We start from the raw sequence: 57671 nt of genomic DNA on the forward strand, positions 1-57671 counted from the left end.
ATTACTCACATCATCACAAACCTCTAAATCTAATACTAAATTAATGTCCGGTTGAGTAGATGCAGATAAACTAAATGAAACCGTATCAAAACATGTTTGCGTAACATCTGCCATACGAGCCCATATAACCTGAGGATTTACTGTGTTAGTATAATTAGTTGGCAATACACCGACATTATCAATAGCATCCTGTTCTGTAAGATGGTATGTAATAATAAAATCAGTAGCATTTTGTGTTCCCAAAATATCATCATCATTTTCGGATAAATCAAACTGTGATGTGCCTGTTGCACTGCAAGCTAATAAATCTTGTGCAGGATTAGCTGAAGGACTTTCTCTAAATTCAACTAATATAGTGTCTGTAGATTGACATACACCTGCAAAAACAACATCAACAGAGTAGTTACCACCAACATTAACATCAATAGTCGAATCTGTTTCTCCAACAATCTCAACACCTTCAAAGTACCACGTATGTCCTGCTGTTGGTATTCCTGTATCAAGTGTTATAGAATTGCCACCGCACTCAGCTGTTCCGGCAGCAATAGTTATATCATCGCCTAAATCTCCTCCTAAATCAAAACTACCTGCTTTAAGAAAAACACCAGAATCAAAATTTCCATCACCATCATCAGCTATTACGAGTTTTATAGTATAGTCCTCTCCAGGTATTACAGGAGATTGCGCTGTAAAGACTGTTGTTCTGCCATCAAAAGATATTGGAGGTCCATTCGCTGGCGTATATTCACCAAAAAATTCAGGATTGGCCGCACCACATGCAGCACCATTATCTGGATGTATGTTAGTCACTAAAATTGGTGTGTTGGTACCAGGAAGTACTGCCAAATTCGTTGTTACACCATTAGAGTCTGTTAATAAAAATGCAAATGCATCAGAAAAAGTGCATTCAAAGCCACCCATATCATATTCTTCAGAAGCCATTAAAAATTCAAAACTTATATTATCTGCTAATGGTGTAAAATCAAATTGAATGAATGTAGCATTGTTAGAATTAATTCCTGTAGCAGCATTTAAGTCTGGATCCCCAGGCCAAACACCTACAGTTCCATCACCTAAAAAAACATTTGGTCCACCAGCTCTACCTGCATCACCAGAAGTTAATAATAATCCATCTTCAAATGGGAAGTTTATACCATTACTAAAAAAATAGCCAATTCCATTTGGTTCTGTTGGTGAGAAATTTGTTCCAGTTGATGATATAATATTTGATACTGATGCACAGGGACTATTAACTAAAACATCTTCTATCAGCTGTTCTGGTGTAAATGCGTTTTGATCAACAACTACATTATCACCTAGTACAATAACAGTTATAGTTTCTACATCAAAACAGCCTTGAGGATTATCATCACTGACCGATAACCTCACAGTGTATGTACCTGGGTTTAAAAAAGTATTAGAAACATTGGTGCCTGTCGCATTATTTGTATCCCCAAAATCCCAATCGTAAGTAGCATTTGTGCCATTATCTGAGAAAGTAGCACTACCTGCAAACTGTACAGTTTCTCCCGGCAAAATACCAATCACTCCTGAACCATTTGCTATTGGATTAGTATTGTCAATTGACGCCACGATATTTTGACATGGTGCAGCACATAAAATGTCTGCTTCCCAACCAACAGTATTTGCAGATGCATTTGAAAAGAATTCAATTGTTAAACAACCAGACATATTTGCTATTGTTGCTGATATACTTCCAGGAGCGCTTGGACCTGAAAATGACCCAAGAATAGGTGCTGTATTATCATCACCATCATAAATAGTCATTACATCCTGATTCAACTGGGTACTGAAAAGAGAAAAATCTAAAATTATAAACTCGTTTGCGTTTTGAGCACAAATTGTAGTACTAAAATTTTCATCATTTGAATAATTACCAAATTCTCCTCCTGAATCAAAAAACTTGTCTGGGGCACAGCGTGTGAAGACTCCATCTTGCATTGATAAATCTTGGGAAAACCCAAAGGAAAATGATATTATAGCGACAATATAGATTAACTTTTTCATCAATTAATTTACAACTAGCTCTTTATGAATTATCATTAGGTTTCTAGTTTTGTTTAGTTAGACTCAGTGCAATAACTCAAAAACATGAAGGAATAATCCCCAAAACTTTAACAGTCTATTTACATTAAACGAGCACGAAATTTAATCAAAATATATGAATTTGCTTAGGAATTTAGTTACAAAACATAATTAAAAGGATTAACGTTTAATCTTGATATTTCTTATTTTTGCAAAAAAAAGATTTCAATGACTAAAGTTTCCATATCGTCGACCTCTAATGATGCCATTTTAAAATTCGAAGCTGATCGGTTTTTAACAAATCATAATAGTTTTGAGTTTAATAATATTGATGAAGCCAAACATTCGCCTTTAGCGCAACAATTATTTTATTTACCTTTTGTGAAAAAAGTTTACATAGCATCGAATTTCATTGCTATTGAACGTTTTAATATTGTTGAGTGGAAAGACGTGCAAGATGAAGTTGCTGAGCAAATTGAGAACTATTTAGCCAGTGATGGAATCATTGTAGCGGAAGAAGCCACAACACCTAAAGCAGCAGTTACGGTGTATGCAGAAAGCACTCCTAATCCTGGCGCTTTAAAGTTTGTATGCAACAAGGTTTTATCACCTAACCCATATGAATTTACATCTATTGAAGACGCAAAGCCATCCCCTTTAGCAACTGCCTTATTTCAATTTCCCTTTGTGAAAAATATCTATATCGAGAAAAATTTTATTTCAATAACAAAATTTGATGTTATAGAATGGGAGGAAATCACATTACAACTGCGAGAGTTTATAAAATCCTATGTAGAAGAAGGCAAAATTATTTTGAATGATGATGCACCAAAACAGCTAAATAAAACTGAAGAGGCTATTGAACAAAAATTCGAAGCTCTCGACGATATCTCCAAGAATATCGTTAATATTTTAGAAGAATACGTAAAACCTGCGGTAGCCAGTGATGGCGGTAATATAGAGTTTAAATCCTATGATAAAAAAACAAAGAAGGTAGAAGTTTTATTACAAGGAGCATGCAGTGGCTGTCCTTCATCTACATTTACTCTAAAAAACGGTATTGAAAATATGCTTAGAGAAATGCTGAACGATAATAATATTACAGTTAGTTCCGTTAATGATTAGTTAATTCTTAAAAATATTTTAAATATTATTCTTTATATATATATTTTTGATTCGTAAGAAAACAGCTATCAAAAAAATCTCAAAATTAAATTTCGGCACGATTTTAGAGACTATTTAAAAAAAAACAAAAATGATACACCAAATGAAAAAAATTGCAATTTGTTTAACCATATTAGGATTCGCAGGTAATATTTTTGCGCAAAATGTAAACGTAGATATAGCATCTGAACGTGGATTAATGTCTAAATCAGCCAGTAAAAAAATTATAGCTGACGGTTCACCTTATATTTCTGAAGCTTTTAGCACTATAAAAATTGCACAATTTAAAGATCAGGTTTTTACAGGTCGTTACAATGCGTATAATGACGAAATGGAAGTTAGATTGCCAGATGGAAAGATTGTAGCTTTAGATAATAAAGCAGATTATTCAGTAACCTTTACTGGTGAAAATAAAACGTATAAAACTGCGAGTTATATAACAGATAATGGCACTGCAAAAAATGGATTCTTAGTTGTAATAAACAGTTCAGATAAATATGCTGTCCTAAAAAGAGAGTATATTAAATATTATGACAAGGTTCCTGCTGTTTCTTCTTATCAGCAAGATAAAGCAGCGAGCTTCAAAAGAGAAGATGACTCTTATTATGCAGAGATAAACGGAAAAATAACGCCAATATCTCAAAAGAAAAAAACGTTTTTAAAAGCTTTCCCGGAACAAGCAGGAGATCTTAAAACTTTTATAAAAAAGAATAAAATAAACCTTAAAAAAGAGGCTGACTTAATGAAGACTATAAAATACTTAAGTACACTTTAAAAAAAAGCTATTACTGTTACTCTGAAATATAATGCTAAAATTTTATTAGTTTTATAAGTGACTTTTTCACTTTTAAAGTTTCTAAAGTATATAACATTATAAATTAAAATCGAAATGGCAGTATTAAAAGTTATTGAAGTATTATCAAATTCAGAAAAAAGCTGGGAAGACGCTACAAAAAAAGCGGTTAAAGAAGCTTCGAAAACAGTTAAGAACATACGTTCAGTATATGTACAAAGCCAAAGTGCTATTGTTAATGAAGATAGTGTAACTGAATTTAGAGTTAACCTAAAATTGACTTTCGAAGTAAAATAATAATAACCTCAGAAAAACTCGGTAACTAACCGAGTTTTTTTATTTAAATTAATTAAACCAACATGGATACACAAAAATGGATTGACGAAGGTTACAACTTAATCGTTGACTTTGGACCAAAATTAATAGCTGCAATTCTGATATGGATTATAGGTGGCTGGATTATCAAAACAATTCTAAAGGCTATTAAGAAGGTAATGACTAAGGCTAATTATGATGAGAGCCTAAAAAAATTCTTACTAAACCTAATAAGATGGGTTTTTAAAATAGTATTAATACTAGTCGTATTAGGAACTGTAGGTATAGAAACAACTTCTTTTGCGGCAATACTTGCGGCAGCCGGTTTAGCTGTTGGGCTAGCCTTACAAGGCTCACTAGGAAATTTTGCAGGCGGAGTACTTATTATGATCTTTAAGCCAATAAAGATTGGCGATCTTATTGAAGCTCAGGGTGAACTTGGTGTTGTAAAAGAAATTGAAATTTTCACAACCAAATTAACTGGCTTAACTAATAGAGAAATTATTCTACCTAATGGTGCTTTATCTAATGGAAACATTATTAATTATACTTCTGAAGGAACTAGACGTGTTGATCTTGTTTTTGGAGTAAGTTATGACGCTGATATTAAGAAAACAAAGGATGTTTTAATTAATGTTTTATCATCACATCCAAAAGTATTAAAAGATCCAGCTCCAGCAGTTACTGTTATGGAATTAGCAGATAGTTCTGTAAATTTTGCTGTAAGACCTTGGTGTAATGGTGATGACTATTGGGATGTTTATTTTGACGTAACAGAAAATGTAAAAGAAGCTTTAGATGCAGCTGGTATAGAAATACCTTATCCTCATCAAGTAGAAATACAAAAAAAAGGTTAGGATTTCTTTTTTAAGGCAATAAAGTCTTTTAAATAATAAGGTTCAAAATAGGCGACATCTTCGATGTCGCTTTTTTTATATTTCAATTCTGAAAGAATAGACATCTCATTTGCTGATGGTAATTTTCCGTCAATGAAAATAGCATTAGGGTGTGTTATTAATGTTTTTGTTTTTTCCACACCACTACCAATAAAATATACTTTATCCTTTTGTAAAATTTTATTAAAACTGCCTTCATCTAGCACTTCCGCTTGTATTTCTCTATGCAAATCAAAATTATCATTGTAAATAGCGGAATAAACTTCCATGCGTCGTGCATCTAACATTGGGACAATAAACCCATTATTGATATTTAATTGTTGTGCTAATATCTCTAATGTATTAATAGCCATTAAGGGTTTATTTAGAGCAAAACTTAAACCTTTCGCTGAAGACACCCCTATTCTCAAACCAGTATAAGAACCAGGGCCTTTACTAACTGCTATTGCATCAATTTCTGAAGGACTTATTTTTACTGTCTTAAAAATATAATCTATAAAAACATGTAAAGTCTCTGCATGAGAATAACCTGCACTATTATCTTCTTTTAAAACTAAAGTCTCCCCATCTTTAGATAGGGAGACTGAACAATTTGTAGTTGCTGTTTCTATGTTTAGCACTAATGCCATAAATATAAAATTAGGCTAATCTTCTTTTTCTTCAGAAGTATCTTGCTTTTTGTTCTTTTCTTCAATTAAATCGCCTGGATTCAAAGTTTTTGAAACCATATTATAAGGACCTGTTATGATTTTATCGTCTTTACTTAAGCCAGAAATAATTTCTATGCTAGAATCATCTTGTATTCCTGTTTTAACGACTTTTAGCTTAGCTTTTCCATTACTATTAACAAAAACACATTCAAATTTTTCTTCTTCCTTGGGAGCGTCTTCATTAAAATCTACTTTTTTACCAAAAGGTTTTTTCGTAGAACTCGTATCAGTCTTAATAACTATTGCACTTATAGGTACTGATATTGCGTCTTTTCGGGTTTTTGTTATAACATCGACAGTAGCCGTCATACCAGGTCTAAAAGGTGAATACGTGTCAGGCTTACCCTCAGTTAAATCTCTATAAGACTCCTCTAAAATTCTAACCTTTACCTTAAAGTTAGTTACCTGATCTGCTGCTAAATTACCTGCTGCAGAATTAGCTATTTCGGTAACAACTCCTTTAAACTCCTTCTTTAAATATGCATCAACTTCAACAATTGTAGAATCTCCAATGCTAACCTTTACAATGTCGTTTTCATTGACATCGACTTCAACTTCCATATTATTTAAATTAGCAACACGAAGGATTTCTGTACCTGCCATTTGCTGTGTACCAACTACACGTTCGCCAAGCTCAACATTAAGCATTGATATTGTGCCACTCATTGGTGCATATATTGTTGTTCTTGTTAAATTGTCCTTTGCCTCATTAACTGTTGCAGCCGCACTTTGAACACTATAATAGGCTGAGCTTTTACCTGCTTCAGCTGTTTCAAAGGTAGCAATAGCTCTATCCCAATCTGCTTTTGATATAACACCTTTTTCAAATAAGGTTTTACTTCTATCATAATCGGCCTTAGCTTGTTTTAGATTGGCTTCTGCCTGCTCTAAACCAGCTCTTACATTTTGATATGACGCTTGAGATCGGCTTACAGCAGATTGAATTAAGTCAGGGTTTACTCTCACTAGCAAATCTCCCTTCTTTACTTCTTGACCTTCTTTAAATGGTAATTCTAAAATCTCTCCTGAAACCTCCGAAGATATTTTTACTTCTACTTCTGGTTGAATTTTACCTGTTGCAGATACTGTCTCTACAATGTCTTTTAAAGTAACTTCTTTTATTGTTACTTCTTTAAAGTTTCCTTTTTTACCAAACAATCCCATTGACTTTCCGCCTACTAGTAATAATAGGATTAAGACAACTACGCCGATAATAATTTTCACTGTTTTGCTCATAATTAAAACTTTAATTCAGTTGCAGGAATTCCAAAATATAATTCGAGAACCTTTAATTTAAATATGTAATCGTATTTCGCTCTATTCAATTCAATTTTCGCATTATCAAATCTTAATTTTGATTGACTAAAATCAAAGGCATTTGTTAATCCTACGTCATAACGCTCCTTTGCATAATCATAAGCTAATTCCTGAGACTCTAACGCTTTATTTGCTGCTTCAAAAGACTTTAGAGACCCCTTTGCATCTACATAAGCCTGATAAACGGTTGACTCTAAATCTAATTCCGTTTGCTCCAATTGAAACTTAGTTCTTTCTAAATTAATTTTATTTCGTTGAACATTAGCCCTTGTTTGAAAGCCATTTAATATTGGAATATTAAGACTTAATCCGTATCCTATACCATCGTTTAGGTAGATCTGATCACCAAAAGATATAGGGTTAGCATCCGTATAACGCGTATCATAACCTAAAAAAGCTCTTAAAGTGGGCCAATATGATCCTTTAGCTATTTGAACATCTTTCTCTGCTAATTCTACATCTTGCTCAGCTATCTTAATCTCTGATCTATTTGCCTTAGCATTTTCTATGATTTCTGCTACTGATTTGTTAGAAATACCTTCGTCTACTATATCATATCCTTCATCTTGTATATCAAAATTTTCGTAATCTTTTATCAATAAAAGTTGGGCTAAACTGATTAATGAAATTTGAATTGTATTCTCAGCATTAACAATAGACTGTTTTTCACTAGCATCTGTAGCTTGGATTTCTAATAAATCACCTCGTGGTAATGAACCCGCTTCTACTAATTGATTAGTTCTTTCTATCTGCTCTTGTGTAACGGCGTTCTGTGCAATTAAGACTTCTAAGTTTGCTTTATTTAATATGACATTTATATATCCATTTGCCACAAAAAGTGAAATATCATCTTTCATTTTAGACAATCTATAGTCAGCTGCCATTTTAGATATTTTAGCGCGCTGTACTTGTCTAATGTTTTGTAAACCATCAAATAAATTATAACCTACATTTATATTACCTGATGAAGATAAAAAAGTTGTAGTTGATGAATTCCCTGTAGTTGGATCAAAACTCAAACCTGTATTATTAGATACATTACCACCAGCATTTATTGTTGGTAAAAAACGACCAATTGCAGTAAGTTTCTCTATATCAGTTGACTTTAAATTTAATTCACTTTGCTTAACTGAGATATTATTTTCTAAAGCATAAATGACACATTCTTTTAATGTCCATTTTTTATTTTGAGACTGCCCAAATACTCCTAGAAGTAATATTATGATTATGATTGATTTTTTCATGATGTCTATTTGTCTATATAAATCTTAAAGTGTTACAATAAATGTTAAAATTATTGTTGTGCGTATTTTGGTACACCTTGCAATTGGTTCCAAACTTTAATTTCGTCAGATTCAGAAATACCTTTTTTTACCTCTACAAAGATACCATTACTAAGTCCTAACTCAATATCTCTTCTTTCAAACTTTTGATCACCAACAGAAACTTCAACAAAAGGTTTTTTTGTTTCAGAGTCATATTGAACTAATGCTTCTTTAATAGCTAACACATTTTCTACCTTATCTAAAATAATTGAAGCATTGGCACTAAGACCAGCTCTTATAAATGTAGATTCGATCTTAGCTAATGTCCCTTTAATTTCGAATTGAATTGCTCCATTTTCTGCAACACCTTTTGGAGCTATATAATCTAAAATGGCATCAAATTTTTGATTCTCAATCGCACCTACTGTAATTTCTAGAGGTAAGCCTTCTTTAATTTTACCAACCTCACTCTCATCTACCTTGCCCTCAAAAATCATTTTCTTAACATCAGCTAGCGATGCTATCGAAGTTCCTTCATTAAAATTATTCGCTTCAATAACTTGGTTTCCAGCTTTTACAGGTACATCTAGTACCATACCAGCTACAGTCGCTCTAACCTGAGTCTGAGCAATATTGCCTAAGCCAGAAGTAGTACCTGTTTTTATAATATCGTAATTTTGACGTGATTGCGTTACATCAATTCTCGCCTGCTCTACCCGTTGTTTTGCCTGTAAATACGTATTATTTACTTGGTCAAATTCATTCGCAGCTATAACACCTTTCTCAAATAATTCTTTTTGACGATCAAAAATTGTTTTCTGAGTTTTAAAATTTATCTCAGCAGTTTGGAGCGCATTTGAATTAGACGCAATGTTATTTTTTGCACTAGTTAATGAAGATACATTAGGAATTACTCTAATCTGAGCTATTAAATCTCCCTGTTTAACATATTCACCAGCTTCTATATAAACCTCTTCTATTACACCTGAAATATTAGGCTTTATAAGAACTTCTTCTTTAGGTACTATACTTCCTGTAGCCACTGTTTTTAGAACTATAGTTTCAGTCGATGCATTCTCAGTAGCATAACTAATTGGATCTTCTTGGTTTTTTGCCCATAAATAGTACAGAGCACTACCAAAGATGACTACTATTAAAATTAATACGATGACGGTTGTTGTTCTTTTCATTTTATGATTGATACTTATTATTTTTTAGTCTATTCTTAATGCGTCTACAGGTTTCATTTTTGTTGCGCTATTAGCTGGTATTAAACCTGCTAACAAACCAGAAACTACTAATATGATTAATGCTGTAAATACCACAGACATACTTACACTTGGATTTGCGAAATTTTCAACTGGCCCTACACTATCTAATATTGCATTCATTCCCCAAATAGATAATGCGGCAAAAGAAATACCTACCATACCAGATAAAATGGTTAATATTAAACTTTCTTGTAAAATCTGACCTTTAATTGTCCAAGGAGTAGCGCCTAAAGCTCGTCTTACACCTATTTCTTTTGTGCGTTCCTTTACAACAATTAACATGATATTACTTATACCAATAATACCCGACATTAAGACTAAAGCACCAACAAAATAGCCTACTATTGATAAAATATCAAAAAGTCCATTAACTCGACCAAATTGCTCCGACAAGTCAAAATGACCAATAGCTCTTTCGTCTTCTGGGTGAATAGTATGGCGGTTTCGCATTAAAGCAAAAATACGATCTTTAACATCCGTGATACTTATTCTGTCATTTGCAGTAATTGCCATCCATCCAACGGTGTCTCCAAAATTAAAGGCCTGATTAAAGGTTGTAAAAGGGATAAAAATTGTATTTGCTTCTTCTTCAGAATCTCCTTGACTGTTGGTTATCTTAAAAGTGCCAGCTACCATAAAATTAACACCGTTAATCTTTATATATGTACCTATCACATCTTCATTTTTATCATACAAACCCTTAACTACATCTGGTCCGATAACACATATCTTACGTCTCGAATCAATATCTGAATAACTTATAAAACGACCTTCTATAATATCCATTGGTTTTTGCTTGATAAACTCTGGATAATCCCCATAGATTTGAAAAGCACCAGTTTTTGTCTCTCTTACTACATTATTAGCGCCATTATATCCACCTAATTGATTTCTAGGTGAAACATACTTTATTTCTGGTATATCTGCCTTAATAGCTGCAACATCATCGAACTTGTAATTGAATCGTCTAGATTTAGGTAAACCCTTATATGCTTTTGAGGTACCTTGGGTCCACATAAACATAGAATTAGTTGCAAAGTCACCAAAATCCGCTGTTACACCATTTCTTAAACCGTTGGTAAGTGCTAATAAAAGTACCAAAATTGTTATACCCCAAAACACACCAAACGCAGTAAGAAAAGTTCTTACTTTATTTGCATTTAATGCTTCTAGTATTTCTGTCCAACGGTCTTTATTAAACATCTTATTCGTCTCTTAAAGCTACAATAGGTTTTATCTTTGCAGCACGATATGCAGGGAGAAAACCGGCAAAAGCACCTGCTGCAACTAATATAAATACAGTGATTATAGCTGTTTTAAAATCAACTTGAGGGAATTTAATAAATGGACTATCCACTTGTGGACCAACTAATTCTAATAATCCTAAGCCCAAAATCAGTCCAAACAAACCAGAGAACATAGTTACAAATACAGCCTCTTGAAGTATCATTGCAATAATTGAAAATGGCTCTGCACCTAATGCTTTTCTAATTCCTATTTCTTTTGTTCTCTCCTTCACAATTATAATCATTATGTTACCAACACCAACAACACCAGCTATTATTGTGCCTATTCCTATAAACCAAAATACAGCTTTGATTGTATCAATTAGTGAGTATATTTTTTTCGCCTCCTCAAGTGTATTATTAACTCTAATAGCAGCCACATCGTCTGGTGCTACAATATGTTTTTGTTTTAAGTCAGTTTCTATTGCAAATGACAAATTCTTTGATAAATCTACAGCCTCTTGGAAATTTTCGGACATCTTTACTGTAAATGACATGTCTCTTATATTATCACCACCATTAAAAGATCTTTGTACGGTTGTTAAAGGCAAAAAGACATTACTTTCTTCTCGTTCTCCTCCTGGATCAGTATAAACGCCTATTACTTTGAAGTTAATTCCCCAAATGGCAATATTTTTATCTATTGGATCTTCACCTTTAAATAAATCTGTCTTAACCTTATTACCTATAACAGCAACTTTTTTGCCATCATTAATATCAGAGTAATTAAGGAATCGACCAATAGTCATGTCTGCATTTTCAATAAATTGCTCATCTGGCATTACACCTCTAACCCTATAATTACCAGTCTCATTTTTATATGCTATTTGCCCTCCCCAAATACTATAACTGGCCGATCGATATTCTAAATTTTCATCATAAGTTGAAGAAAGATTATTAAAATCCTCATCTTTAAGCTGAATATAGCGTCCTGGATTTAGGCCTTTATAACCCTTAGTGGTTCGTCTTGTTCTAATACTAATTTCGTTGGTGGCATCTTGCTGAAATTCTGAAGTTACTCCGTTTTCTATGCCAGAACTGAAGCCCAATAAAATAACCAATATAAAAATACCAGAAGCAACCGAAAGTCCTGTTAAAAAAGTTCTTAACTTATTCTTTCTTAATGTTTCAAATATTTCCTGCCAACGCTCTACGTTAAACATGCTGCTTTTTTGCTATTACTTGTTCTACTCTACTGTCATCTATAATTAAACCATCCTTAAGATTAACTATACGCTTTGTCATATGTGCAATATCATCCTCATGAGTTACAACTAGTATAGTTTTACCTTCATCATTTATGCCTTGAATCAACTCCATAACTTCATAAGATGTCGTAGTATCCAATGCACCTGTTGGCTCATCTGCTAATAACACTTTAGGCTCACTTGCTAATGCTCTTGCTATAGCTACACGTTGTTTTTGTCCACCTGAAAGCTCACTAGGTAAATGATGTGACCAATCTGCTAAACCAACTTTTTCTAAATAGTGTTCTGCTTTTTCTATTCGCTCTTTCCTAGAAACTCCCTTGTAGTATAAAGGCAAAGCAACATTATCTGCTGCTGACTTATAATTAATTAAATTAAAGGATTGAAAAATAAAACCTAAAAATTCATTTCTGTAACGCGCTGCAATTTTCTCATTAAGGTTTTTAATAGGTACACCATCAAGAATGTATTGTCCTTCATCTGCTTCATCTAACATTCCTAAAATATTTAGTAATGTAGATTTTCCTGATCCTGAAGATCCCATTATAGAAACCAAGTCACCTTCTTTTACATCAAAATTAATTCCTTTTAATACGTGAAGAGAATTACTTCCCATATGGTAAGATTTGTGTAAATCTTTAATTTGAATCATAGTGCAGTTGGTTAGCTAGTGCAATTTTAAGAAAATCCGTTTGGCTTTTATGCCAAGAAATTGTTAAGACTTCCTTTTAAACTCCTATGAAGTAAGACTACTTAAATAAATAAATGTTACACAACCTCGTCAATATTTCTTCTCTTTTTAGATTTGTTATAAGTTCTGTAAACTATATAACCAATTGTAGCTACTAAAATGTAAGGTACTACCATAAGGAACATGATACCGTCATTTATAGCTTCTGCGGCAGATTGATCTTCTCCACTCTCTAATACTGCTCTGCACATGGCGCATTGCGCTCTAGTATTTAAGAATGAAATAGTCATTAGTATAAGAAAACCTATTTTACGTTTCATCCTTAAACATAATAGGGTGAAATCATTAAATAAACAATAACACCTGTTATTGCAACATATAACCATAAAGGAAAAGTAATTTTAGCTATCTTTTTATGTCTTTCTATATTGTTGGTAATTGCTCTAACATAAGTTATTAGTACAAATGGTATTATAACTATAGATAATAATATATGTGTTATAAGAATAAAATAATATACATATTTAATTACACCTTCTCCACCAAACTTTGTAGAATCGCTTGTCATATGATAAGCAATATACATGAGCAAAAAGGCAACCGATAAAGTAATTGCAAACTTCATTAATCCCTCATGTAGCTTTCTATTTTTGTTCTTTATCGCAATAACTGCAGCTATTAGTACTATAGCTGTAAGGCCGTTTACTGTGGCATAAATTGGAGGCAAAAACTTTAACGGTTCTACATCAAAACCTAAACTACGAAGATTTATCGCAAAAAGTGCTGCAACTGCAATTGGAATAATAATTGACAAAACAATTATCCACTTATTATACTTCTTCTCTTTTTCTTTATCTACTGCATTCATGCTTTTCATCATTTTAATTCTCAATCACAATAAGTAGTATTCTTAAAATCTAAAACTTACTCTTTTAATAACTTAGCTATATCTTCTTTTAATATAGTTATCTCTTGAGGAATTCCGTCTTCATCCTCACTCTCTGATTCAGCGATTAAACCATTATAAAATATTAAAGGATTTCCAAAATTATCACTTCTAGATCGTATAAATCCTTCTTTATCAATTAAGGCAAAATTACCTGAATGTTCAAAACCTCCTTCTACAGATTCATCCTTCGCTGTATATAAATTAAAACCTTCATTTGCCAGTTTATAAATAGCATCTTCGTTACCTGTCAATAAATGCCAATTAGGGTTTTTAATACCATATGCATTTGCATACGCTTTTAGAACTTGTGGCGTATCTATTTCTGGTGTAATTGTAAATGAAGCTACACCGAAATTTTCGATAGCACTAAATGCACTTTGTACTTCAACTAAGTTACGATTCATAATAGGACAGATTGTTGGACAAGTTGTGAAGAAAAACTCAACCACATATACCTTTCCTAAGTAGTGCTCATTATTAATAATTTCCCCATCTTGATTGATAAAACTAAAAGTTGGTACTTTTTTTGGAACTCCATTAATTTCTAAATAAACTAAATCACTTTTATTGTTATTAGTTGTATTAGAGTTTGAAGTAGAAACGTCAACACTGCGACTTTCATCTCTGGATATATCACTATTATTAACTCGTTCTATTATTTTAGGAATAAAAATAATACCAAACACCAAAATTATAAATGTTATACCGATATAAGAGTAGTTAACTTTTTTACTCATTCTGTTAAATCTTTTTCACGTCTATTTTGAGACTCGTTGAATTTACCTTTGCGCTTATCTCTATATTCTTTAAATAAGACACGCATATCTTCTGCTGCCATTTTATTTTTTAAAACTGCTACCTTTATACAATCATAATTATACAATCCATAAGGAGATATGTTATCTTCAATTTCCTTATCCGTTCTATCATCTAATCTTCCTCTTTGATTTAAGTCTTTATCTATTATATAGACTGAATTACAGGACAAGTTTTCATCTAATTCCACGTCTGATCTTAGGCTCTCAAAAGTTTTTCTGATATTAGCTTCGTCAGTGTACAGAATATGCCAAAATCTTAAATCTTCGTAAGATTTAATTTCCTTTAGTAATTCATCAGCTTCCTCTTTTGCTTCGTGCGGAAGCATAACTACTACTTGAAATGTTTTAAAACCCTTATTCCTATCGTAAACCAGCTCTTTTAAATTCAAAGCGGCAATAGAATTATCCTTAGGGTTTGTTCCTAAGAAAGAGAGTACTGTAAGGTGATTATTGAATTGAAGACTATCAGCGTTTTCTGGTAACTCTATAATATCTTTTTTAATAATATCTAGTGGATTATAGTTGTCTTTCGATAAGAGCATTGTTATGATGAATCCTACTGGCAAAAAGAATAATATACTAAGTATTGTGTAACGTTTTTTATTGCTTAAATCCATATTACAAAAATAAAAAAGGTGGTTTAAAAAAACCACCTTTTGATATCATTTAACTTAAATTTTCAACTTAAAAATCTCTTTTAATTAATGCGTCTTCTGTATTATACACTTCAAAAACATAACCGCCCTCTTGTAACAGAATAAAAATTAAGTAACATATTAAGAATACCGCTGTCCATACAACCATTCTTCTCAAAGCTTTCGTCTCATCCCTCATGTGCATAAAATCCCAAGTAATATAATAAGCTTTGACAATAGTCAATACGATGAATATTAAATTTAGGGGCTTCATGTAGATAAAAGGTGATAACAAGATATTTGCTAATGTCGCAAAGAACCCACCTTCTATAGGATCTATCCATGTATGCATTAAAAAGTCTGGTTTGTATATACCCAGAACAACCTCTACTGCCGTTACAATTGTTAAGAATACTAAAACACCCCAAATTTTACTGGTGTTAGATTTAAACTTAACTAAACCTTGAAATATTTCTAATTTATGTTCGTGTGCCATAACTGAATCTTAATATGCTTTTTATACTAAATAGAAGAATGTAAATACAAATACCCAAACTAAATCGACAAAGTGCCAGTATAAACCTACTTTTTCTACCATCTCATAACTTCCCCTTCTTTCATAAGTTCCTAATATGACATTAAAAAAGATGATAACATTTATAACAACACCTGAGAATACATGAAATCCGTGGAATCCTGTAATAAAGAAAAAGAAGTCCGCAAATAATGCAGTACCATATTCGTTAACATGAAGGTTGGCCCCTTTAACAACAAGCTTACCATTTTTCTTGATTTGCATTAAAGACTCTTCTCTAGACAAGATTGTCTTTTCGCCTTCTTCGTTGATGATTTGAGTTCTTACTAAAATATTTTCATTTGCCGCTAAACCTTCATAAAGTTCATCAACTGTATAAGGTGGTAAAGCTTCTTCTGTTACAAACCAAAGGCCATTTTTACGCTCATGCTGAGCACGATCAGTTTTATGATGTACTGCAAAATCGTCTATAGAAATACGCTTAAATTTTTCTTCACCGTCAACCATTACATTTTCACCAAACTGAAGAATGTTTCCTCCTTTAGTTTGCACAGCTCCGTAATCTCCTTGAATAAACGTTGCCCATTCCCATGCTTGAGAACCAACGAATATTGCACCTCCAATAATGGTTAAGAACATGTAAAATGTAACTTTAGCTTTATTCATATGGTGACCGGCATCTACAGCTAATACCATCGTTACAGACGACATTATTAAGATAAATGTCATAAATGCAACATATATCATCGGTAATTCCTGACCATGCAAAAACGGAACGTGCGTAAAAACCTCATCGGCTATTGGCCATTCTTTTATAAACTTGAATCGTGAAAAACCATAGGCCGCTAAAAACCCTGAAAAGGTTAATGCATCAGATACAATGAAAAACCACATCATCATCTTTCCATAACTCGATTTTAAAGGCTGATTACCGCCTCCCCAAGTTTTTCCGTCTGTACCAGTACTTGCTACTGTAGAATCCATAGAATTTATTTGAATTTTAAGATTGGACAAAAATAATCAAATTATATCGCTAAAAAAATATAAAAACAAAAAGAGGGCAAGCCAAAGCAGGTCTACAAAATGCCAGAAATTCGCGGCCAGTTCTAAACCCAACATATTGTTGGCATTATACTTCTGTTTAAAATGATTATAAATAACGACAATTAGACAAATTAACCCAGCAATAACGTGTCCTAAATGGACAGCTGCTATTAAAAATATATACGTCATTGTAATATTGCTCGATTCACCTGTAAAATAATGACCAGCAGCAATCATTTGACTAAATCCTTCAAACTGATTAAAAACAAATGTAACACCCAATATTAATGTTACTATTAACCATACAGATGTCATTTGCATATTTTTGCTGTTCAATGCACGCTTTGCTAAAATAAAGGTCAAACTACTGAGTAAAATAACAATAAGACTAATTAAAAAGGCATCCGGTAATTCATAATTACTCAGCCAGTCCTTATCTCTTCTTTGTTTGCTACTTACAATGAAGGCGCTAATTAATGCTGAAAATGACATTATCAGTGAACCAATACCAAACCATAGCATCATTTTTTTTGATCTTGCCTTCTTTTCTTCTAATGTTCCTTCTGTTAAATCCATTTATCTCAAAAATTTATCTGCCACATATATAATCTGTAGCATTGTAATATAAAATACACTTGATAGCATTAACTGTTTAGCAGCTTTCGCTGTTCGCTTTTGAAACAACTTTAAGGCATATATTAACATTATAATACCTAAAACAAAAACCAATATAGCACCTAAGATCGATAATTCTAAATCACCTGTAAATCCAAAAACAGGTATAATAGAGGCTATAATTGTCCAAACACTATACATAATAATTTGAACAGCTGTCCCTTTATCGGGTTTACCTGTTGGCAACATAAAAAATCCACCTTTTTTGTAGTCTTCAAATAAAAACCAACCAATAGCCCAAAAATGAGGAAATTGCCAAAAAAATTGAACTGCAAATAAAGTACCTGGCTCTATTCCAAAAGCATTTCTTGCGGCAACCCACCCTAACATAAAAGGAATTGCACCTGGTAATGCGCCTACAAAAACTGCAATAGGAGTTTTCGTTTTAAGAGGCGTATATACACTAGTATATAAAAATATAGATATTGCTCCCCACATTGCTGTTTTAGGGTTTATTATATACAATGTTATTAATCCTAAAATTGTAAATGATGTAGCTATAACAAAGGCAGTATTTACTGTCATACGACCAGCAGGAATTGGCCTGTTTTTAGTACGATCCATCAAGGCATCTAAATCTCGCTCGATTATTTGATTAAAAGCATTAGATGCTCCTACCATAAAATAACCTCCAAAAGCTAAAAGAATAAGTGTTGTGAAATTTATTGTTTCAGCTCCAAGTAAATATCCTGCAATGGCAGAAAAGACTACACTAATGGATAAACCCATTTTAGTGATTTCTTTAAAATCAGTTATCGCAGAAGGTGCTGATATCGAAGATTTTGTGGTACTCAAACTATTAACTATTTAGTGCCGTTCTTAGCGATTGCAAAGATAGTTTGAAAATTACTTTTAACCAACGTAAGACCATGTTTAATTTAAGTAATAACTCTAATGTAAGTTTAGCTATTTTTATAAGACAAAAATGACTTAAAACTATTTTATGAAATTCTTTAAAATTCTACTTTCGATTTTGATAATTACTTCGAATTCTGTAATTGCTCAAGGGCGTTTTGATACTGTTAAAATTAAAACAACAAAACTATCTGACCACACATATATGTTGGAAGGTGCTGGTGGCAACATTGGAGTATCTGTAGGAGAAGATGGAGTATTTATTATAGATGATCAATTTGCACCGCTATCAAAAAAAATTCTTGATGCTATTAAAAGCTTGAGCGACAAACCTTTAAATTTCTTAGTAAACACACACTATCATGGTGATCATTCTGGTGGTAACGAAAACATGTCCAAAGCAGGAGCTACCATCATTGCTCATGATAACGTAAAAAAACGTTTAGAAGTAGAACAACGTGATGGCAGTTTTAAACCGAAAGAAGCTTTACCAGTAATAACTTTTAATGACAAACTAAACATAACAACAAATGGAGAAAGCATTGCCGTTTTCCATGTAGCAAATGCACATACAGATGGAGATGTATTATTATACTTTACAGAAAGTAATGTCTTACATACTGGAGATACCTATTTTAATGGACGCTACCCATATATAGATCTAAATTCTGGCGGAAGTGTTAACGGTTATATTAAAGCTGTAAAAAGAGGTTTAATGGTAATAGATGAAGACACTAAAATAATTCCTGGTCATGGAAAAGTATCTAACCTAGAAGAGTATAAAGGGTTCTTAAATATGCTTGAAACGTTGAGAGATAAAACTCAAAAAGCAATAGATAATGGTAAAACTGAAGAAGAGGTAAAAGTTGATTCGAGTATTACAAAAACTTATGACGAGTTAGATTACGGCACAGGTTTTATAAATAGTGAAAGAATTAGAGTTACTTTTTATAAGAGTTTGAAAGGAAATAAATCCTAAAAATCATTATACCAATTAAATAAATCAGTCCTTAGACCAACACTAAACCAAAGCGTATTAGAGTTAGTGGTTGACGCTGTTATAGCTTCTGGATTAAAATCCCTATATATGATATTAGTGAAGACTTTTAAATTAGTAGCTGGGTTTAACAAGTAACCTGCTTGCAATTCTGTCATAAAACTATTTGTTTTATTCCCTTGACCTATTGTTATTCCTGTATTGGCATTTCGACTATCCTCGTCTGCATAGATATTTCCCCCATAATTAAAATTGTCTTCAGGTGTATTAAAATCAAATCCACGTTGGCCCATAACTATTTTAGCATCTCCAAACCAACGTTTATAATTATAACGTCCTATAAGAACTAATTCTCTAAAATTAGAACCCCAAAGATGAGCCATAGGTTGATTGAAGTGTGCGTAATTTAAAATAATAGAGTTATGAGAATATGTATAAGGTCTTACTTGGTTATATTCTGCTTGCAATAATAAATTATCAACCTTAAACGCATTAAAGTATTTTACACCTAATTGGAATCCTAATTTATTTTTCCAACTCTTTTCACCACCTGTAATATCGCTCAGTGAGAACTCGTCTACTATAAATTGACCATATATATTCACCTTATTATTCCACTTATATTTAGAACTAAGACCTAATATCGCATTACCTGCGTCCTGACCTGTTTGAAATTCAATAGCTCTAAAAAAGATTATAGGGTTTAAATAGTTAACATCAAAACCTCTGCCATTTGTATCAGCCCACATTACAGACTCAAATAGTCCTATGTTGAGGCGCTTTGATACATTCCAACTCAAATAATGATTTGCCATATATTTTGTGAAAAATGCGCCATCTTCAACCACCTCATCTCTTACATCTTTTAACCACATCCATGTACTAGTATACTTTATCTTCCAGAAGCTTGCATTTAATTTTAAGAATGGATATGGACTAGCCACATCACTTTGCAATAATGAACGATAGCCATCTCCAATGAAATTTTTACCATGTCCAAACTGAATATTAAGGAATTCGGCTGGCGTATAGGATAAATAGGCTTCAGCTATTGGGTAATCATACGAATTTTCTTTAAAACGTTTTGCTATCCCTCTGCCCGGAATTACTGCTGGATCTGGTCCAAATGCCTTCAGGCTTTCTGCGTATTGATTAAAGTAGTCTGCAAATCGACCTTGACTTTCGTAAACTGATGCCGTTAAGTTAAATCTTTTACCTAAGCCAGCCTGTATAAAAACACCTCTCGTATTATTCCAAGTTGAACTAAATTCGGCCTCACTATCTCTACCAACTTGCAAATCTATTATTGGATCTACAGTGAACCAATAATCTTTACCTTGGACTTCTATTAAATGCTCGTTATATAATTTCCTACCTAACCATGAGTCTGTCTCTTTTATCAGACTTTCTCTGTCAGCTTTAATATCGTAGTATTTCGCCACATCACTATAAACAAATGGTTTTGCTGCTGTATGACTGTTGGTGCCAATAGCATTCATTTCATCATCAAAACGCGCATAAAATGAATGCGTAAACGGGACATTTAATTCACTACTATATTCTAATTTTTCGTAAGGCTTAAGTTCTGCATTAACTTCATCAAATTCACCAGACAATGTTGCATTAAGACTATCTTTTTGGGTTAATTTAACTTCAGGTTCATTGGTCAACACTCTAATTGGTTGTGCAAGTGGTATAGCGATACTAATACTATATTGGACAAATGTGGGATTACTATTATACGTAGCAGGTTTAACTTTTGGTAATAATCCAAAAACACGTTTGCTCTCAGTTTTTAATTCATCATAAATAGCATCAACATAAATAACTTTAAAATCACCTTCTTTATTGACTTCAAACAAAATTTGAACATCACCTTTGTAAAATTCATCTTTAACAATTTGTGGCACTTTAAAGTTTGTAAACAAGAAATTGTTCAAGGTATAATTAAAACAAGATTTCATTTCATCTATACTTTCAGATGCACACTGACTAAAAACAGGAGGTTTCTCATAAACAGAACCATCTTGTGCACTGCAATAAACAGAAATCATCAAAATAACAACGAGCCAAATTTGCTTCATAGAATAGGTGAGAATTTATGACACGAAAGATACTTATTTTTTTAGTAAGACTAAATCAAAAAAGCCGTTATCAAAGAGATAACGGCCATATCATATTTATTTAAGTATCCTTAGTCCCTCACTTGAAAAACTATTGGTAGCTTATAAATAACACCGACAGCTGTCTCTCTTTGATAACCAGGTATCATTTGAGGAATTTTCTTTATGAGACGCAGAGCTTCTTTCTCGAGCACCAAATGTGGAGTTCTAATTTTAATATCTGTGATATTTCCGTTCTTATCGATTTTAAACTGTGTATAAATACGCTGTTTCCCGTAAATATTATTGTCAGTAGCAATATCTGTATTGAATTTTCTTAAAATAAGTTTACCTAACTTATTTGACATACATTGTTTACGTTCGTCATTTGAATCGAACTTCTCGCAACCTGGATAAATAGGTGCATTTTCAACCTTATAAAAAGGAACATCAACAGGTGTTTCAATTGTGTGCTCAATTATATCTTCTGGTTTAGAAATTGGAGCATCCACATATTTTGGCTCTTGCGCAGATTTTACAATTGTTTCAATAATGTCTCTATCGTTTTTAACAGGTATAACTTCGTCTATAATATCTTTTCTTCTAACTGGCTCTGGTTCCTTTGGTTTAATTACTTCAACAATAAATGGCTTTACTTGTTCTAAATGAAATGTTTCATCTATTACAGTGTCTTCAACAGGAATAATCATTTTATCCTGAAATTGCATTTCAAAAAGCGCATAAGTTCCAAGCAAACAAAGAATCAACCCTATCTGAAAATATAGGGTTGAGTTTTTTTGTAAATTTGCATCATGCTTTTGTGATTTCTTTGCTTCAAGTGTACTCTGACCAGTACTCTTGAAGGCTTTCTTAGATTTTTTCATAATACGTATTATTTAAAATGTTAATATTATGAAAAAGTCACAATAAGCATACCAAAAGGAAAATCCCGTTCAATTAATTTGAACGGGATTTCTATTTACTAAAAAATATCTTTTTTTATTAGTCTTGTACTTGAAATACAATTGGAATAGAGAATGGCATTACTACTGACTTACCTCTTTGCCTTCCTGGCTTCATTTTTGGTAATTGACCAATTACTCGTTTGGCTTCTTTTTCTAAACCTGGATGCGGCCCTCTAGCTACTATACTTGTAATATTACCACCTTTATCTACCTTGAACTGAACAAAAATTCTCTTTCTTCCAGGAGGTAAACCTAAATCGCCTGCTAAATCGGTATTAAATTTTCTATTTATGAATTTATTCACCTTTTCGTTCATGCACTGTTTCTTTGCATTATTTCCCTTTTTCTTTTCACATCCAGGAAATACAGCCACATTTTCAATAACATGGAAGGGTACCTCAAGATCCTCTTCAACTTCTTCCACTTCAACTTCCTCAACTTCAACAATCTCGGTATCCATCTCAGTCTCAGTAGACTCGATAACTGTCTCTTCTATCTCCTCTTCATCTTCAACAACCTCTATAATTTCTGGTGCTTTTGGTGGTGGAGGTGGTGGAGGTGGTGGTACAACAATTTGTTCTGTAATTGGCACTTCCTCATCTAACTCATCATCAAGATTCAGCGTATCTGCTACAACACCTGTTGGGTCGTATGTCTTATAATTTATAGACATATATGTTATGCCTAACATTAAAGCAAGACCAACAGCAAAAAATAGTGAGCTATTGCGACTTACATCTGATTGTGGATTCTTTTTAGGTTCCATAGTACTTTCTTTTATAGTGTCGCTAATTTAACTAAATTATAGTATAAAAAGCAAAACTTAGTGTTATTTTAACTTAATTATATTCAATTTACGGGCAATTAATGTGCCAAAAATCACACCTAAACAATTAGCTATCATATCAACCGTATCGTAAGTTCTGTTGGAATTAAGTTGGTGTTGAATTAATTCCAACACTACACCAAATAGTATTAAACAAGAAAACACCAAGTAAACTGTTTCTTTTTTAATGCTAGGTTTAAAATAAGTTATCCATAAAAAAGCTAGACCAATGTAAGCTATAATATGATATATTTTATCATCGAAAGAAGACCCTAGACTTGGCACTCCGTTTAAATTTATTAAACTAACAATAACAAGGGCAATAGCATATGCAATTGCCATTAGAAACAACAGTTTCTTAACCACTTATTAGAGCCTTGTAATCATCAGCGGACAATAAACTATCTACTTGTGAAGCATCAGAAAATTTCAACTTAATCATCCAACCATCGCCATAAGGATCAGTATTCACCTTCTCTGGTTCGTCCTCTAGGCTTTCATTAAATTCGGTAATTTCTCCAGATAATGGTAAAAATAAATCTGAAACTGTTTTAACAGCCTCAACTGTACCAAAAACTTCTTCAATATCTAAGGTTTCATCTAGAGTATCTACTTCTACATATACAATATCACCTAATTCGCCTTGAGCAAAATCTGTTATACCTACTGTTGCGACGTCACCTTCGATTTTAATCCATTCGTGATCTTTAGTGTATTTTAATTCTGATGGTATGTTCATCTTAGTTGTTCTAATAAATTAATGAAACAAATGTAATTTTTTAATTTCTTGTTTTAAAAAATAAAATCAAATTAATTTCCGAAGTTGTATCTTAAGGTAATTCCTGATCTTAGTGAAGTCTGAGGAAATGATGTCGAAATAGCAAAATCCGAGAAGGTATAATCAAAATAGAAAATCGCTGTTAAGTTTTTACTAAATGCGTAATCTGCTGTATACTTTAATCCCCAAATAGTTTGTCCTGCAGTAATTTGATTATTCTCTAAATCTAAATACCTAATAATTGTTTTATTATCTCTTACAGAGATATCTGCCCGCATATTTAAATCACTTTTTATAATTTGTTTAGGACCTGCTAAAGCCGAACGAATTCTTAAATCTTTAATACGGTATCCTAATCCCAAAGTGTATTCTTTACCCTGTATTTCTGTCATCAAATTATTATCAAAACTGAGTGATAATAACCTATCTGTTTTAACCTCAGCTAAAACTTTAATCGAATTTTTCATCTCAAATTCTAAACGAATGAGAGGACTGAACTGCTCTTCTAAATTTATATTACTAAATAAAGTTCTACTTTTAAAGTTACCTGCCTGATCTAAAGCGTCAGCAGGTTGGTCATCAAATGCTGTTCCTGGTATTGGTGCTTCGTTATCAATAGGATCTAAATTTAGATCTAAATTTGTTCTGAACTGATTAATTGTATATCTCGATCTATAACCATGTTGTACCGAAAAACGTCTAAAAGTTTTCTTAAACCATGGAATTTTCATTAACCCTGTATATTTTAAAGTCCAATTTGGTATTGGTACGTCTCTAAAGGCACTTGTATTTATTTTATCTGGATTACCTCCTTGATATGCTGATAAAAATGCAGGTATAAGAACCTTCTGACTATTTTTACCAAATCCTTCTGGATAACCCTCTGCATCAGTCGTAAATGGGGTAGTACCATAAAATTCTCTTGCTAAACGGTTGGCTATAATTAGTCGATTTGCTCTGAAATCATTGAAAGTTACGGACTCAATTTCATCACTTTTACTAAAAGCTGTTTTAATTAATGATGTAGAAATATTAAAATTACCAAAAGAATTGGTGAGTAAATCTTCATAAGCATCACTCAAACCATCATTATTATTATCTAGTCCTCTGAAATTTTCAGTAATATTTTCAGCATAAGTTCTGTTACCAATTAAATCAATTTTTAAATCACGCATTGGCTCTATATTAACTGAATAATCTAAAGCTTTGTTAACCACCTCTGTATATTGCTGATTAAATTCTGGGAAGGTAGTTAACCAACCTTCTCGAGCAACTAGTTGTCTAATATCGCGTTGACTACCGAAAGTATAACCTACAGTTGGTCTTAATGTACCGATAAATCCTGGTGTTGGTAAATAACCTGGCAAATACGTACCATTATTCTCGGTATAACCCAACTGAATACGTTTAACCATAGTTACAATATCAATTAGAGTATTGTATGCTTTCTTTCCTGTACTTAATTTGTTTGGGTCTTTAGCTTGACCATCTTTATTATTTGAATTTACATCGGGTGTAGCCGTCCTTCTCGTTGGTGCTGTATTTCTGCTTCTACCTCTTTGATTACCTTTCCTTACTAAACCAATAGACTTGTATAAAGTCTCCATGTTTAAAGTTGTATTAAGATTGTGTGTATTTGAATTTTGAATAGAATGTCCTAAATTAAAAATATCACCATCTAATTCTAACCCTTCATTTAAATCAGATCCTTTTTGCCATTGAAATGTACCGTTATAGGCATAAGTTGCCCTTAGAAAACTTAAGGCTGGTATTTTATAAAGCGGTAATTCATAATTAACTTGAAGCTGTTGTGTCTGAAAATTTGGATCGCCTACATCAAAAAAACCGTCCCACACATTAAGTTCTGAATCTTGCCTTCCATTAATGCGGTCATCAATAAAATAATTTCTAACAATATTGCTATTAGAAGCAGTAAAGTTGAGGCTTAATGCATCTGTCAGGTTATAGTTTATAGCATATTGAAAATCGAATGTATAATTTCTTCTAAATAGTTCTTCAATCCCGATATTATCACCACCCAATTCTACCTCTCTAAACCTTTGTTTACTGAATTGGCGATTTATATTTGTATTAACTGATAAGCTAGATGGTATTGGGTTAAAATTAAAATCTTTAAGTATTTTCCAATACTTGCCAGTAAAAAGTGAATCGTTCTTTTTGAAAGGCTCTATCCTAAGTGGCTCAAAGGCATAATTATAATTAGCGCCTGCCCGAACGCTCTGGTCTAATGCATTTTCTATTTCAAAATCGCGATGCTCTACTTTATTATATGAATAATTAAAAGTTAAATTTTCAACATCATAGAATCGTTTTTTAGAGTCACCTGTTCTCTGTTTTCTAACACCAATAAAGTTGATGCTCTTTCTCTTTGTATAATCTTCAGACTGATTTCTAATACGTTCTTCGTCCTCATTATTATCTGCTGCATCTAAGCGAGATTCTAAGGTTAAATCGTTATAAAACTGATCAAATTTAGGAGTAATAAGCTCTTCACTTTGAGCATAATTAAATGGAATTTGTAATCCCCATTTTTTTGGTAATAATTGCCCTAGCTGCACATTTGTTACTACATCATATTGTTTTACATCCTCAAGACTCCGTTCATTCGGGCCTTGTTCAATTCCTCCAAAACCAATTGTACTGCGACGCCCAGTAACGCTAATATCTGCAAAATCTGCAATATTAGAATCCATGCTAACTACAGCTGCCCAACCACCTTCATTTTCTAAATCAGACATTCTTAATTCATTAAACCAAACTTCACCACAAGCATTACCTGCGATACCTGAATTTTTAACACCTACCATTAGGACTCTAATGTCACCAAAATTAGGATTACCTTTTATTGCCACACGTTGCTGACCAATAGGAAGCGGTGAAAACTCTAAAACTGGAGTTTCCGCTAATTCGCCATCTATAACATTATAAAATGTAGGATCTTCATTTGAAAGTGTCTGGTTATCAATACCCTCAGATTTTATACGCTGTAAAATTTCAAGAGACATATTAATCTCATTAACCTCAGGCCAAATTCGCTCCTCTAATGATAAATTAGGATCGACTAAATCTGTTGGTAAAAGCGGTACTTCGATTTGGTAAAAATTCTGTGTAAAATCATTACCCATTCTAATAAATGCAGTCAATTCTCCTTCTTGAAGTGTTTGTCCTTCTTGTGCTTCTGCATGTAAAAACATCCGTAAGTTTTTATACTGACGCATATCTACATTAATATTTTTAAAAACGCCTCGGGAATCTTGACGTTCTAATTCGCAAGCCTGTAAAACTAATGATTGCTCATTCTGTCTTATTATATTATTATTATTATTTAGCTCCTCCCTTCTTACTCCTGGCGGAATCACATAATCCCCATCATTTTCTTGCACACCTATGATTGCTACATTAAACTCCGCATTTGCACTATTATTAGTTGGATCCGTATCTAAATCTAAAGTGTAACGTCTCCAATCACTTCTAACTAAATCTAAAGTTGCAAAACGCAATACTGTATTTTCAGTAAACTCCCTTAAATATAAACGCGCAAAACGTACAGACCTTATATCTGTAATACCACCAACAGCATTAGTAGGTTCATTAATCGGCAATCTAAACTGATACCATGACACTTCTCTCTGATCACCATTGGGTAATGTTACCGTTCTTACCTTAACATCATTAATTTGAGAATTATTAATATTAAGGTTAGAAGGATTCATATCAACCTCGTATTCAAAATAACTATCAATAGTATTCATTGTGTTATCTCGGTTAATATCTTCTACATCTGGTTGTGTAGTAGAACCTCTATTAGTGTCTGTAAATACATCTGGAGTATTTCCTTGCTGTCCGTTATACTGCTTATAACGATCAAAAATATTACCGTCAGTATTTAAATAATAAGTATAATTATCCTTTGAAGGATCTTCACCAAAATTATTAGCTCCAAAGACTTGGGTTAACATTAAACTTTCTTCCGCATCATCGTATCCATCATAACCTACATCTTGGTTAGTACGTTGCTGTCCAGTGGTGGCAAATGTATAAATAAGTGATTGATTTTGAGGTACAGTATACGGATTCTGAAGTGTTGGTGTGTTTTGTTGTATTGTTGTTATATCTCCATCTTCAGGTAGACCATTTTCAAATTGTTTTTTACCATCTTTTAATACATCCTCTGAAATATTTCCTAGATTGATAGTTAATTTACCACCTGTACTCGTTGGATTATCTAAAAAGGGATCTTGCACCCAAAACTCAATGTATTCTACATTTGCCTGTTCGAAATCCGTAGATGTAATTTGCCTTGTAATTCCAGCCCAACTTTGATCAGGATTAAGAACGTCATCAGTTTCATTCGGATCAAAATTATATGGACCACGTTCAGTTGGGTAGTAGGCTAAATCTAATGTATTAATAACTGATGTTTGACCTTGTACAATATCTACTTCTGGAAAAATTTCTTCGATAAAAACTCGTCTTGTATATAAATCCGAAACGTCATCATCTGTTATACCATCAGGTCTTTGATTACTATAAAAAATAGGATCAACAGTATACCAGTTCAAAAATGCTCTACCATATCCGTTTTCAATACCATTATTATCATTACCTGGTATTTGGGCAGGTAAATCTTTTGGTCTACTAGATAAAAACCAAGACAAAGGACTCGCTAAATCGATTGAACCTTGTGTACCTTCAAAATCGTCTATATATGCAGTTGCCTCACCATCGAAATCAGTTCCTTTTGGTGCGCCTGGTAACAAGTATGCAAATTCACCTCTAACGGATAAATTTGAAGGGACATCTGTATCAATATTTGGTAACTTATTAGCTAATCTAGTTAAAAACGGTACCTCAGTAGAGTAGTTTCCATTGAATCCAAAAATTGTATTGTTTATAGGTTCTGAATTAAAATTAGCTTTTTGAGTAATTGGTCTTTCATTAAGATTTAACAATGTTGCGCCTAGAACAAAATTTTCGTTAAATTGATGCTCTACGTTAATCCCTGTAAAACGTCTAGTTTGTTGACCAAAAGTTGCATTATTTTCAACTGATACATTTATTGGCGTATTAGATGCATTCAACGCTTCATCTAAAATCTCTACTCGTCCTAATTGATAATTTACAGTATAATCTATACCTTCGACAAGTAGTCTCCCACCTGCAGTTACCCTTACAGAACCTCTTGGCACATTAAATGCACCAATAGCAATACCACCTCCATTACCACTACTTTTAAAACGTCCTTTGATTTGAAACTTATTCTTTTCTGCCTCATCTAAGGCTTGTGTTTTTGTAGATTTATAAAGAATGTCATAAACATATTTCTCTTGATTTTCGTTTGCGAACGTGTCTTGTTCGTAATCTACATCATTATTGTTTGGATTGCCATCATCATCTAGAACATCAAATAAATAACGTCCAAAAGGCTCTGTCTTTGTGAATATAATCTTTCCATTTTGAGGTATAACGGTAACCTGCGGGCTCGCTACATAATCGAAAAAACCATCACCACCTTCCTGAGGATCATTATTAAAATTCAATCGATCTAAATGAAATAATCGTATTAAAGGAGTTTCATTAATTTGAGTATCGTCCCCTGCAAAAGGTGTATTATTATCAAAAGGAGGAAATGCGGTTCCTTCTACGGGTCTAATATAGTTTACCGGTGAAGCTTCAGTATAGAAAATATTTAATCTAAAGTCTTCTTGACTTAATTGAAAGGCTCCAGTATTATATATATTCTTCATCATTAAGTCCCAAATCGGTTGATCTACCGCAGTCACAGCACTTTTTAACATTTTTAAAACTAGACTCTGGTTACTAATAATTTGGTTTCCATTTGTACCGTTACTTACTTGAGTAGCATCAACACCGTCATTAGCAAATTCACCTACTTGAAAAACTTCACCACCTCTAGTATATTGAAATGCAACAGCCAAAACTTCATCATTTAACAATCGTTGGTTTAATGAAATATATCCTAACTCTGAATTTAATACATAGTCTTGTCCCTCTTGTAATTTTCTTGCGGCCTCTAATTTCCCATAATCAAAACCTTCGTTTACTCCAACTTGCACTCCTGATTCTACATTTGTAATGTCCCTAACTGCATCTGTGAGCAATGAACCTGCACCACCAATATTTGTAGGATCAAAGTCATTATTTCCATTATCTGGTAATGCGCCCGAACCTACATTAATAAAACCACCTGGTAAGGGCTGTAAACCAATATTCTGAGCTTCTGACTCACCTAAATCTTGAAAAGCAACTATATTTCTAACGTTTTCGGTTTGATTGTTTCTATTTGTTACCCAAACTTCAACTCGTGTTATCTGTAGGCCTTGATTATCAATAAATGGATATTGTAATAACGCATCATCATAAGAATCTCTAAAATAGTGCGATAAAAAATAATGCCTATTTTCATCATAATCTCTGGCAAAAAACTCAAACTCCTCTAGTGTACCTCCCCCTTGAGCAGTAACAGAACGCGATTGAGATTGCTGTTCTGAGAAAACTGCTGTAACTCGTGTTTTGCCAAATTGTAATTCAGTCTTTACACCAAATAAACTCTGTGCACCTGTAATTAACGAGCTATTTAAGGGCATGTTTACGTTACCTACTTCTATCTTACGAACTATATCATCTTCAGTAGGTGTATATTCTAATTTTATCAGCTGTTGAAAATCGAAGGTAGCCTCAGTATCATAATTAGCAGTGACCTGTAATCTTGTGCCAACTTTACCTATTAAACTCAATCCAATTCTTTGATCAAAATCAAATGTGAAATTGGTTCTATTTCTTGGAGAAAAAGAAGGATTATCTTGTCTAGAGAAAAGTACACCTAAATCTACTTCTGCATATCCACTTGGAATGACACTGATTGTATTACCTCCAAATATTGTTTCAAAAAGATCAGATTCGACATAAAATTCTGGTAACAGATTCTTCTGATCTTCTTCAGAACCCTCTTTTTGGCCCGCAGCAGCGTCAGCCATCCGTTTGTAATATTCTTTTAATTTTTCTTGAAGTACTAAACGCTGAAACTCTTCTGGAGTTAATATTAAAGGGTAATTAATATTGAAATTACCTATTTTTTCACTGTATATATAACGATCTATTATTGGGTCGTAAGTATATTTTGAAACAATACTATTTGGGTTTGGCATTTTTAATTTACCAAAAGCAAATGTAGTTTTAGTAGAGTCTTGCTCTTCAGTTTCTTGCGCAGAAAGAACACTGCTAAATAGCATCATTAATGCTAGAGTGCATAAAAAACTAATTGACTTGAATCTATTATTGTTAGTTTTGTTCAATTGTTTTATAAATTTTTGAGAGCTTCTTTAATAATCTGTTCTACTTGTGCTTCAGGCTGAGTTTTTAAAATTCTATCAACAACCTTCTCAGATTGTTTTTTATTAAATCCTAAAACATCTAAAGCAGATAACGCTTCATCTTTATTCGTATTGTTTGGTATTAAAGAAAGTTCATCTATACCATAAACTTTTAACACTTTATCTTTTAAATCAATGATAACACGTTGTGCAGTTTTTACACCAATTCCTTTTACACTTTGAATTAATGCTACATCACCAGTAGCTATCCCTTCTTTTACTTGTTCTGGTGAGAGTGAAGATAACATGGTACGTGCTGTATTTGCTCCAATACCACTTACTGATATTAAAAGTTTAAATATTTCGCGTTCTGTCTTCGATGAAAATCCATATAGGCTATGAGAATCCTCTCTTACCTGCAGATATGTGTATAATCTTAAATTTTCTTGGTCAGGAATTTGCGAGAATGTATTGAGCGAAATGTTTATAAAGTAACCCACTCCATTGCAATCAATAATAACATCTGTAGGATTTTTTTCAACAAGTCTCCCCTCTAAGTGTGTAATCATAAATATCAGTTGTCAACATAAATTAACCTTAATTAAAACCTATCAAGAAAGGGTTGTCTACCAATTGTGCTTTGGTAGGATAAATTGATAAATTTATGTTAAAAGTCTATGTTCCAAATGTAATAAAATTATTTGCATTTAATAGCTGTTATTAAAACTTAGAAAGTTACTTTTTTTGTTGGCGTTTTTCTCGTTCTTGAGCATCAACAACAGCAACAGTTACCATATTGGCAATTTCATCAACACTAGCACCTAATTGAAGAATATGAACTGGCTTTTTCATACCAATCATAATCGGCCCAATGGACTCAGCTTTATTCAACTCTTTTAGTAGTTTGTAAGTAATATTTGCTGAATCTAAATTTGGGAAGATTAGGGTATTCACTTTTCTACCAGCCAATTTAGAAAAAGGAAAAATATCTTGAAGCATTTTAGAATTTAATGCAAAATCTATTTGTAATTCACCATCAACCACCATATCTGGATATGTCTCGTGAAGATAGCTTACAGCATCTCTAACTTTTTTTGCATCAGCGTTATCTGAAGATCCAAAATTAGAATAAGACGTCATGGCAATAACGGGTTCTATACCTAACATTTTTGCAACTTTAGACGTCATGTATGCAATTTTAGCTAAATCTTCAGAACTTGGATTTATATTAATTGCGGTATCACTCAAAAACATAGGTCCTCTTTGAGTCATCATAATATTAGTTGTTGCAATTCTTGTTACACCTTTTGCCATACCAATTAGCTCCAACATCGGTTTTACAACTTTTGGATAACTTGTTGAATACCCTGATATTAAGGCATCTGCATCTCCTTCATTGACCATCATTGCCGCAAAATAATTGCGCTCACGCATTATTTTCTGAGCAGAATATTTTGTGACACCTTTAAGCTTTTTTTGAAGCCAATAAGCTTCTGCATATTGATTTTTTCGATTTAATTCTTCATCAGATTTTGGATCAATAATCTCAACCTCTCCGTCAAACTCAATCTCTTTCATAAGGGCCGATATAGTGTCTTTTCTTCCTAGAAGAATTGGTATAGCAACACCTTCATCATATGCAATTTGAGCGGCTTTTAAAACATCGAGTTGATCTGCTTCTGCGAAAACTACGCGTTTGGGATTATTGCGCGCTTTATTCAATAATAATCTTATTAATTTATTATCAGAACCTAAACGCTCTAACAATGAATTTTTATAGCGCTCCCAATCTTCTATCGGCTCTTTGGCTACTCCACTTTCTATAGCAGCTTTTGCAACAGCAGGAGGTACTTCAGCAATTAATCTAGGATCAAAAGGTTTTGGTATAATGTAATCTCTCCCAAAAGTTAACTTGGTTTCTGCATAAGCTATATTTACTTGTTCTGGTACAGGTTCTTTTGCTAAATTAGATAATGCTTTAACAGCCGCCATCTTCATGGCCTCATTAATCTTTGTTGCTCTAACATCCAATGCACCTCTAAATATAAATGGGAAACCTAATACGTTATTAACTTGGTTAGGATGATCACTACGACCAGTTGCCATAATAATATCATCTCGCGTATCTATTGCTAAATTATAGTCAATTTCTGGAACAGGATTGGCCATTGCAAATACAATAGGGTTTGCCTCCATAGATTTTAGCATCGCTGGGCTTACAATATCTGGTTGAGATAAACCAATAAACACATCTGCATTTTTCATAGCCTCGGTAAGTGTATCAATTTTACGATGCGTTGCAAATTCAGCTTTTTGAGATGTAAGATTATCTCTGTCATTTCTAATTACACCTTTACTATCTAACATCACAATATTCTCCCGCTTAGCACCAAATGCCTGATATAAACGTGTACAAGATATTGCAGCTGCACCAGCACCACTAACAACAATATTTACTTGGTCTATTTTCTTTTCTGCTAATTCTAAAGCATTAATCAATGCAGCAGCCGAGATAATTGCAGTTCCGTGCTGATCGTCGTGCATTACTGGTATATCTAGTTCTTCCTTTAAACGACGCTCAATTTCAAAAGCTTCAGGTGCCTTTATATCTTCTAAATTTATACCACCAAAAGTGGGAGCAATATTCTTAACTGTCTCAATAAATGTATCTACATCTTCCGTATCAACTTCAATATCAAAAACATCAATGTCTGCAAAGATTTTAAATAATAGACCTTTTCCTTCCATTACAGGTTTAGAGGCCTCTGGTCCTATATTGCCTAAACCTAAAACTGCTGTTCCGTTAGATATTACTGCAACTAGATTTCCTTTTGCGGTATACTTATAAACGTTATTGACATCTTTTTCTATTTCTAGGCAAGGTTCTGCAACACCAGGTGAATATGCCAACGATAAGTCTCTTTGAGATGCATATTTTTTAGTTGGAACAACTTTTATTTTTCCGGGAGTTGGTTTAGCGTGGTATAATAAGGCTTCTAAACGTTTACTTTGTTTGCTCATAATCTAACTGGATTAATACGCAAAGATATGAATTGAAAATTTTGATTATATACAAATTGAAATATTAGTTTTAACAGAAATCTATTTTAACAATTCTAGTGTAATTGTAGTGTTTTCGATAGTGAAAAACTTCATCTTTATAAACCCAAACTTCTGATTAAACAAAAACTCGGACCTAGTAGTTTTAATACTGCTCTTTGTTTCTGCCTTTATCAAGGTGCATTTAAGCTTACCAAGATTAGTTTTATATAATTTTTCCTCTTGCTTTTTATAATAGTGCGTTAAGTGCAAATTTTGGTATCTACCGTAAGATGCGTCTAATACCCATTTCCATTTTTTGAAAGAATTAAATTTTACATATGGAAAAGCTGAAAGTTGTAATACATCTAAATCTGCTTGTCTAGGAGGATGCATCCATATATTAAAAGCATTTTCTACCAAGCCGGTTCTTTCATAGAGTATTCGTTTTTTACTTTTGTCTAAATATTCAAATTTAATTACAGTTTGACTATAGTCGGGATCAAAATTTGAGAAAGGCTTCGTTGTTCCTTGTATTATTAACTTAATATATTTTAGCTCCGTATTTAAAAGCTTGTTGTTATGTTCAATTTTACATTGATACAAAAATGTTTTATCTACTGGGTAGATAGAATTATTTACATCAAACCTATTATCATTATTAATTAAATTTTGGGGAATCGATTCAATATAAACAACATTCTTATTTGGGCAACAGCTATAAAGAAGTAGTATGTATAAAATTAAAAATAATTTCATTCATCTTATTTTTTCAAAAATTTAATATTCCGTTCTAATCCAGAAAACTTAGTACGCTTTACAGCAGATTTTTTAAATACCTTTTTGAAGGTATCTTCGGTAATTTCACCCCAATCCTTTTTTGTCATATCTAATAACTCAGGATGCGCATTAAACAAAGGCTCATTATGTGGTTTAGAAAAACGATTCCATGGGCATACATCTTGGCAAATATCACAACCAAACATCCAGTCGTCAAATTTGTCTTTAAATTCTGAAGGCATATTATCTTTTAACTCTATGGTAAAATAAGATATGCATTTACTACCATCAACAACAAAAGGTTCTGTTATTGCTTTTGTAGGGCAAGCATCTATGCACGCTGTACATGTGCCGCAATGATCTGTAACAGGTGTATCATAATCTAATTCTAAATCGATTATTAATTCGGCAATAAAGTAAAAAGAACCAACTTTTTGAGTTAGTAAATTAGAATGTTTACCAACCCAACCTAACCCAGATTTAGCCGCCCAAGCCTTATCTAAAACTGGTGCTGAATCAACAAATGCACGTCCGCCAACCTCACCTATTTCATCTTGAATACAATGTAAGAGTGATTTTAGCTTGTCCTTGATTACAAAATGATAATCGGCACCGTATGCGTATTTGGATAACTTATAAGAATCTTCATTCTGAAACTCTGAAGGATAATAATTTAATAATAAAGAGATGACACTTTTAGAGCCTTCAACAAGTAGAGTTGGATCTAGACGTTTATCGAAATGATTTTCCATATAACGCATTTCACCATGCGCATTATTCTTTAACCATTTTTCTAATCGAGGTGCTTCTACTTCTAAAAACTCAGCTTTGCTAATACCACATGATAAAAATCCGAGGCGTTTGGCTTCGGATTTAATAAATTGTGTGTATTTAGTTTTATTATTTATCAAAATAAACCACCTTGAGTTGGTCCTTTTATTTTTCCAAGATGTTTATAAGCTTGCTCAGTAACTTCTCTACCTCTTGGAGTTCGCATTATAAAACCTTGCTGAATTAAAAATGGCTCATATACTTCTTCAATAGTTTCTGTACTTTCACTAACCGCAGTTGCTATAGTGCTTATTCCAACTGGTCCACCCTTAAATTTCTCAATTATGGTGTTAAGAATTTTATTATCCATCTCATCTAAACCATGAGCATCTACGTTAAGAGCTTCTAATGCAAACTTGGCGATATTTATATCTATATTTCCATCTCCTTTTATCTGGGCAAAATCTCTTACACGTCTTAATAGAGCATTTGCTATACGAGGAGTTCCACGACTTCTTCCTGCAATTTCAATAGCTGCTTCCATAGAGATTGGAACATCTAATATTGAAGCACTTCTCTGCACAATTGTTGTAAGTAAGTCCGTTTTATAATATTGTAAACGACTACTTATTCCAAATCTGGCTCGCATAGGAGCCGTTAACAAGCCTGAACGTGTCGTTGCACCAACTAATGTAAATGGATTTAAATTAATTTGAACTGTTCTGGCATTAGGGCCAGACTCTATCATAATATCTATTTTATAATCTTCCATTGCTGAATACAAATACTCTTCAACAATTGGGCTTAGCCGATGAATCTCATCTATAAATAATACATCTCGGTCTTCTAAATTAGTAAGTAATCCTGCTAAATCACCAGGTTTGTCTAAAACCGGTCCTGATGTTACTTTTATACCAACTTCTAATTCATTGGCTAAAATGTGAGCCAATGTGGTCTTACCTAAACCTGGAGGTCCATGAAATAGTGTGTGATCTAATGCTTCACCTCTAAGATTTGCAGCTTGAACAAACACCAACAAATTCTCTAAAACCTGATCTTGTCCTGTAAAATCTTCAAAAGTTAATGGTCTTAACTTTTTTTCGACATCAAGTTCTTCCGGGCTAAAATCTTCGTTGGATGGATTTAAGTTTTCATTCATCTTTAGTATCTATGAAAATGGAAATCTTTTTTAATTAGTATTGATTACTCAAATATAACGAAAAAGCCTTTCTGAAATAGAAAGGCTTTTGATATTATAAATCTCCTTTTAGAGATTAATATTTTCAATCGGTTTAATGTTGTAATTCTTCTTCACCTTCATATAAAGGTACATTCTGTGGAACAAAATCAACATCATGCCCTGGCTTACTATAATCATATGGCCATCTGTATACATGAGGTATGTCACCTTCCCAGTTTCCATGTATATGTTTTACTTCAGTCGTCCATTCTAAAGTTGTAGACCTCCATGGATTCTTTTCTGCCTTTTTTCCATAAAAAATTGAGTATAAGAAATTCCATAAAAATATTAACTGAGCAACACCAGCTGCTAAGGCGAAAATTGTAATTAATTGTTGCGTATCTATTGTATCGTCAAATAACGGAAAATTCGAGTTAGTATAATAGCGTCTTGGTAAACCTGCCATACCAATAAAATGCATAGGGAAAAACACCCCATAAGCACAAATTGCAGTCAACCAAAAATGAATATAACCTAGATTTTTATTCATCATTCGACCAAACATTTTAGGAAACCAATGATAAACACCGGCAAATACACCGTATAGTGCAGAAATACCCATTACCAAGTGGAAGTGAGCAACTACAAAATATGTATCATGAACATTAATATCTAATGCACTATCACCTAAAATAATTCCTGTTAAACCACCTGTTATGAAAGTTGACACCAAACCTATAGAAAATAACATCGCAGGATTGAGTTGCAAGTTTCCTTTCCAGAGGGTTGTAATATAGTTAAATGCCTTGACCGCAGACGGAATTGCAATTAACAATGTTGTAAAAGTAAATACAGAACCTAAGAACGGGTTCATGCCTGAAATAAACATGTGGTGACCCCAAACTATTGTGGATAAAAATGCTATTGCCAAAATTGACATTATCATAGCTCTGTAACCAAAAATAGGTTTTCTTGCGTTAGTAGCAATTACCTCAGATGTTATCCCTAAAGCTGGTAATAATACAATATATACTTCTGGGTGACCTAAAAACCAAAATAAATGCTCGTACAGCACTGGAGAGCCACCTTGATAATGTAATACTTCACCTTGTATAAATATATCAGATAAGAAGAAGGATGTTCCGAAGCTTCTATCCATTATTAACAATAATGCAGCTGACAATAATACTGGAAAGGATATCACACCAATTACAGCAGTTACGAAAAAAGCCCATATGGTTAATGGCATTCTCGTCATTGACATACCTTTAGTACGTAAATTAATTACGGTTACAATATAGTTTAGAGATCCTAACAATGATGATGCAATAAAAATAGCCATTGAAACTAACCACATTGTCATACCCGATCCTGATCCTGGTTGGGCCATTGGTAATGCAGAAAGCGGTGGGTAAATAGTCCAACCTGCCGCTGCTGGTCCTGACTCAACAAAGAAAGAAAGCACCATTAAAAGGCTAGATAAGAAAAATAACCAATAAGAAATCATATTAAGAAATCCTGAGGCCATATCTCTAGCACCTAATTGTAATGGAATTAACAAATTACTAAATGTACCACTCAAACCAGCGGTTAATACAAAGAATACCATTATAGTACCATGTATTGTAACTAAAGCAAGATATATATCTGCATCCATAACTCCATCAGGAGCCCATTTCCCTAAAAGTGCATCAAAAACAACATTTGGCTCTTCCGGCCATGCAATCTGCATTCTTATCATTAAGGACATCATTATTCCAATAATACCCATAACAATAACACCAGTTATTAAATACTGCTTAGCAATCATCTTATGATCCTGACTAAATATGTATTTAGTTATGAAAGTTTCTTTATGATGATGTACGTCGTGGTCATCGTGACCGTGTGTATCTACTGTTGCTGACATAATCTCTTTATCTATTTCTTAAAATAATTTAATTCTTAATTTAACGAGTTGGCGAAAGTTTTTTGTTCTGACATCCAAGCGTCAAATTCTTCTTGAGTTTCCACAATAATTTTCATTTGCATATTGTAATGCGATCTTCCACAAATCTTATTACATAATAATAAATAATCAAATTCGTAAAGCTCTAAAGCCTCTTCTCCATCTGCAGTTAGCTCCTTACTTTTTTCTACTCTTATCTGGTTAATATTCATAACCTTCTCCTGAATATCAGGGTTCTGTCGCATTTCTTCAGTAGTTACTGAAGGTGTAAATCCAAATTGGGTTACCATCCCAGGCACACAGTTCATTTGCGCTCTGAAATGAGGCATGTAAGCTGAGTGTAATACATCCTGAGAACGCATTTTAAATAATACTGGCCTTCCTTTAGGTAAATGAAGTTCTGTAACGATAACATCATCTTGTGCATTAGGATCATCTTCGGCTACACCTAGTATGTTCGCTCTGTCCAGATCAATTAATCTTACATTAGCTTTTCCTAAAACATTATCATCACCACCATATCTGGCTTTCCAATTAAATTGCTGCGCATACAATTCTATTATCATTGGATCTTCTTCATCACTCACATCCATTATATCATTCCATGTAAATAACCCATATAAAATTAAACCAGCAAGCACTATAACGGGTATAATTGTCCAGATGGCTTCTAATGTATTGTTATCTGCATAGAACAAGGCCTTCTTTCCTTTTTCACCTCTATACTTAAATGCGAAATAATGAAGTAAATATTGTGTTACAGTTTGCACAATAAATATTACAATCATTGTAATAATCATTAAACTATCAATCTCTGGACCATGTTCTGAGGCTGAATTAGACATAAGAGGCAAATCCCCTAAATACCAAAAGCACAAAATAGTAATGATATAGATGAATGCTAAGAACACCATCATCATGTAACCATTCAACTTATTATCCCTATCATCGGCTACTAGCGAACTTGAAGTACCAGCTTGAGCCAAATCAAAAATCTTCACTAATTGCCATATGGCAATAGCTACAAAGAGTACAATTATAATCGTTAATAAAGCAGTCATTATCGTTTCTGTTCTTTTTAATAATTAATAATGGAAATGTTCACTTTCCTTCATAAATGGATTTCGCTTCGCTAATAATGGCGCTTTTCCTAAAGCTGTAAATACAAACAATAAGAAAATGCCACCAAATAATAATATGGATCCAACTTCGGGTATACCAATAAACCATCTATCACCAACAGTTGCAGGCATAATCATATTAAATATATCTATGTAATGGCCACAAAGAATTACAATACCAGCCATAACGACAAACCAATTGATTCGCTTATAGTCACTATTCATTAATAATAATAGTGGGAAAATAAAATTCATAGCTAGCATTCCAAAAAATGGTAAGTTATAATCTTCAATACGTGTAACAAAATATGTTACTTCTTCAGGAATATTGGAATACCAAATAAGCATGAACTGTGAGAACCACAAGTATGTCCAGAAAATACTGATACCAAACATAAATTTAGCTAAATCGTGGATATGGCTGTCATTTACAAATTCTAGTAAACCTTTAGATTTTAAGTATATTGTTACGATGGCTATAACTGTTATTCCACTTACAAACATACTTGCAAATACATACCATCCAAATAATGTACTAAACCAGTGAGGGTCAACACTCATTATCCAATCCCAAGACATCATTGACTCTGTGTAAATATAAAACACTAGGAAACCTGCTGAAATTCTAAAGTTCTTTTTAAAGTTTCTATTATCATCTGCTTCATCTTGCGCTAAAGAGAATTTTCTTGAAAAATATCTGTATAAAGACCAACCACCTAAAAAGATGAAACCTCTGATCATAAACCCGGCTTTGTTTAACCAACCAGCTTTACCTTGAATAAGTTCATCGTGTGCAACAACGTCTGGATCCATCCAAATAAAAATGTGACTATCTGCAACATAAGCTATTGCCAATACTATTAAACCACCAGGTAGGACGTAAGATGTTATTCCTTCCATTACTCTAAATAGAACTGGCGACCAACCTGCTTGCGCAGCATATTGTATGGCGTAAAATGCTAAGACACCTAAAGCAATCATAAAGAAAAAGAACGCAGCAACATATAATGCTGAGTATGGTCTATTGTGAATTTGATGAAGAACGTGTTCTTCATGACTCATTTTATGTCCTTCCTCTGCATGCTCTGCTCCATGAGCGTCTTCTCCATGAATTTGATCTGTGTGACTAGCTAATTCAGCATGAGATTCTGAATGTTCTTGTTCGGCATGTCCATCATCATGTGATTCTACCCCATGAACTTCTCCATGACCGTGATGCTCACTTGCTAGAAGCTCTTTAACGTCCTCAACATCTTCATATTTATGAGAATCCATAAAGCCGTAAGCAACACCTAAAAGTCCTAAAACTATCATGACGATTGCTCCTATTCTTAATCGATTTGAAATTTTATATTCCATTATATAATCTTTATCTAAATCTTACTTTTCTAAATCTGCCTTTAGCTTTTCAACATAAGCCACAACCTGCCAACGCTCCTCTTCATTAAGCTGGTTTGCATAAGAGCCCATAGTATTCTTACCATAATATATAACATGATAAATACTACCAGTTGTAATTGCTCTTCCTGCATCATCATAACTTGGTACACCGAGTATCTTTTCTCTTTGCATTAATTTACCTTGTCCATCACCTTTTACACCATGGCAAATTGCACAATAAACTGTGTACAAAGGTCCTCCCTTGGCATAATCAATTCTAACCTTATCTGAATCAGTGGCAACTGGCATTTCATCCAATGGAACAGCGTCTGCTAAAGGATTTTTTAAAGTTGCTTTTGCTAAATCATAACCTTCATTAGTATTTTCAATTTCGTAAGGCATAAAATCTCCTCTAGGAATTGTGCCTTCTGCTGGCAATTGCGCTTCAAAACCACTTGCAAAAGCATCTGATTCTTGATAGGCTTCGTACCCAACAGATTCATACATGTTAGGCATATATTGATAGTTTGGTCTTGAATTCTTTTTGCAAGACACTAAGCCTACCAACATTACTAATACTACGATATATTTTAAGGATGTCTTCATATTAATGTGCATCTTCTTCTTTATCTACAATATTTATTTCAACAGCTCCTGTTTCTTGTAATAATGACGTTAATTCGTTTTCATTATTATGCAATGCTATTTCCATTAAGAAATGGTCATCTGTTGTTCTTGGGTCTGGGTTTTCAGCCTTTTTAAATGGCCACATTCTACTTCTTAAGTAAAATGTTATTACCATTAAGTGAGCTGCAAAAAATACAGTAAGCTCAAACATTATTGGTACAAAAGCTGGCATGTTTTCTAAGTAACTAAAACTTGGCTTACCACCAATATCTTGAGGCCAATCTTTAATCATTATAAAATTCATCATCACAATTGCAACTGTTAAACCAACACAACCATACATAAATGCCGTTATCGCTAATCGTGTAGGTGCTAAGCCCATTACCTTATCTAATCCATGAACTGGAAAAGGCGTGTATATTTCTTCTATATGATGTTTTTCTGCCTTTACTTTTTTTACGGCTGACATTAATACATCATCATCTGTATAAATAGCATGAATTACTTTCGAAGCTTCCATAAACTATATTAGTTATTTAATAAATTTTTAGCTTGCCCTGCCCAATCATCTCTTTCTGCTCTTCCTGGGAAAGAACCTGTAATTGAATCTAACAAATCATATTCTGTTTTCGTCATCTTACTTACTTGCAAGAATGTATAAATACCAATGCTGTTAAGAACATCTTCCATCTTTGGTCCAACACCACTAATCCTTTTTAAATCATCAGCAGTTTCAGTATTTGAATCAAACGACCCTATAGTACCTAAAAGATTGTTTACTTTTTCATTGCTATTATCTGGTAATGCCCCCTTTACAGATGCCGTTATACTTGGTGCAACATTAGAAGTTCTTGTATCTGAACCAGTACCAACTAAACTATCCCCTCTTTCTCTAATTTTCTTATAACGCTCACCAGATGATTTTAAAATAGTTTTAACTTCTGCTTGCGCTATAACTGGGAATGTACGTGAGTACAATAAGAATAGCACAAAGAAGAAACCTATAGTTCCTATGAATATTCCTATATCCACAAATGTAGGAGAGAACATTGTCCAAGATGATGGTAAATAATCTCTATGTAATGAAGTAACGATAATTACAAAACGTTCAAACCACATTCCAATATTTACAACAATAGAAATAAAGAATGAGAACATAATACTAGTTCTAAGTTTCTTAAACCACATAAATTGCGGAGAAAATACATTACAACACATCATAGACCAGTATGCCCACCAGTAAGGACCAGTTGCTCTATTTAAGAATGCATATTGCTCATATTCTACGCCAGAATACCATGCTATAAATAGCTCTGTAATATATGCCACACCTACAATAGAACCTGTAAGCATTATTACAATATTCATTAATTCTATATGCTGTACAGTAATATAATCCTCAAGATTACACACTTTTCTCATAATAATAAGTAAGGTGTTTACCATGGCAAACCCAGAGAAAATTGCGCCTGCTACAAAGTAAGGCGGAAATATAGTTGTATGCCAGCCAGGAATAACAGATGTTGCGAAATCAAATGATACAATAGTATGAACAGACAGTACTAGAGGCGTTGCTAAACCAGCAAGTACTAAAGATACTTCTTCAAAACGCTGCCAATCTTTAGCTCTACCAGACCAACCAAAACTTAATAAGGAATAAATTTTCTTTTGGAACGGTCTAACAGCTCTGTCCCTAATCATTGCAAAATCTGGTAATAAACCAGTCCACCAAAACACTAATGACACAGATAAATACGTAGAAATTGCGAATACATCCCAAAGCAATGGCGAATTAAAGTTTACCCACAACGAACCAAATTGGTTTGGTATTGGTAACACCCAATATGCCAGCCATGGTCGACCCATGTGAATAATTGGAAATAAACCTGCTTGAACAACCGAGAATATTGTCATGGCCTCCGCAGAACGGTTAATTGCCATTCTCCATTTTTGACGGAAAAGTAAAAGTACCGCAGAGATTAAAGTTCCTGCGTGACCGATACCAACCCACCAAACAAAGTTAGTAATATCCCAAGCCCAGTTTACAGTCTTATTAAGACCCCAAACTCCAATACCAGTAGATATTGTGTAAATAATACAACCTATTCCCCAAAGGAACGCAACCAACGCTATACTGAAAACAATCCACCATGCTTTGTTGGCTTTGCCTTCAACTGGTCTAGCTACATCAACAGTAACATCGTGATACGATTTTTCTCCAGTTACTAAAGGTCTTCTAATAGGTGCTTCGTAATGAGACGCCATAATTATATACTTGTTTCTTTATTATTTATGCTTCTGATGTGTTTCTCACTTTTGTCTGATAGATTACGTTTGGTTTAGTCCCTACGCTTTCTAATAAGTGATACATACGATCATCTTCTTTTAATTCTGCAATCTTACTGTCTTTATTATTGATATCACCAAATATCATAGCACCGTTTCCACATGCTGCAGAACAAGCCGTTTGAAATTCTCCATCTTTTACTAATCTTCCATCGCGCTTAGCGTCTAGGATTGTTTTTTGTGTTTTTTGAATACACATAGAACATTTTTCCATTACACCACGAGATCTTACAGTAACATCTGGATTTAATACCATACGCCCTAAATCATCGTTCATATAATAGTCAAACTCATCGTTCTTATTATATAAGAACCAGTTAAAACGACGTACTTTATATGGACAGTTGTTTGCACAATATCTTGTACCTACACAACGATTATATGCCATATGATTCTGACCTTGACGACCATGAGCAGTTGCTGCAACAGGACAAACTGTTTCACAAGGTGCATGATTACAATGTTGACACATTACAGGCTGGAATGCCACCTGTGGATTGTCCGCAGGATCTTCCATCTCACCAAATCCTCCTAAAGATCCATTATCACCGAATAAGCCCGAAAATCCATCTTTCTTAGCATCATCCGCTTCGAATGTTTCTTGATGAGAATAATATCTGTCAATACGCAACCAATGCATATCTCTACTTCTTCTCATTTCAGTCTTACCAACAACAGGAACATTATTTTCTGCATGACATGCAATTACACACGCTCCACAACCCGTACAAGCATTTAAATCAATTGATAAATTAAAATGATGCCCAATTGAACGATCGAATTCATCCCATAAATCAACATCTGGAGATGTTACAGGAGTTTCTATATGATTTAAGGATACTTCTGGAACTTTATTCCAAACATGTTTATCCTTTGTATTGAATACTTCTAAAGTAGTTTCTTTAATGATATCCCCACGACCCATTAATGTATTATGCAATTGCACACAAGCAAACTCATGCATGCCAGATGACTTTTCTAAAGTCACATCTTGTACTGTATTGAAGTCTTGGTATAATGTATAAGCATTAACACCAGTTTTCATTGCTTCCTTTAATGCTGCTGATGTACGACCATAACCAAATGCCATACCAACCGTACCTTTTGCTTGACCTGGTTGAATAATAACTGGTACATTTTCTAATGTTACGCCATTTACAGTAATATTTACGTAACTACCATTTAACCCACCGTTAGCAACATTTTCGTTTACTAACTCCATACTTTCAGCGTCAGCCTTAGATACAGTTACGTAATTATCCCATGTTGTTCTTGTAATCGGATCAGGAAATTCTTGTAACCAAGGATTGTTAGCCTGCTGACCATCTCCCATACCAACTTTGGTATAAAGAGAAAGTTCCATTCCACCTTGAGACTTAGCGGAATTTGCTAGCGCTCGTGCTGCACTACCACCTGACAGAACAGATTCTGCATCTGTCCCATTATTATTTATTGTGGTAGATGTAGTTGTGGTCTGATATTCATCCTTATCTTCATCTTTAATACCAACACCGACTGCTACATCATGTATAATACCTCCAACAAAAGTTCTATCTTTCTTATCTTTTAACTCAGTAGAACTTGTTTCAATAGTTGTTGTTCCAGTGCCTTTATTACCAGATGAGCCAGAAACATAAACACCGTCTTGTACAGCTTTATTGAAGGAAGCTCCATTTAATATGTTACTTGTCCAATATGATTTTAAGAAATCTCTGTAAGAACCAGACTTACCAGTCCAACCCATTAGTACTTCTTGAAATTGCTTTGTATCAAATAACGGACGAATTGTTGGTTGCATCATAGAATAATGACCAGTTTTCAATTCGAAGTCTCCCCAAGATTCTAAATTATGAGGTGCGGCAGCTATATAATCACAATTAACTGATGTCTCATCTTGCTTCATAGAAAAAGCAATAGACAAATCTACTTTTGCCAAACCTTCAGAAAATTCTGATGCATTCGGTAATGTATACATTGGATTAACACCATTCATGATAACGGCTCCAACTTTTCCAGAATTCATATCAGAAATAAATTGCATTACTGCATTATTATTTCCTTCTCTTGTATGTATTGTAGTATTCGGATCAAATGCCTTACTACGTAAGTGCTCATTTAACTCTAAAACTGTAGTTTGTGCATTAACATCTTGTATACCAGATACAACAACAGCATTACTTCCTGCTTCAATTACTTCCTTTGCAGCTGCTTTTACCACCTTATCTAAACCTTCTGATAAAGAACCTGGCAATGCCACACCAGTAACATAGCTATATAGTTTTGCAAGAGCTAATTTTTGCTCACTTGGCTTTAATGGAACGCGCTTGTCTGCATTCGCACCAGTTAAAGACATATTAGACTCAAACTGAATGTGTCTAGACATTTTTCCATGATCTGGAATTCTCTTTGTAGAATATCCAGAATCAAAACCGCCTCCTTGCCAATCGCCTAGAAAATCTGCACCGATTGAAACTATAGTTTTAGCTTTAGAGAAATCGTAATTAGCCATTCCTCTTTTACCATACTTTGCTTTATAAGCATCTAAAGTTTCAGATGCTGAAATAGCATCGTATGCAACATGCTTTACGTTGCCGTATTTTGAAGCGAAATCCGCAACTAATTTATTTGTAGATGGACTTGGCATTGATGATGTTAAAACAACAATTTGTTTACCATCACTAAGTCCATTTAATTTTGAAGATGTTTCAGACATAAATGTTTCCCAAGAAATAGACTCTTCACCTTTCATAGGCGTCTTAACTCTTAGGTTATCATACAATCCTAAAACGGATGCATTAACTCTAGCATTTGCAATACCATTAGTTGCTGCATCTGTATTATTCTCAATTTTTATTGGTCGTCCCTCTCTTGTTTTCACTAAAACACTTGCAAAGTCAAAACCGTTTGCAATTGTAGTTGCATAATAGTTTGCTACACCAGGAATAATCTCCGTAGGCTGCACTACATAAGGAATTGACTTAATAACAGGTCCTTCACAAGCTGCTAATGAAGCTGCAGCTGTACTAAACCCGACGTACTTTAAGAAATCACGACGCGATGTTGATGAAGACTCTAAGGCCTCTTTATCACCTAAAAATTCATCTGTAGGAATTGCTTCCACAAATTCGTTTTGTTGTAGCGTCTCAACAATAGAGCTATTTTCGTTTAGCTCTTCAACACTTTTCCAGTATTTCTTGTTTGATGACATATAATTTTGAATTACTTCTTATTCTTATTTTATTAATAATGACACTTCCCACATTCTAATCCTCCCATTTGCGCCGCAGTTAGCTGCTCAACACCATACTTCTTAGATAGTTGCTCGTGGATTTTAGTGTAATATTCGTTATCCTTCACTTTTACATTTGTCTCTCTATGACAATTAATACACCAGCCCATAGTTAATGGTGAGTGCTGATACATAATCTCCATTTCTTCAACGGGTCCGTGGCAAGTTTGACATTCTATACCAGCAACTGAAACGTGTTGTGAGTGATTAAAATATGCAAAGTCTGGTAAATTATGAATTCTTATCCATTTTACGGGTTTAGAATCACCTGTATATGCAACACCATCCCAACCGACAGCATCATATAATTTTTGAATTTCTGCGTCATAATCTACCCCGTAATCTTTTCCTTCAGCCAAAGTTTCTGGCGCTACATTTGAAATCGATTTATGACAGTTCATACATATGTTAAGAGACGGTATTCCTGAATGCTTACTAACTCTTGCAGACGAATGACAGTACTTACAATCGATACCATTATCACCTGCATGTATTCTGTGCGAATAATGGATTGGCTGAACAGGCTCATAGCCCTGATCATTTCCTACTTGTGACAGATAACCATAAACAAAGTATGCACTACCTAATAAGAAGAAAATAACAGTTACTATCACCAAAAATTGGTTTTCAACAAAAGCTTTCCATAAAGGCTTTCTACTTTCTTTAGTTGCAACTTCTAAACCTTTTGCATCTGCAAAACGTTTTAATGTACGATTTACAAGAATTAAAGCCATTGCTAATAAAGCAAATAATAATGCTAGAGCACCTAATACTAAATCGCTAGAAGCGCCACCTTTGTCTCCCGTTTTTTCCTCCGAACCATTGTCAATGATTACGGGGTCAGGCTTTGGCGCAGCCGTATAAGCTAATATATCTGTAATTTGCTGATCATCTAACTGCGGAAAAGCAGTCATTGCCGTTTTATTGTACTCGTTATAAATTTTTACCGCATATGCATCGCCCGACTTAATCATTGCAGCACTATTACGAATCCAAGAATTAAGCCATGTCCTATCCAAACCTTGTTCTTCTGAAAGTCTTGCTTCTACGTTTCGTAGTGCAGGACCAGTCATTGGCTTGTCTAATTTATGACAGGCTGCACAATTGGCATTAAATAAAGCTTTTCCATTTACAGGATCACCTTCTTGCGCTGTAAGAGAGGTTGAAAACGTGAATAATAAAATGAAACCTAAATAAAGAATATTTGAGGTTAAATTACGGTAGATCACCTGTTTCATATTGTTAGTTGAATTATCTTCTAAACTTTGGTACGATTTTTTCATTTATAGAGAAAAAACATGTTTATAAAAACTCATGCAAAAGTAAGATATAAAGTCGATTTTAGAAATCTTAGAGAAGTGTTAATAACTAATTTATAGTAATTCTAAATAAGATTTTTTAAACAATTTCGTTCATTATAATATCTTTGCATTTAAATACATAATTATGACGTTTAAAACCCAATATTTGACTATCTCAATTTCGATCCTTGCGCTTTCATTTTCGCTCAATGCGCAGCAAGGGGAAGTGCAAATAAGCCAAGACAGTGAGATAGGCAAACTATTAGAATATAAAAAGGATATAAAAACGACGAAAATATATAGGATACAGGTATACCAAAGTGTAGATCCTGATAGGGCACAACGCGAAAAGTCTAATTTCTTAAATTCTTATAGTGAATGGCCAGTAGAAATCGTTTGGAATACACCAAATTATAAGGTTTGGGTCGGTAATTTTGCTACCAGACTAGAAGCCGATAGAGCTTGGGCTAAAATTAAAAAGAAATATATGAATGCGATTATATTTCAACCTAAATTAGATAAGAAATAAATCTACAATCTTCTGAGTCTTCTTTCTAAGGCTCTTATAACTCTAGGAATGATTGGTACGTTTGGTGTAAACCGTTTATTCGGTATGGATTGATTTAAATCATAAATACATTTAAACAACTTTTTTGGCACAGATTTAAAGGTGTTGTGAGATCCATGCATGCTATAATCGCATATTGCGTAGTTGCTATTCTCTTTATTAGTTTTATAAAATGCTGGAGAAGAATCTTTAAAGGTTCTTACCGAAATGTCACAATTATCTACAACGTACATTTCTATTGCAAAACGTAAATAGTTATCTGCAATTTCACCAAACTCATCTTTAAAATCAATATTTGAAAAAAACTTAGGGTTTTCGATTTTATAACTACTATCGTTAGTACAATAAAAAACCGATTTATATTGAAATTGGTTTAATTTATCAATCAAAACATCCGGATTCATGCTTGCATCTAATTTTTTATTTAATCGATCTCCACGTCTTAAATGTAGACCTATTACAGGTTGTTCTAATTGGTCTAATATACGCTCTCCAATTTCCTTTATGTAATCTGGAGCATCAACTATAGGTATAACAAATTTTGCTCCGAATCCATGATACAATCTAGCAAGTGCATTTACTTCATATAAGTTCTTTAATTTCCAGAAATTATCAGTTTTTAATTCTCGCACTACCAACTTATGAGCTGTATCGAAATTGAAAGTTTTAGTCTTGATATATTTAATTGATGCTTCTGAAATAGTACTTCTGATTTCCTCAAATTCTTCCTCTAAAATGTAATCAACTTCAATTTTCTCTAGACTTACATAAGTATCAATCAGATAACTCCAAAATGATTTTCCATTATTATGACTAGACAAAAGTTTAAATTTTGGAACAACAGCTATTCTATTACTCAATTTTGCTTCAGCTAAAAGAATTAAAAGACAAGATCTTCTATCGAGTAAACCTTCAGAAGCTCTTGACGCCGTATTATAATATAAATATTTCATTTTCTATCTAAACTAAAAAAGCGACCAATGGTCGCTTTTTTTTAAATAAATTTTTAATTACTTAAGTTTTTTCTTCACTTCCACTTCTTGGAAAGCCTCTATTACATCTCCTATAACAATGTCATTGAAGCCTTTAATTTGCATACCACAATCGTATCCTTTACCAACTTCCTTAACATCATCTTTAAAGCGTTTTAAAGCGTCTAATTCTCCTGTATGAACGACTACTCCATCTCTAATAATTCTTATACCAGATTTTCTGAAGATTTTACCATTCATCACCATACAACCAGCAATATTTCCGATTTTGGAAACTTTAAATATCTCTCTAATTTCTGCTGTACCAGTAACCTCCTCTTTAACTTCTGGAGATAACATACCTTCCATCGCATCTTTGAGATCGTTAATAGCTGCATATATAATAGAATAAGTTCTAATATCAATTTCTTCCTTATCTGCAATCATTCTTGCATTACCAACTGGTCTTACATTAAATCCAACAATAATAGCGTCAGAAGCGGTTGCTAATAGTACATCACTTTCTGTAATAGCGCCTACACCTTTATGTATAATATTTACTTGTATCTCCTCTGTAGATAACTTTTGGAATGAATCCGTTAATGCTTCAACAGATCCGTCAACATCACCTTTAAGAATAATATTTAACTCTTGGAAATCACCAAGTGCAATACGTCTTCCAATTTCATCAAGCGTAATATGACGTTGTGTTCTAACAGACTGTTCACGCTGTAATTGTGTACGCTTTGTGGCAATTTGTTTAGCTTCTCGTTCATCTTGGAAGACATTAAATTTATCACCTGCTTGAGGTGCTCCATCTAAACCAAGAATCGAAACTGGGGTAGCAGGACCAGCTTCAGCAATATCATTTCCTCGTTCATCTTGCATTGCTTTAACTTTACCACTATTTTTCCCAGCTAAAACATAATCACCAATTCTTAAAGTACCTGCTTGTACAAGGATTGTTGACACATAACCTCTTCCTTTATCTAAATATGCTTCTACTACCGTTCCGTTAGCCGCTTTATTAGGGTTTGCTTTTAGTTCTAACAATTCAGCTTCTAATAGGACTTTTTCTAAAAGCTCTTTTACACCAGTACCCATTTTTGCTGAAATATCATGAGATTGAATTTTCCCACCCCAATCTTCGACTAGAAGATTCATTGCAGCTAAACCTTCTTTTACTTTTTCTGGATTAGCATCTGGTTTATCAATTTTATTTATTGCAAATACAATTGGAACACCTGCTGCTTGGGCATGTGAAATAGCCTCTTTAGTTTGTGGCATTATAGCATCATCAGCAGCTACAACAATTATTGCAATATCTGTAACTTGAGCACCACGAGCACGCATCGCCGTAAAAGCTTCGTGACCTGGTGTATCTAAAAACGCTATTTCTTGACCATTTTCGAGCTCAACACCGTATGCACCAATATGCTGTGTAATACCACCCGATTCTCCGGCAATAACATTTTCTTCCCTGATATAATCAAGCAAAGATGTTTTACCATGATCAACGTGACCCATAACCGTTACTATAGGTGCACGAGGTTTTAAATCTTTTGGATCATCTTCTACTTCTTCTATTGATTCTTCTAAATCTGAAGTCACAAATTCTACTCCATAACCAAATTCCTCTGCAACAATAGTTAGCGTTTCTGCATCGAGTCTTTGGTTCATAGTTACCATCATCCCTAAAGACATACATGCCGATATAACTTCCGTTACACCAACCTCCATCATAGTAGCAATTTCGCTAACAGTTACAAACTCAGTTACCTTTATTGTTTTACTTTCTGCTGCTGCAATTTCTTGATCTATTGCTGATTGCTCGCGATGTTGATCTCTTTTTTCTCTACGGTATTTTGCTCCTTTACCTTTATTAGACTTTCCTTGAAGTTTCTCTAAAGTTTCACGTATTTGCTTTTGAACGTCTGCTTCACTTGGCTCTTCTTTAACTGTTTTAGGCCTCGTGTTACCTCCTCTTCCTTTATTTCCACCGCGTCTGTTATCAAAATTAGGTTTGCCGCCTGCATTGTTGCCACCTTTACTTATACGTCTTCTTTTCTTTTTATTATCTGCAGAAGCTGCTGGCTTTTTCTCGTCTTTCTTCTTTTTTGGCTTTTTAAACTGCGAAAGATCTATCTTTTTACCAACAGGTTTTGGGCCTGACAGTTTTTTGTATTGTGTTTTAAGAGTTTCCTCGGCTGGCTCACCATCTTCACCTTCCTTGGCTAATTTTTCTTTTCTAGTCTCAACCTTGTCCTCTTGTTTTTGTTGTGCAACTTTAGGCTCTTCTTTAATTACAGGTTTTTCCTTCTTAGCTTCAGGTTCTTTTTTACTTTTAACCTCTTCAGTTTTTGGCTTTTCTTTTGGCGCTTCTTTTTCTTCCTCTACAGCTTTTGGCTTATCCTTATTTAAGTCTATTTTACCAACCTTTTTAGGCCCACTTAGCTCCGCTTTTGCTTTAACTACAGCTTGTTTCTCAGCTTCCCTTTCCGCATCTCTCTTTTCTTTCTCTTCAATTTCGCGTTCTCGTTTTTCGCGAAGCGCTTCTTTTTCTTTGAATTTTGCTTCACTAACTTCTTGAGCTTTTTCACGCTTAGTTGCATCCGTCTGAAATTCATCAGATAGCGTATCATAAACCTCTTGCGAAATCTTTGTATTAGGACTTTTCTCTATTTCGATACCTTTGGATTCTAAAAAATCCACAGCACGATCTAAAGAGATATTCAGTTCTCGTAATACTTTATTAATTCTAATTTGAGCCATAAATTGCCTGTAATATACTTAAATCTGTTTTATCAATTCAACTTCATTGGTGTTAAAGTTAAATTACTACTAGTCTTCAAACTCTTCTTTAAGAATTCTAACAACTTCTAATATAGTTTCTTCTTCTAAATCTGTACGTTTTACCAAATCATCAATGTCTTGCTCCAAGATACTTTTTGCAGTATCCAAACCAGCTTTACTAAATTCATCAATAATCCAAGAATCAATTTCATCAGAGAATTCTTTTAATTCAACATCCTCTTCTGCTCCTTCTCTAAATACATCAATTTCATAACCGGTTAATTGACCTGCTAAGCGTATATTATGCCCACCACGACCAATTGCTTTTGAAACCTCTTCTGGTTTTAATAATACCTCAGCACGCATATTTTCTTCATCTAACTTTAGTGATGTTACACGTGCAGGGCTTAAAGCTCTTGTTACAAATAGCTGAACGTTATTTGTATAATTTATCACATCAATATTTTCGTTACCCAATTCGCGTACAATTCCATGGATTCTAGAACCTTTCATACCTACACAAGCTCCAACTGGGTCGATTCTGTCATCATAAGAATCTACTGCTACCTTTGCTTTTTCACCTGGTATACGAACTACCTTTTTAACCGAAATTAAACCGTCAAAAACTTCAGGAATTTCTTGCTCAAATAATTTCTCTAAAAACACTGGTGATGTTCTAGACATTATAATTGCTGGTTTACTTCCTTTTAGTTCTACACTTTCAATAATTCCTCTAACATTTTCTCCTTTTCTAAAGAAATCTGAAGGAATTTGTCTGTCTTTAGGCAATATAATTTCATTACCATCATCGTCTAATAAAATAATAGCTCTATGACGTATATGATGAACCTCTGCTGTATAGATCTCCCCTTCTAATTCTTTAAAGTGCTTATAAATATTAGTGTTATCATGCTCATGAATTTTAGAAATTAAGTTTTGCCTTAATGCTAAAATAGAACGTCTACCTAAATCAATAAGTTTAACTTCTTCTGCAACATCTTCACCAACTTCAAAATCTGGTTCTATTTTTTGAGCTTCTGATAATTCAATTTCCTGATTTGGTTCTTCCACTTCACCATTAGCCACAACAATACGGTTTCTCCATATTTCTAAATCACCTTTATCTGGGTTTATAATGATATCAAAGTTATCATCATCACCATATTTTTTCTTTAATGCATTACGCAACACATCTTCAAGAATCGCCATCAGCGTAACTCTGTCTATTAATTTATCGTCCTTAAATTCTGAAAATGATTCAATTAACGCTACATTCTCCATAATTGATATGAATTAAAATTTTATTTTAACTTTTGCTTCTTTAATATTTTTAAAGGCAACATTTGCCTCTTTTTTTACTGTCACTTTACCTTTACCTACTGGCTTTGGTTCTCTGGCTTTCCACTTTAAAACGAGTCCTTCTTCATTTACCTCTGTCAATTGACCTTCTATCTTTTCCCCGTCATTGGTATTAATCTCCAGATATCTCCCAACATGCTTTTTATATTGTCTAGGTAAAACTAATGGTGTTGACGCACCAGATGATAATACCTCTAGAGAAAAATCGTGTTCATCTCTATCTATGTTATGTTCAATTCCTCTGCTAATGTACATACAATCTTCAACCAACACGCCATTATCACCGTCTATTACAACCTTGATGGCATTATCGCTCGAAACACTAAAATCTATCAAAAATAAATCTTGACGTTCTTCCAACGCATTTTTCAGTAAATCTTCTACTATTTTTTTGAACATTTCTAAATATAAAAAGAGAGGACTTTTCGTCCTCTCGCGTATTCATTTCCGTAAATAACGATGCAAATATACAACATTTATATTGATTTTTCAAAGCTTGATTGAATGGAATTATTTTCTTAAATTTATGAGACTAACTAATCAATACTATTATGAAAAGGATACTGGTTCCGACGGATTTCTCAGAACAAGCCGAAAATGCTTTAAAAGTAGCAGCAATGTTAGCAAAAAAGCAAGATGCTGAAATTTATTTATTACATATGATGGAAATACCTATGCAACAAATAGATCCTGGTGCGGTTAGAAGTGATATTCCTGAAACTCTATTTTTTATGAAGTTAGCCCATAAAAAGTTTGAAGATTTAATGGATAGCGATTTTTTAGAGGGAATTACGGTGCATGAAACTGTTAAAGCTGACATTACATTTAATGAAATTAAAGATTCTTGCAAAGAACTCAATATAGATTTAATAGTAATGGGTTCTCATGGTGCATCTGGGCTAAAGGAAATGTTTATAGGATCTAACGCAGAAAAGGTAGTACGCTCATCTGATGTGCCTGTTTTAGTTATAAAAAACCAGCACAGTAGTTTTAGAATTAGAAATTTTGTTTTTGCATCTGACTTTAAAAACGATAACAAAAAAACCTATGAACAAGCTGTAGAGTTTGCCATTTTATTAGATGCAAAAATTCACCTTCTTATGGTTAATACTGCTAATAATTTTATTACTACCTATGATTCTAAAAATCGTATTAATGATTTTATTTCAGGTCAAAATTTTAAAAATTATACTATAAACATACATAATGATACAACCGTAGAGCAAGGAATTCTTAATTTTTCCAAAGAGATTGATGCAGAACTTATTGGCATTAGTACTCATGGAAGACAAGGGATTGCTCACTTTTTTAACACCAGCATAAGTGAGGATTTAGTTAATCACGCTAAACGACCCGTAATAACATTTAAGATTTAATCAAGTCCAATTAACTATAAATAAAAAATCCTAATCGTATGATTAGGATTTTTTGTTGGCCCACTAGGTTTCGAACCTAGACTCTTCGGTACCAAAAACCGATGTGTTAGCCAGTTACACCATGGGCCAATCTCTCAAAAGAGGATGCAAATTTAAAACAAAGTTTCACTTGGACAAAAAAAATTAAGAAAATAATTGAAAATACTTAACGTTAACTTAAAAATGTAGGCGTTACTATAATAATTAGTAAATTCGCCAGCACTATTAAGCGCAGTTTTATGACAGATTTTAACTTTAAAAAGTGGAATAATATATTAGCATGGTCAGTATTTGTAATAGCATTTGCAGTTTATGCTCTAACTATTGAGCCTACGGTGAGTTTTTGGGATGCTGGTGAGTATATTTTAACATCATCAAAGTTGCAAGTAGGACATCCTCCGGGAGCACCATTGTTTCAGATGATGGGAGCATTCTTTTCAATGTTTGCCTTAGAACCTTCTCAGATTGGTATGATAATGAATATGATGAGTGGAGTGGCCAGTGCTTTTACAATTCTTTTTATGTTTTGGACGATCAGCTTATTATTAACTAAACTCGTTAAGTACAATAAAGATTCTAACGATTCTAACGATTCTAAAGGATATGCTATTTTAGGAAGTGCTTTTGTTGGTAGTTTGGCATTTACATTTACTGATTCTTTTTGGTTTAATGCTGTTGAAACAGAGGTATATGCAATGGCAACACTTATTATGGCTGTGATGTTTTACTTAGCGCTTCGCTGGGAACAAGATATGCATAAGCCAAGAGGTAATCGTTGGCTCGTACTTATTGCTTTTGTAATTGGTTTATCCTTTGGTGTTCATTTCATGGGACTATTAACTATTCCTGCAATCGGACTCATTTATTATTTTAAAAATTACAAAACAATCACCGTAAAAAGTTTCATAATTGCCAATATTGCATCAGCAGCTATTTTATTATTTATATTCAAATTATTATTACCGTCTACCTTAAAACTTTTTGGTAATCTCGAAGTGTTTTTTGTAAACTCTATAGGTTTACCTTTTAATTCTGGTACGATTATAACAGCATTAATAGTTATAGCTTTATTCTATTTTGGATTGAATTTTACTCGTAAAAAAGGTATGTTACATGCTAATACTTTAGTGCTTTGTTTACTTTTTATTTTTATAGGCTTTTCATCTTGGATGATGTTACCTATTCGTGCAAATGCGAATGTAATAATTAACGAAAATGATCCTTCTGATGCTCGAGAATTATTGGCATATTACAACTTAGAGCAATATCCCGAAACACATTTATTTT

Annotated in this window: 47 protein-coding genes and 1 tRNA gene (1 of these 48 running past the window's edge); 8 read left to right on the forward strand and 40 right to left on the reverse strand. The window is 33.4% G+C overall.

Going from position 1 to position 57671, the window contains the following annotated elements; all coding sequences use genetic code 11:
• The coding region (locus ACFWU4_RS00005) for a choice-of-anchor L domain-containing protein (protein ID WP_411123610.1) at nt 1-2028 on the reverse strand (2028 nt) is incomplete at its 3' end.
• Between the two features lie 240 nt (nt 2029-2268).
• On the opposite strand from ACFWU4_RS00005, the gene ACFWU4_RS00010 reads away from it, so the two are divergent.
• From ACFWU4_RS00010 to ACFWU4_RS00025, 4 genes are all read left to right on the forward strand, one after another.
• Nucleotides 2269-3171: a NifU family protein gene (locus tag ACFWU4_RS00010; RefSeq protein ID WP_411127192.1), complete on the forward strand. Its 903-nt coding sequence runs from the start codon at nt 2269-2271 to the stop codon at nt 3169-3171.
• A gap of 142 nt (nt 3172-3313) precedes the next feature.
• Nucleotides 3314-3985, forward strand: coding sequence for a hypothetical protein (locus tag ACFWU4_RS00015; protein ID WP_411123612.1), 672 nt, complete (start codon nt 3314-3316; stop codon nt 3983-3985).
• Nucleotides 3986-4099: 114 nt separating this feature from the next.
• Nucleotides 4100-4300, forward strand: coding sequence for a dodecin family protein (locus ACFWU4_RS00020; RefSeq protein ID WP_411123614.1), 201 nt, complete (start codon nt 4100-4102; stop codon nt 4298-4300).
• A 62-nt stretch (nt 4301-4362) separates the two neighbouring features.
• Nucleotides 4363-5175, forward strand: a complete 813-nt coding sequence (locus ACFWU4_RS00025) for a mechanosensitive ion channel family protein (RefSeq protein ID WP_411123616.1) — start codon at nt 4363-4365, stop codon at nt 5173-5175.
• On the opposite strand, the gene tsaB is transcribed toward ACFWU4_RS00025, so the two are convergent.
• From tsaB to cyoE, 15 genes are all read right to left on the reverse strand, one after another.
• Nucleotides 5172-5843, reverse strand: a complete 672-nt coding sequence (gene tsaB, locus ACFWU4_RS00030) for a tRNA (adenosine(37)-N6)-threonylcarbamoyltransferase complex dimerization subunit type 1 TsaB (RefSeq protein ID WP_411123618.1) — start codon at nt 5841-5843, stop codon at nt 5172-5174. The genes ACFWU4_RS00025 and tsaB overlap by 4 nt on opposite strands.
• 15 nt (nt 5844-5858) lie before the next feature.
• Nucleotides 5859-7160: an efflux RND transporter periplasmic adaptor subunit gene (locus tag ACFWU4_RS00035; RefSeq protein ID WP_411123620.1), complete on the reverse strand. Its 1302-nt coding sequence runs from the start codon at nt 7158-7160 to the stop codon at nt 5859-5861.
• Nucleotides 7161-7162: 2 nt separating this feature from the next.
• Entirely contained in the window at nt 7163-8485 is a 1323-nt protein-coding gene (locus ACFWU4_RS00040; RefSeq protein WP_411123622.1) for a TolC family protein, read from the reverse strand.
• Between the two features lie 50 nt (nt 8486-8535).
• On the reverse strand, nt 8536-9696 hold the full coding sequence (locus ACFWU4_RS00045) for an efflux RND transporter periplasmic adaptor subunit (RefSeq protein WP_411123624.1): 1161 nt from the start codon (nt 9694-9696) through the stop codon (nt 8536-8538).
• A 24-nt stretch (nt 9697-9720) separates the two neighbouring features.
• Nucleotides 9721-10980, reverse strand: a complete 1260-nt coding sequence (locus ACFWU4_RS00050) for an ABC transporter permease (RefSeq protein WP_411123626.1) — start codon at nt 10978-10980, stop codon at nt 9721-9723.
• A gap of 1 nt (nt 10981) precedes the next feature.
• A complete protein-coding gene (locus ACFWU4_RS00055) occupies nt 10982-12226 on the reverse strand; it encodes an ABC transporter permease (protein WP_411123628.1) in 1245 nt (414 codons plus the stop codon).
• On the reverse strand, nt 12219-12923 hold the full coding sequence (locus ACFWU4_RS00060) for an ABC transporter ATP-binding protein (protein ID WP_411123630.1): 705 nt from the start codon (nt 12921-12923) through the stop codon (nt 12219-12221). The genes ACFWU4_RS00055 and ACFWU4_RS00060 overlap by 8 nt, the downstream gene beginning before the upstream one ends.
• Nucleotides 12924-13039: 116 nt before the next feature.
• Nucleotides 13040-13282, reverse strand: coding sequence for a hypothetical protein (locus ACFWU4_RS00065; RefSeq protein ID WP_411123632.1), 243 nt, complete (start codon nt 13280-13282; stop codon nt 13040-13042).
• A gap of 2 nt (nt 13283-13284) precedes the next feature.
• Nucleotides 13285-13830 carry a DUF420 domain-containing protein gene (locus tag ACFWU4_RS00070; RefSeq protein ID WP_411123634.1) on the reverse strand — a complete coding sequence of 182 codons (546 nt, stop codon included), beginning with the start codon at nt 13828-13830 and terminating at the stop codon, nt 13285-13287.
• Between the two features lie 56 nt (nt 13831-13886).
• The gene (locus ACFWU4_RS00075; RefSeq protein WP_411123636.1) at nt 13887-14648 is read right to left on the reverse strand and encodes an SCO family protein; all 762 of its coding nucleotides are present in this window, start codon (nt 14646-14648) and stop codon (nt 13887-13889) included.
• Nucleotides 14645-15346 (reverse strand): hypothetical protein, encoded by a 702-nt coding sequence (locus tag ACFWU4_RS00080; RefSeq protein ID WP_411123638.1) that lies wholly within the window; start codon nt 15344-15346, stop codon nt 14645-14647. Before ACFWU4_RS00080 ends, ACFWU4_RS00075 begins: the two co-directional genes overlap by 4 nt.
• 67 nt (nt 15347-15413) lie before the next feature.
• Entirely contained in the window at nt 15414-15860 is a 447-nt protein-coding gene (locus ACFWU4_RS00085) for a cytochrome C oxidase subunit IV family protein (RefSeq protein ID WP_411123640.1), read from the reverse strand.
• Nucleotides 15861-15881: 21 nt separating this feature from the next.
• On the reverse strand, nt 15882-16883 hold the full coding sequence (locus tag ACFWU4_RS00090; protein ID WP_411123642.1) for a cytochrome c oxidase subunit 3: 1002 nt from the start codon (nt 16881-16883) through the stop codon (nt 15882-15884).
• A 36-nt stretch (nt 16884-16919) separates the two neighbouring features.
• Nucleotides 16920-17519: a heme-copper oxidase subunit III gene (locus ACFWU4_RS00095; RefSeq protein WP_411123644.1), complete on the reverse strand. Its 600-nt coding sequence runs from the start codon at nt 17517-17519 to the stop codon at nt 16920-16922.
• Nucleotides 17520-18413, reverse strand: coding sequence for a heme o synthase (gene cyoE / locus ACFWU4_RS00100; RefSeq protein WP_411123646.1), 894 nt, complete (start codon nt 18411-18413; stop codon nt 17520-17522).
• Nucleotides 18414-18561: 148 nt separating this feature from the next.
• Between cyoE and ACFWU4_RS00105 the strand changes: the two genes are divergently transcribed.
• Entirely contained in the window at nt 18562-19452 is an 891-nt protein-coding gene (locus ACFWU4_RS00105; protein ID WP_411123648.1) for an MBL fold metallo-hydrolase, read from the forward strand.
• On the opposite strand, the gene ACFWU4_RS00110 is transcribed toward ACFWU4_RS00105, so the two are convergent.
• The 19 genes from ACFWU4_RS00110 to ACFWU4_RS00200 form a co-directional block, all read right to left on the reverse strand.
• On the reverse strand, nt 19449-21554 hold the full coding sequence (locus ACFWU4_RS00110) for a gliding motility protein RemB (protein WP_411123650.1): 2106 nt from the start codon (nt 21552-21554) through the stop codon (nt 19449-19451). The genes ACFWU4_RS00105 and ACFWU4_RS00110 overlap by 4 nt on opposite strands.
• A 110-nt stretch (nt 21555-21664) precedes the next feature.
• Nucleotides 21665-22456, reverse strand: coding sequence for an energy transducer TonB (locus ACFWU4_RS00115; RefSeq protein WP_411123652.1), 792 nt, complete (start codon nt 22454-22456; stop codon nt 21665-21667).
• 118 nt (nt 22457-22574) lie between these two features.
• Nucleotides 22575-23303 carry an energy transducer TonB gene (locus ACFWU4_RS00120; RefSeq protein WP_411123654.1) on the reverse strand — a complete coding sequence of 243 codons (729 nt, stop codon included), beginning with the start codon at nt 23301-23303 and terminating at the stop codon, nt 22575-22577.
• Between the two features lie 63 nt (nt 23304-23366).
• On the reverse strand, nt 23367-23705 hold the full coding sequence (locus ACFWU4_RS00125) for a VanZ family protein (protein ID WP_411123656.1): 339 nt from the start codon (nt 23703-23705) through the stop codon (nt 23367-23369).
• A gap of 16 nt (nt 23706-23721) precedes the next feature.
• Nucleotides 23722-24102: a glycine cleavage system protein GcvH gene (gene gcvH, locus ACFWU4_RS00130; protein WP_411123658.1), complete on the reverse strand. Its 381-nt coding sequence runs from the start codon at nt 24100-24102 to the stop codon at nt 23722-23724.
• 71 nt (nt 24103-24173) lie between these two features.
• Nucleotides 24174-31418, reverse strand: a complete 7245-nt coding sequence (gene sprA, locus ACFWU4_RS00135; RefSeq protein ID WP_411123660.1) for a cell surface protein SprA — start codon at nt 31416-31418, stop codon at nt 24174-24176.
• 65 nt (nt 31419-31483) lie between these two features.
• Entirely contained in the window at nt 31484-32065 is a 582-nt protein-coding gene (gene ruvA / locus ACFWU4_RS00140; RefSeq protein WP_411123662.1) for a Holliday junction branch migration protein RuvA, read from the reverse strand.
• 166 nt (nt 32066-32231) lie between these two features.
• Nucleotides 32232-34517, reverse strand: coding sequence for an NADP-dependent malic enzyme (locus tag ACFWU4_RS00145; RefSeq protein WP_411123664.1), 2286 nt, complete (start codon nt 34515-34517; stop codon nt 32232-32234).
• Between the two features lie 81 nt (nt 34518-34598).
• Complete coding sequence (locus tag ACFWU4_RS00150) at nt 34599-35294, reverse strand: hypothetical protein (protein WP_411123665.1); 696 nt, start codon at nt 35292-35294, stop codon at nt 34599-34601.
• Nucleotides 35295-35299: 5 nt separating this feature from the next.
• The gene (gene queG, locus ACFWU4_RS00155) at nt 35300-36226 is read right to left on the reverse strand and encodes a tRNA epoxyqueuosine(34) reductase QueG (RefSeq protein WP_411123667.1); all 927 of its coding nucleotides are present in this window, start codon (nt 36224-36226) and stop codon (nt 35300-35302) included.
• On the reverse strand, nt 36223-37245 hold the full coding sequence (gene ruvB / locus ACFWU4_RS00160; RefSeq protein WP_411123669.1) for a Holliday junction branch migration DNA helicase RuvB: 1023 nt from the start codon (nt 37243-37245) through the stop codon (nt 36223-36225). Before ruvB ends, queG begins: the two co-directional genes overlap by 4 nt.
• Before the next feature lie 133 nt (nt 37246-37378).
• Complete coding sequence (locus ACFWU4_RS00165; RefSeq protein WP_411123671.1) at nt 37379-39175, reverse strand: cbb3-type cytochrome c oxidase subunit I; 1797 nt, start codon at nt 39173-39175, stop codon at nt 37379-37381.
• 35 nt (nt 39176-39210) lie between these two features.
• Complete coding sequence (locus ACFWU4_RS00170) at nt 39211-40275, reverse strand: cytochrome c oxidase subunit II (protein WP_411123673.1); 1065 nt, start codon at nt 40273-40275, stop codon at nt 39211-39213.
• A 24-nt stretch (nt 40276-40299) separates the two neighbouring features.
• Nucleotides 40300-41694 carry a quinol:cytochrome C oxidoreductase gene (locus ACFWU4_RS00175; RefSeq protein ID WP_411123675.1) on the reverse strand — a complete coding sequence of 465 codons (1395 nt, stop codon included), beginning with the start codon at nt 41692-41694 and terminating at the stop codon, nt 40300-40302.
• Nucleotides 41695-41715: 21 nt separating this feature from the next.
• A complete protein-coding gene (locus ACFWU4_RS00180) occupies nt 41716-42321 on the reverse strand; it encodes a c-type cytochrome (RefSeq protein WP_411123677.1) in 606 nt (201 codons plus the stop codon).
• A gap of 1 nt (nt 42322) precedes the next feature.
• On the reverse strand, nt 42323-42862 hold the full coding sequence (locus ACFWU4_RS00185) for a DUF3341 domain-containing protein (protein WP_411123679.1): 540 nt from the start codon (nt 42860-42862) through the stop codon (nt 42323-42325).
• Between the two features lie 8 nt (nt 42863-42870).
• On the reverse strand, nt 42871-44607 hold the full coding sequence (gene nrfD / locus ACFWU4_RS00190; protein WP_411123681.1) for an NrfD/PsrC family molybdoenzyme membrane anchor subunit: 1737 nt from the start codon (nt 44605-44607) through the stop codon (nt 42871-42873).
• A 25-nt stretch (nt 44608-44632) separates the two neighbouring features.
• Nucleotides 44633-47896 carry a TAT-variant-translocated molybdopterin oxidoreductase gene (locus tag ACFWU4_RS00195; RefSeq protein WP_411123683.1) on the reverse strand — a complete coding sequence of 1088 codons (3264 nt, stop codon included), beginning with the start codon at nt 47894-47896 and terminating at the stop codon, nt 44633-44635.
• A gap of 32 nt (nt 47897-47928) precedes the next feature.
• On the reverse strand, nt 47929-49215 hold the full coding sequence (locus ACFWU4_RS00200) for a c-type cytochrome (RefSeq protein ID WP_411123685.1): 1287 nt from the start codon (nt 49213-49215) through the stop codon (nt 47929-47931).
• Between the two features lie 208 nt (nt 49216-49423).
• Here ACFWU4_RS00200 and ACFWU4_RS00205 point away from each other — a divergent pair, with 208 nt between their 5' ends.
• Nucleotides 49424-49807, forward strand: a complete 384-nt coding sequence (locus tag ACFWU4_RS00205; RefSeq protein ID WP_411123687.1) for an SPOR domain-containing protein — start codon at nt 49424-49426, stop codon at nt 49805-49807.
• Between the two features lie 2 nt (nt 49808-49809).
• On the opposite strand, the gene ACFWU4_RS00210 is transcribed toward ACFWU4_RS00205, so the two are convergent.
• From ACFWU4_RS00210 to rimP, 4 genes are all read right to left on the reverse strand, one after another.
• Nucleotides 49810-50799, reverse strand: a complete 990-nt coding sequence (locus ACFWU4_RS00210; protein WP_411123689.1) for a hypothetical protein — start codon at nt 50797-50799, stop codon at nt 49810-49812.
• A 57-nt stretch (nt 50800-50856) separates the two neighbouring features.
• Nucleotides 50857-53589 carry a translation initiation factor IF-2 gene (gene infB / locus ACFWU4_RS00215; RefSeq protein ID WP_411123691.1) on the reverse strand — a complete coding sequence of 911 codons (2733 nt, stop codon included), beginning with the start codon at nt 53587-53589 and terminating at the stop codon, nt 50857-50859.
• Nucleotides 53590-53658: 69 nt separating this feature from the next.
• Nucleotides 53659-54891, reverse strand: coding sequence for a transcription termination factor NusA (gene nusA / locus ACFWU4_RS00220; protein WP_411123693.1), 1233 nt, complete (start codon nt 54889-54891; stop codon nt 53659-53661).
• 12 nt (nt 54892-54903) lie between these two features.
• On the reverse strand, nt 54904-55368 hold the full coding sequence (rimP, locus tag ACFWU4_RS00225) for a ribosome assembly cofactor RimP (RefSeq protein ID WP_411123695.1): 465 nt from the start codon (nt 55366-55368) through the stop codon (nt 54904-54906).
• Between the two features lie 152 nt (nt 55369-55520).
• Between rimP and ACFWU4_RS00230 the strand changes: the two genes are divergently transcribed.
• Nucleotides 55521-56345, forward strand: a complete 825-nt coding sequence (locus tag ACFWU4_RS00230) for a universal stress protein (RefSeq protein WP_411123697.1) — start codon at nt 55521-55523, stop codon at nt 56343-56345.
• 55 nt (nt 56346-56400) lie between these two features.
• On the opposite strand, the gene ACFWU4_RS00235 is transcribed toward ACFWU4_RS00230, so the two are convergent.
• Nucleotides 56401-56474 (reverse strand) — tRNA-Gln (locus tag ACFWU4_RS00235).
• A 149-nt stretch (nt 56475-56623) separates the two neighbouring features.
• Between ACFWU4_RS00235 and ACFWU4_RS00240 the strand changes: the two genes are divergently transcribed.
• Nucleotides 56624-57671: the beginning of a DUF2723 domain-containing protein gene (locus ACFWU4_RS00240; RefSeq protein ID WP_411123699.1), read on the forward strand. It continues 2366 nt past the right edge of the window; the window shows 1048 of its 3414 coding nt (coding positions 1-1048); its start codon is at nt 56624-56626; its stop codon lies beyond the right edge, outside the window.

It is taken from the genome of Winogradskyella sp. PE311, assembly GCF_046545555.1.
Lineage (GTDB): Bacteria > Bacteroidota > Bacteroidia > Flavobacteriales > Flavobacteriaceae > Winogradskyella.

Bases quoted from the DNA above. Each gene is read 5' to 3' on its own strand.
- ACFWU4_RS00015 (WP_411123612.1), top strand. From the start codon at position 3,314: ATGAAAAAAATTGCAATTTGTTTAACCATATTAGGATTCGCAGGTAAT.
- ACFWU4_RS00020 (WP_411123614.1), top strand. From the start codon at position 4,100: ATGGCAGTATTAAAAGTTATTGAAGTATTATCAAATTCAGAAAAAAGC.
- ACFWU4_RS00025 (WP_411123616.1), top strand. From the start codon at position 4,363: ATGGATACACAAAAATGGATTGACGAAGGTTACAACTTAATCGTTGAC.
- tsaB (WP_411123618.1), bottom strand. From the start codon at position 5,843: ATGGCATTAGTGCTAAACATAGAAACAGCAACTACAAATTGTTCAGTC.
- ACFWU4_RS00035 (WP_411123620.1), bottom strand. From the start codon at position 7,160: ATGAGCAAAACAGTGAAAATTATTATCGGCGTAGTTGTCTTAATCCTA.
- ACFWU4_RS00040 (WP_411123622.1), bottom strand. From the start codon at position 8,485: ATGAAAAAATCAATCATAATCATAATATTACTTCTAGGAGTATTTGGG.
- ACFWU4_RS00045 (WP_411123624.1), bottom strand. From the start codon at position 9,696: ATGAAAAGAACAACAACCGTCATCGTATTAATTTTAATAGTAGTCATC.
- ACFWU4_RS00050 (WP_411123626.1), bottom strand. From the start codon at position 10,980: ATGTTTAATAAAGACCGTTGGACAGAAATACTAGAAGCATTAAATGCA.
- ACFWU4_RS00055 (WP_411123628.1), bottom strand. From the start codon at position 12,226: ATGTTTAACGTAGAGCGTTGGCAGGAAATATTTGAAACATTAAGAAAG.
- ACFWU4_RS00060 (WP_411123630.1), bottom strand. From the start codon at position 12,923: ATGATTCAAATTAAAGATTTACACAAATCTTACCATATGGGAAGTAAT.
- ACFWU4_RS00065 (WP_411123632.1), bottom strand. From the start codon at position 13,282: ATGAAACGTAAAATAGGTTTTCTTATACTAATGACTATTTCATTCTTA.
- ACFWU4_RS00070 (WP_411123634.1), bottom strand. From the start codon at position 13,830: ATGAATGCAGTAGATAAAGAAAAAGAGAAGAAGTATAATAAGTGGATA.
- ACFWU4_RS00075 (WP_411123636.1), bottom strand. From the start codon at position 14,648: ATGAGTAAAAAAGTTAACTACTCTTATATCGGTATAACATTTATAATT.
- ACFWU4_RS00080 (WP_411123638.1), bottom strand. From the start codon at position 15,346: ATGGATTTAAGCAATAAAAAACGTTACACAATACTTAGTATATTATTC.
- ACFWU4_RS00085 (WP_411123640.1), bottom strand. From the start codon at position 15,860: ATGGCACACGAACATAAATTAGAAATATTTCAAGGTTTAGTTAAGTTT.
- ACFWU4_RS00090 (WP_411123642.1), bottom strand. From the start codon at position 16,883: ATGGATTCTACAGTAGCAAGTACTGGTACAGACGGAAAAACTTGGGGA.
- ACFWU4_RS00095 (WP_411123644.1), bottom strand. From the start codon at position 17,519: ATGGATTTAACAGAAGGAACATTAGAAGAAAAGAAGGCAAGATCAAAA.
- ACFWU4_RS00105 (WP_411123648.1), top strand. From the start codon at position 18,562: ATGAAATTCTTTAAAATTCTACTTTCGATTTTGATAATTACTTCGAAT.
- ACFWU4_RS00110 (WP_411123650.1), bottom strand. From the start codon at position 21,554: ATGAAGCAAATTTGGCTCGTTGTTATTTTGATGATTTCTGTTTATTGC.
- ACFWU4_RS00115 (WP_411123652.1), bottom strand. From the start codon at position 22,456: ATGAAAAAATCTAAGAAAGCCTTCAAGAGTACTGGTCAGAGTACACTT.
- ACFWU4_RS00120 (WP_411123654.1), bottom strand. From the start codon at position 23,303: ATGGAACCTAAAAAGAATCCACAATCAGATGTAAGTCGCAATAGCTCA.
- ACFWU4_RS00125 (WP_411123656.1), bottom strand. From the start codon at position 23,705: ATGGCAATTGCATATGCTATTGCCCTTGTTATTGTTAGTTTAATAAAT.
- gcvH (WP_411123658.1), bottom strand. From the start codon at position 24,102: ATGAACATACCATCAGAATTAAAATACACTAAAGATCACGAATGGATT.
- sprA (WP_411123660.1), bottom strand. From the start codon at position 31,418: ATGATGCTATTTAGCAGTGTTCTTTCTGCGCAAGAAACTGAAGAGCAA.
- ruvA (WP_411123662.1), bottom strand. From the start codon at position 32,065: ATGATTACACACTTAGAGGGGAGACTTGTTGAAAAAAATCCTACAGAT.
- ACFWU4_RS00145 (WP_411123664.1), bottom strand. From the start codon at position 34,517: ATGAGCAAACAAAGTAAACGTTTAGAAGCCTTATTATACCACGCTAAA.
- ACFWU4_RS00150 (WP_411123665.1), bottom strand. From the start codon at position 35,294: ATGAAATTATTTTTAATTTTATACATACTACTTCTTTATAGCTGTTGC.
- ruvB (WP_411123669.1), bottom strand. From the start codon at position 37,245: ATGAATGAAAACTTAAATCCATCCAACGAAGATTTTAGCCCGGAAGAA.
- ACFWU4_RS00165 (WP_411123671.1), bottom strand. From the start codon at position 39,175: ATGTCAGCAACAGTAGATACACACGGTCACGATGACCACGACGTACAT.
- ACFWU4_RS00170 (WP_411123673.1), bottom strand. From the start codon at position 40,275: ATGACTGCTTTATTAACGATTATAATTGTACTCTTTGTAGCTATTGCC.
- ACFWU4_RS00175 (WP_411123675.1), bottom strand. From the start codon at position 41,694: ATGGAATATAAAATTTCAAATCGATTAAGAATAGGAGCAATCGTCATG.
- ACFWU4_RS00180 (WP_411123677.1), bottom strand. From the start codon at position 42,321: ATGAAGACATCCTTAAAATATATCGTAGTATTAGTAATGTTGGTAGGC.
- ACFWU4_RS00185 (WP_411123679.1), bottom strand. From the start codon at position 42,862: ATGGAAGCTTCGAAAGTAATTCATGCTATTTATACAGATGATGATGTA.
- nrfD (WP_411123681.1), bottom strand. From the start codon at position 44,607: ATGGCGTCTCATTACGAAGCACCTATTAGAAGACCTTTAGTAACTGGA.
- ACFWU4_RS00195 (WP_411123683.1), bottom strand. From the start codon at position 47,896: ATGTCATCAAACAAGAAATACTGGAAAAGTGTTGAAGAGCTAAACGAA.
- ACFWU4_RS00200 (WP_411123685.1), bottom strand. From the start codon at position 49,215: ATGAAACAGGTGATCTACCGTAATTTAACCTCAAATATTCTTTATTTA.
- ACFWU4_RS00205 (WP_411123687.1), top strand. From the start codon at position 49,424: ATGACGTTTAAAACCCAATATTTGACTATCTCAATTTCGATCCTTGCG.
- ACFWU4_RS00210 (WP_411123689.1), bottom strand. From the start codon at position 50,799: ATGAAATATTTATATTATAATACGGCGTCAAGAGCTTCTGAAGGTTTA.
- infB (WP_411123691.1), bottom strand. From the start codon at position 53,589: ATGGCTCAAATTAGAATTAATAAAGTATTACGAGAACTGAATATCTCT.
- nusA (WP_411123693.1), bottom strand. From the start codon at position 54,891: ATGGAGAATGTAGCGTTAATTGAATCATTTTCAGAATTTAAGGACGAT.
- rimP (WP_411123695.1), bottom strand. From the start codon at position 55,368: ATGTTCAAAAAAATAGTAGAAGATTTACTGAAAAATGCGTTGGAAGAA.
- ACFWU4_RS00230 (WP_411123697.1), top strand. From the start codon at position 55,521: ATGAAAAGGATACTGGTTCCGACGGATTTCTCAGAACAAGCCGAAAAT.